This is a genomic window from Amycolatopsis sp. NPDC051371, from assembly GCF_040682155.1.
GTDB lineage: Bacteria > Actinomycetota > Actinomycetes > Mycobacteriales > Pseudonocardiaceae > Amycolatopsis.
The window spans coordinates 56,598-111,770 of sequence record NZ_JBFBAG010000035.1; the positions used below are offsets into that span (position 1 = coordinate 56,598).

General features: G+C 71.1%; 54 protein-coding genes and 2 pseudogenes (2 of these 56 running past the window's edge). 29 read left to right on the forward strand and 27 right to left on the reverse strand.

Translation table 11 applies throughout. From position 1 onward, the window contains the following. The 3 genes from AB0M59_RS35525 to AB0M59_RS35535 all read right to left on the reverse strand — a co-directional run. A protein-coding gene (locus AB0M59_RS35525; RefSeq protein WP_364624207.1) for a DUF1996 domain-containing protein crosses the window boundary here: on the reverse strand, positions 1–1,002 show its 5' portion. It extends 525 nt beyond the left edge of the window; 1,002 of the gene's 1,527 nt are visible here — the first part of the coding sequence; the start codon lies at positions 1,000–1,002; its stop codon lies beyond the left edge, outside the window. Between the two features lie 568 nt (positions 1,003–1,570). Then, on the reverse strand, positions 1,571–2,368 hold the full coding sequence (locus AB0M59_RS35530; RefSeq protein WP_364624209.1) for a zf-HC2 domain-containing protein: 798 nt from the start codon (positions 2,366–2,368) through the stop codon (positions 1,571–1,573). Between the two features lie 7 nt (positions 2,369–2,375). Next, a complete protein-coding gene (locus AB0M59_RS35535) occupies positions 2,376–2,939 on the reverse strand; it encodes a sigma-70 family RNA polymerase sigma factor (RefSeq protein WP_364624211.1) in 564 nt (187 codons plus the stop codon). 367 nt (positions 2,940–3,306) lie between these two features. Here AB0M59_RS35535 and AB0M59_RS35540 point away from each other — a divergent pair, with 367 nt between their 5' ends. Genes AB0M59_RS35540 through AB0M59_RS35560 form a run of 5 tightly spaced genes read left to right on the forward strand, consistent with a single transcriptional unit; the run spans position 3,307 to position 6,829 of the window. Then, complete coding sequence (locus AB0M59_RS35540) at positions 3,307–3,774, forward strand: hypothetical protein (protein ID WP_364624213.1); 468 nt, start codon at positions 3,307–3,309, stop codon at positions 3,772–3,774. Continuing rightward, positions 3,758–4,555 (forward strand): DUF4142 domain-containing protein, encoded by a 798-nt coding sequence (locus AB0M59_RS35545; protein WP_364624215.1) that lies wholly within the window; start codon positions 3,758–3,760, stop codon positions 4,553–4,555. The genes AB0M59_RS35540 and AB0M59_RS35545 overlap by 17 nt, the downstream gene beginning before the upstream one ends. Continuing rightward, entirely contained in the window at positions 4,548–5,165 is a 618-nt protein-coding gene (locus tag AB0M59_RS35550; RefSeq protein WP_364624217.1) for a ferric reductase-like transmembrane domain-containing protein, read from the forward strand. The genes AB0M59_RS35545 and AB0M59_RS35550 overlap by 8 nt, the downstream gene beginning before the upstream one ends. Before the next feature lies 1 nt (position 5,166). Continuing rightward, the gene (locus tag AB0M59_RS35555; RefSeq protein ID WP_257922546.1) at positions 5,167–5,397 is read left to right on the forward strand and encodes a ferredoxin; all 231 of its coding nucleotides are present in this window, start codon (positions 5,167–5,169) and stop codon (positions 5,395–5,397) included. Further along, entirely contained in the window at positions 5,390–6,829 is a 1,440-nt protein-coding gene (locus tag AB0M59_RS35560) for an FAD-dependent oxidoreductase (protein WP_364624219.1), read from the forward strand. Before AB0M59_RS35555 ends, AB0M59_RS35560 begins: the two co-directional genes overlap by 8 nt. Before the next feature lie 495 nt (positions 6,830–7,324). Here the strand turns inward: AB0M59_RS35560 and AB0M59_RS35565 are convergent. After that, positions 7,325–7,945: pseudogene (locus tag AB0M59_RS35565) on the reverse strand (MFS transporter); the annotation flags it as partial. A gap of 111 nt (positions 7,946–8,056) precedes the next feature. Here AB0M59_RS35565 and AB0M59_RS35570 point away from each other — a divergent pair. From AB0M59_RS35570 to AB0M59_RS35610, 9 genes are all read left to right on the forward strand, one after another. Continuing rightward, positions 8,057–8,947 (forward strand): LysR family transcriptional regulator, encoded by an 891-nt coding sequence (locus AB0M59_RS35570; RefSeq protein WP_364624221.1) that lies wholly within the window; start codon positions 8,057–8,059, stop codon positions 8,945–8,947. Positions 8,948–9,096: 149 nt separating this feature from the next. Then, a complete protein-coding gene (locus AB0M59_RS35575) occupies positions 9,097–9,540 on the forward strand; it encodes a helix-turn-helix transcriptional regulator (protein ID WP_364624223.1) in 444 nt (147 codons plus the stop codon). A 10-nt stretch (positions 9,541–9,550) separates the two neighbouring features. Beyond that, positions 9,551–9,961, forward strand: coding sequence for a VOC family protein (locus AB0M59_RS35580; RefSeq protein WP_364624225.1), 411 nt, complete (start codon positions 9,551–9,553; stop codon positions 9,959–9,961). A gap of 50 nt (positions 9,962–10,011) precedes the next feature. Beyond that, a complete protein-coding gene (locus tag AB0M59_RS35585; RefSeq protein WP_364624226.1) occupies positions 10,012–11,199 on the forward strand; it encodes an MFS transporter in 1,188 nt (395 codons plus the stop codon). Continuing rightward, positions 11,190–11,438 carry an AraC family transcriptional regulator gene (locus AB0M59_RS35590; protein WP_364624228.1) on the forward strand — a complete coding sequence of 83 codons (249 nt, stop codon included), beginning with the start codon at positions 11,190–11,192 and terminating at the stop codon, positions 11,436–11,438. Before AB0M59_RS35585 ends, AB0M59_RS35590 begins: the two co-directional genes overlap by 10 nt. Next, positions 11,435–13,810, forward strand: a complete 2,376-nt coding sequence (locus tag AB0M59_RS35595; protein ID WP_364624230.1) for an excinuclease ABC subunit UvrA — start codon at positions 11,435–11,437, stop codon at positions 13,808–13,810. The genes AB0M59_RS35590 and AB0M59_RS35595 overlap by 4 nt, the downstream gene beginning before the upstream one ends. A 105-nt stretch (positions 13,811–13,915) precedes the next feature. Beyond that, positions 13,916–14,935: an acyl-CoA desaturase gene (locus AB0M59_RS35600; protein ID WP_364624232.1), complete on the forward strand. Its 1,020-nt coding sequence runs from the start codon at positions 13,916–13,918 to the stop codon at positions 14,933–14,935. A gap of 26 nt (positions 14,936–14,961) precedes the next feature. Next, on the forward strand, positions 14,962–16,029 hold the full coding sequence (locus tag AB0M59_RS35605) for an MBL fold metallo-hydrolase (RefSeq protein WP_364624234.1): 1,068 nt from the start codon (positions 14,962–14,964) through the stop codon (positions 16,027–16,029). Beyond that, positions 16,026–16,280, forward strand: a complete 255-nt coding sequence (locus AB0M59_RS35610) for a Smr/MutS family protein (RefSeq protein WP_364522382.1) — start codon at positions 16,026–16,028, stop codon at positions 16,278–16,280. Before AB0M59_RS35605 ends, AB0M59_RS35610 begins: the two co-directional genes overlap by 4 nt. Here the strand turns inward: AB0M59_RS35610 and AB0M59_RS35615 are convergent, their stop codons facing one another. The 7 genes from AB0M59_RS35615 to AB0M59_RS35645 all read right to left on the reverse strand — a co-directional run bounded on the left by AB0M59_RS35615 (position 16,281) and on the right by AB0M59_RS35645 (position 23,365). After that, on the reverse strand, positions 16,281–16,880 hold the full coding sequence (locus tag AB0M59_RS35615; protein ID WP_364624236.1) for a hypothetical protein: 600 nt from the start codon (positions 16,878–16,880) through the stop codon (positions 16,281–16,283). A 121-nt stretch (positions 16,881–17,001) separates the two neighbouring features. After that, positions 17,002–18,135, reverse strand: a complete 1,134-nt coding sequence (locus tag AB0M59_RS35620; RefSeq protein WP_364624238.1) for a hypothetical protein — start codon at positions 18,133–18,135, stop codon at positions 17,002–17,004. A 139-nt stretch (positions 18,136–18,274) separates the two neighbouring features. After that, positions 18,275–18,814, reverse strand: a complete 540-nt coding sequence (gene hsaB, locus AB0M59_RS35625) for a 3-hydroxy-9,10-secoandrosta-1,3,5(10)-triene-9,17-dione monooxygenase reductase subunit (protein WP_364624240.1) — start codon at positions 18,812–18,814, stop codon at positions 18,275–18,277. Beyond that, a complete protein-coding gene (gene hsaC / locus AB0M59_RS35630; RefSeq protein WP_364624242.1) occupies positions 18,811–19,722 on the reverse strand; it encodes an iron-dependent extradiol dioxygenase HsaC in 912 nt (303 codons plus the stop codon). The genes hsaB and hsaC overlap by 4 nt, the downstream gene beginning before the upstream one ends. After that, positions 19,722–20,567, reverse strand: a complete 846-nt coding sequence (hsaD, locus tag AB0M59_RS35635) for a 4,5:9,10-diseco-3-hydroxy-5,9,17-trioxoandrosta-1(10),2-diene-4-oate hydrolase (RefSeq protein WP_364624244.1) — start codon at positions 20,565–20,567, stop codon at positions 19,722–19,724. Before hsaD ends, hsaC begins: the two co-directional genes overlap by 1 nt. Next, positions 20,567–21,730 (reverse strand): 3-hydroxy-9,10-secoandrosta-1,3,5(10)-triene-9,17-dione monooxygenase oxygenase subunit, encoded by a 1,164-nt coding sequence (hsaA, locus tag AB0M59_RS35640; RefSeq protein WP_364624246.1) that lies wholly within the window; start codon positions 21,728–21,730, stop codon positions 20,567–20,569. The genes hsaD and hsaA overlap by 1 nt, the downstream gene beginning before the upstream one ends. A gap of 33 nt (positions 21,731–21,763) precedes the next feature. Further along, positions 21,764–23,365 (reverse strand): FAD-binding protein, encoded by a 1,602-nt coding sequence (locus tag AB0M59_RS35645; protein ID WP_364624248.1) that lies wholly within the window; start codon positions 23,363–23,365, stop codon positions 21,764–21,766. A 199-nt stretch (positions 23,366–23,564) separates the two neighbouring features. On the opposite strand from AB0M59_RS35645, the gene kstD reads away from it, so the two are divergent. From kstD to AB0M59_RS35675, 6 genes and pseudogenes are all read left to right on the forward strand, one after another. After that, on the forward strand, positions 23,565–25,229 hold the full coding sequence (gene kstD, locus AB0M59_RS35650) for a 3-oxosteroid 1-dehydrogenase (RefSeq protein ID WP_364624250.1): 1,665 nt from the start codon (positions 23,565–23,567) through the stop codon (positions 25,227–25,229). Next, entirely contained in the window at positions 25,226–26,377 is a 1,152-nt protein-coding gene (locus AB0M59_RS35655) for a Rieske 2Fe-2S domain-containing protein (protein ID WP_364624252.1), read from the forward strand. Before kstD ends, AB0M59_RS35655 begins: the two co-directional genes overlap by 4 nt. After that, positions 26,374–26,631, forward strand: a complete 258-nt coding sequence (locus AB0M59_RS35660) for a hypothetical protein (protein ID WP_364624254.1) — start codon at positions 26,374–26,376, stop codon at positions 26,629–26,631. The genes AB0M59_RS35655 and AB0M59_RS35660 overlap by 4 nt, the downstream gene beginning before the upstream one ends. Then, entirely contained in the window at positions 26,624–27,658 is a 1,035-nt protein-coding gene (locus AB0M59_RS35665; protein ID WP_364624256.1) for a ferredoxin--NADP reductase, read from the forward strand. The genes AB0M59_RS35660 and AB0M59_RS35665 overlap by 8 nt, the downstream gene beginning before the upstream one ends. 11 nt (positions 27,659–27,669) lie before the next feature. Continuing rightward, positions 27,670–28,518 (forward strand): MaoC/PaaZ C-terminal domain-containing protein, encoded by an 849-nt coding sequence (locus tag AB0M59_RS35670; RefSeq protein WP_364624258.1) that lies wholly within the window; start codon positions 27,670–27,672, stop codon positions 28,516–28,518. Positions 28,519–28,552: 34 nt separating this feature from the next. Next, positions 28,553–29,007 (forward strand): annotated as a pseudogene (locus AB0M59_RS35675) (riboflavin kinase). Positions 29,008–29,070: 63 nt separating this feature from the next. On the opposite strand, the gene AB0M59_RS35680 reads toward AB0M59_RS35675, so the two are convergent. The 6 genes from AB0M59_RS35680 to AB0M59_RS35705 all read right to left on the reverse strand — a co-directional run bounded on the left by AB0M59_RS35680 (position 29,071) and on the right by AB0M59_RS35705 (position 34,371). Then, entirely contained in the window at positions 29,071–29,619 is a 549-nt protein-coding gene (locus tag AB0M59_RS35680) for a DUF5134 domain-containing protein (RefSeq protein ID WP_364624260.1), read from the reverse strand. Positions 29,620–29,707: 88 nt separating this feature from the next. Further along, positions 29,708–30,877: a lipid-transfer protein gene (locus AB0M59_RS35685; protein WP_364624262.1), complete on the reverse strand. Its 1,170-nt coding sequence runs from the start codon at positions 30,875–30,877 to the stop codon at positions 29,708–29,710. Then, entirely contained in the window at positions 30,874–31,260 is a 387-nt protein-coding gene (locus AB0M59_RS35690; protein WP_364624264.1) for a MaoC family dehydratase, read from the reverse strand. Before AB0M59_RS35690 ends, AB0M59_RS35685 begins: the two co-directional genes overlap by 4 nt. Continuing rightward, positions 31,257–32,165 carry an OB-fold domain-containing protein gene (locus AB0M59_RS35695; RefSeq protein ID WP_364624265.1) on the reverse strand — a complete coding sequence of 303 codons (909 nt, stop codon included), beginning with the start codon at positions 32,163–32,165 and terminating at the stop codon, positions 31,257–31,259. Before AB0M59_RS35695 ends, AB0M59_RS35690 begins: the two co-directional genes overlap by 4 nt. After that, positions 32,162–33,316, reverse strand: a complete 1,155-nt coding sequence (locus AB0M59_RS35700; protein WP_364624267.1) for an acyl-CoA dehydrogenase family protein — start codon at positions 33,314–33,316, stop codon at positions 32,162–32,164. Before AB0M59_RS35700 ends, AB0M59_RS35695 begins: the two co-directional genes overlap by 4 nt. Continuing rightward, a complete protein-coding gene (locus AB0M59_RS35705) occupies positions 33,301–34,371 on the reverse strand; it encodes an acyl-CoA dehydrogenase family protein (RefSeq protein ID WP_364624269.1) in 1,071 nt (356 codons plus the stop codon). The genes AB0M59_RS35700 and AB0M59_RS35705 overlap by 16 nt, the downstream gene beginning before the upstream one ends. 87 nt (positions 34,372–34,458) lie before the next feature. Here AB0M59_RS35705 and AB0M59_RS35710 point away from each other — a divergent pair, with 87 nt between their 5' ends. Both AB0M59_RS35710 and AB0M59_RS35715 read left to right on the forward strand, forming a co-directional pair. Further along, positions 34,459–35,316: an alpha/beta hydrolase gene (locus tag AB0M59_RS35710; RefSeq protein WP_364624271.1), complete on the forward strand. Its 858-nt coding sequence runs from the start codon at positions 34,459–34,461 to the stop codon at positions 35,314–35,316. 14 nt (positions 35,317–35,330) lie between these two features. Then, a complete protein-coding gene (locus AB0M59_RS35715) occupies positions 35,331–35,828 on the forward strand; it encodes a nitroreductase family deazaflavin-dependent oxidoreductase (RefSeq protein WP_364624273.1) in 498 nt (165 codons plus the stop codon). Here AB0M59_RS35715 and AB0M59_RS35720 read toward each other — a convergent pair. Next, the gene (locus AB0M59_RS35720; RefSeq protein WP_364624275.1) at positions 35,812–37,197 is read right to left on the reverse strand and encodes a wax ester/triacylglycerol synthase family O-acyltransferase; all 1,386 of its coding nucleotides are present in this window, start codon (positions 37,195–37,197) and stop codon (positions 35,812–35,814) included. The genes AB0M59_RS35715 and AB0M59_RS35720 overlap by 17 nt on opposite strands. A 65-nt stretch (positions 37,198–37,262) precedes the next feature. Here AB0M59_RS35720 and AB0M59_RS35725 point away from each other — a divergent pair, with 65 nt between their 5' ends. Further along, positions 37,263–38,498: an alpha/beta hydrolase gene (locus AB0M59_RS35725; protein WP_364624277.1), complete on the forward strand. Its 1,236-nt coding sequence runs from the start codon at positions 37,263–37,265 to the stop codon at positions 38,496–38,498. Between the two features lie 54 nt (positions 38,499–38,552). Here the strand turns inward: AB0M59_RS35725 and AB0M59_RS35730 are convergent, their stop codons facing one another. From AB0M59_RS35730 to AB0M59_RS35740, 3 genes are all read right to left on the reverse strand, one after another. After that, on the reverse strand, positions 38,553–39,713 hold the full coding sequence (locus AB0M59_RS35730; RefSeq protein ID WP_364624279.1) for an SWIM zinc finger family protein: 1,161 nt from the start codon (positions 39,711–39,713) through the stop codon (positions 38,553–38,555). Then, on the reverse strand, positions 39,713–42,763 hold the full coding sequence (locus tag AB0M59_RS35735) for a DEAD/DEAH box helicase (protein ID WP_364624281.1): 3,051 nt from the start codon (positions 42,761–42,763) through the stop codon (positions 39,713–39,715). The genes AB0M59_RS35730 and AB0M59_RS35735 overlap by 1 nt, the downstream gene beginning before the upstream one ends. A gap of 281 nt (positions 42,764–43,044) precedes the next feature. After that, a complete protein-coding gene (locus AB0M59_RS35740; protein WP_364624283.1) occupies positions 43,045–45,105 on the reverse strand; it encodes an acyl-CoA dehydrogenase in 2,061 nt (686 codons plus the stop codon). 141 nt (positions 45,106–45,246) lie between these two features. On the opposite strand from AB0M59_RS35740, the gene kstR reads away from it, so the two are divergent. Continuing rightward, a complete protein-coding gene (gene kstR / locus AB0M59_RS35745) occupies positions 45,247–45,885 on the forward strand; it encodes a cholesterol catabolism transcriptional regulator KstR (protein ID WP_286003426.1) in 639 nt (212 codons plus the stop codon). Positions 45,886–45,892: 7 nt separating this feature from the next. On the opposite strand, the gene AB0M59_RS35750 is transcribed toward kstR, so the two are convergent. Beyond that, positions 45,893–46,723 (reverse strand): LLM class F420-dependent oxidoreductase, encoded by an 831-nt coding sequence (locus AB0M59_RS35750; RefSeq protein WP_364624285.1) that lies wholly within the window; start codon positions 46,721–46,723, stop codon positions 45,893–45,895. Positions 46,724–46,799: 76 nt separating this feature from the next. Here AB0M59_RS35750 and AB0M59_RS35755 point away from each other — a divergent pair, with 76 nt between their 5' ends. Together AB0M59_RS35755 and AB0M59_RS35760 are read left to right on the forward strand one after the other, a co-directional pair. After that, positions 46,800–47,501 (forward strand): class I SAM-dependent methyltransferase, encoded by a 702-nt coding sequence (locus tag AB0M59_RS35755; protein ID WP_364624287.1) that lies wholly within the window; start codon positions 46,800–46,802, stop codon positions 47,499–47,501. After that, positions 47,498–47,776, forward strand: coding sequence for a hypothetical protein (locus tag AB0M59_RS35760; RefSeq protein ID WP_364624289.1), 279 nt, complete (start codon positions 47,498–47,500; stop codon positions 47,774–47,776). The genes AB0M59_RS35755 and AB0M59_RS35760 overlap by 4 nt, the downstream gene beginning before the upstream one ends. Here AB0M59_RS35760 and icmF read toward each other — a convergent pair. Beyond that, complete coding sequence (gene icmF, locus AB0M59_RS35765; RefSeq protein WP_364624291.1) at positions 47,773–51,006, reverse strand: fused isobutyryl-CoA mutase/GTPase IcmF; 3,234 nt, start codon at positions 51,004–51,006, stop codon at positions 47,773–47,775. The genes AB0M59_RS35760 and icmF overlap by 4 nt on opposite strands. 140 nt (positions 51,007–51,146) lie before the next feature. Between icmF and AB0M59_RS35770 the strand changes: the two genes are divergently transcribed. The 3 genes from AB0M59_RS35770 to AB0M59_RS35780 are packed head-to-tail and all read left to right on the forward strand — an operon-like array spanning position 51,147 to position 52,544. After that, positions 51,147–51,473 (forward strand): metalloregulator ArsR/SmtB family transcription factor, encoded by a 327-nt coding sequence (locus AB0M59_RS35770; protein ID WP_364624317.1) that lies wholly within the window; start codon positions 51,147–51,149, stop codon positions 51,471–51,473. Continuing rightward, positions 51,466–51,897, forward strand: coding sequence for an SRPBCC domain-containing protein (locus AB0M59_RS35775; RefSeq protein ID WP_364624293.1), 432 nt, complete (start codon positions 51,466–51,468; stop codon positions 51,895–51,897). Before AB0M59_RS35770 ends, AB0M59_RS35775 begins: the two co-directional genes overlap by 8 nt. Next, positions 51,894–52,544 carry a DUF899 domain-containing protein gene (locus AB0M59_RS35780; protein ID WP_364624295.1) on the forward strand — a complete coding sequence of 217 codons (651 nt, stop codon included), beginning with the start codon at positions 51,894–51,896 and terminating at the stop codon, positions 52,542–52,544. Before AB0M59_RS35775 ends, AB0M59_RS35780 begins: the two co-directional genes overlap by 4 nt. A gap of 217 nt (positions 52,545–52,761) precedes the next feature. On the opposite strand, the gene AB0M59_RS35785 is transcribed toward AB0M59_RS35780, so the two are convergent. The 4 genes in view from AB0M59_RS35785 to AB0M59_RS35800 are tightly spaced (at most 28 nt apart) and all read right to left on the reverse strand, a layout consistent with a single transcriptional unit that may run on beyond the window. Further along, a complete protein-coding gene (locus AB0M59_RS35785; protein ID WP_155542172.1) occupies positions 52,762–53,325 on the reverse strand; it encodes an ATP/GTP-binding protein in 564 nt (187 codons plus the stop codon). Positions 53,326–53,353: 28 nt separating this feature from the next. Beyond that, complete coding sequence (locus AB0M59_RS35790; protein WP_364624297.1) at positions 53,354–54,070, reverse strand: DUF742 domain-containing protein; 717 nt, start codon at positions 54,068–54,070, stop codon at positions 53,354–53,356. A gap of 7 nt (positions 54,071–54,077) precedes the next feature. Next, positions 54,078–54,530, reverse strand: a complete 453-nt coding sequence (locus tag AB0M59_RS35795) for a roadblock/LC7 domain-containing protein (protein WP_155542171.1) — start codon at positions 54,528–54,530, stop codon at positions 54,078–54,080. Next, positions 54,527–55,173, reverse strand: the 3' end of a protein-coding gene (locus tag AB0M59_RS35800; RefSeq protein WP_364624319.1) for a nitrate- and nitrite sensing domain-containing protein. The gene runs 3,631 nt beyond the window's last position; only the last 647 of its 4,278 coding nucleotides appear in the window; the start codon falls outside the window, past its right edge — the gene reads right to left on this strand; its stop codon occupies positions 54,527–54,529. Before AB0M59_RS35800 ends, AB0M59_RS35795 begins: the two co-directional genes overlap by 4 nt.

Here is a 55,173-nt window from a genome sequence, read left to right on the forward strand (position 1 = left end):
GCCGTCGTTGTCGCCGACCTCTTCGTTCGCGCCCTCGGGCCCGCCGAGCTCCTCGGCCGGCGGTGCGGCGGCCGAGCTGCTCTGGTTGCCGTTCTGGCCGCCGTTGTTCTGACCACCGTTCTGGCCACCGTTGTTCTTGCCGCCGTTGTTGTTCTGGCCGCCGTTCTGGCCGCCTCGACGGCGGTCCTGGGCCTGTTGCTGATCCTGCTGGCCCTGGTCGCCCTGCTGCTGGGCGCTCTGGTCACCGGAGCGGGTCGCGCCGCCACCGGTGTTCCGGCGCTTCTGCTGCTGCCCGTTCTGGTCCTGGGTGTTCTGGTCCTGGGCGTTCGGGTCCTGCTGGTCCTGCGCGTTCTGGTCCTGCGCGTCCTGGCCCTGCTGGTCCTGAGCGTCCTGATCCTGGGCGTCCTGGCCCTGGCCGGCGTCGTCCGCGGCCTGCGCGTCCTTGGCGCTCTGGTCCTGCTGGACGTCGCCGGTCTTGCCCTGCTGCTTCTGCTGGGCCTGCTGGTTCTCGTTCTGGTTGGCCGCGTCGTCTTCGCGGTCGATGCGGATCACGGGCCAGAAGTAGGCCGACTGGTCACCGTTCTTGCAGGTGGTGTCGCCGGCGAGCAGGCTCTTGAGGCTCGAGTCGGCGTCGGTGGTCACGTTGCCGACGTAGTCGTGCAGGTGCTGGGCACCGTTCTTGATCCCGGGCTGGGCGATGAAGTTGTCCGGGTTGTGGTGCGCGCCGTCCGCGTTCGTTCCACAGTCGACGGTGAAGGATCCTTGCGCACCCTTCTTCTTCAAGGCCGCGTTGACGTTGTTGCCGGCGGGAACCTTGTTGATGTCGATGAAGAACGACGGGTCCGCGGGGTCCGCGCTGGCCTCACCTGTGCGGCCCGTGGTGACCGCGACGGCGAGTGCGCCGACGGCGATCGCCAGGCCGAGCGCGCCCATCGCGATCTTGGTTCGGCGGGCGACGCGATGCTTGCCCGTCACGGGGGACCGAGACTGGTTCCGGGCCATAGACTAGTTCACCTCGTTCGTTATTCCGGGCACGCCGAATAGCGCGGCGGCCCGGGCAAGAACTACCGTTGGTTTGAGGTCGAGATCGCACGGAACCCGCGGGGGGCTTGTGGTTCCGGCTGTCGGGATGCATCGGGGGATGCATTGGGGGATACGGACGTGAGCGGCCCGAGGTTCAAAAGCGACCAGCCCGTTATCTGTTCGTTATCAAGCGAAGCGCAACCGGACGCCATTCACCCAGGTCATGGCGTTGCGACCGGGAAATGAAAACTTTCTTGCCGCGCCGGAACGCGGTGGACGACTGGTTCATGTCTTGAACCACGCCTCATCCGGGACCGTGGTTCACGACAGGCACCGGACGGCGCACAGGCGGCGACCAGGCCGGATCGGGTGTTTCCCGGGCGTCGGCATGTCTTGAATGACTCATTCAGGACACCCGAAGACCTGAATGAGTCATTCAAGACGTTGGTGGAGCCGGCGGCGAGCGCGTGACCAGGACTTTGCCGGAGCCACCGCGCCGGACGCGATGGACGAGTCGTTCAGGACCTCGGAGAGCGCGAAGGACGAGTCAGCGCTGCACGACGACGAGGACCGTGCCGTCGTCGCCGCGGACCTCGAAGCGGGAGATCTGGTCCATCGCCAGCGAAATGGAACCCTGCAGCCGCAACGGGTCCGGGGAGCCGGGGATGCCGAAGCCCTTGGGCGGCACCGACCAGCCGGACACGACGCGGGCGTCACCGGTCGTCGAGATGGCGAACAGCTGGCACTTCAACGGCCCGACGATGCCGCGCAGCTCGAGGTCGACGCGGCTGCCCCACTCCACCGGGGACACCGTGACGACCGCGCTGACCGCGGACCCGCCGCTGCCACTGCCGCGGCCGTAGGTCTGGCCGCCGCCCGGCTGGCCGGACGCGCCGGTGGACGGCGCCGGGACACTCGTCGCCAGGACGCTCGTCGCCGGCGGGGGCTGCTTGGTGCTCGGGGCGGCGAGGGACGCGGGCGGGACGGCGTCGGCCGGCCGGACCGCGAGGGTCACCAGCGGGCCGGCCACGACGAGCGCGGCGGCCGCGGCGCCGGCGATGATGCCGAGCCGCTTGCGGCGGCGGCGCTTCACCGAGGCCTCTTCCATCAGGCCGCGCAGCACGCGGGGCCCGGGAGCGAGGGTGCGCGGGCCGGGCGCGGGCATCGGGGGCTCCGGCCAGCTGCGCTTCACGAGGTCGAGGACGTCCGGCAGCTGGTAGAGCTCGATCAGGTCGAGCTGGCAGTGCGGGCAATTCATGAGGTGGGCTTCGAACTGGGTGTTCTCGGCCTCGCTGAGGACGCCGAGCACGTACGCGGCGACGTCGGTGTGTGCGGACCCGGCCACCCTCAGTTCACCCCCGCTCACGCAAGGACCGGCGCAGCGCGCGGACGGCGTGGTGGATGCGGGACTTGATGGTGCCCGGCGGCACGCCGAGGGTCGCCGCCACCTCGTTCACGGTGCGATCGCGCAGGTAGGTCTGCTGGATGGCCTCCCGCTGCTCGGGCGAAAGGCCCTGCAGCGCTTCGTAAACGATCATCGCGGCGAGCGTCCGGTCCGACTCGTCGGACACCGCGATCGCGTCGGATTCGATCTCCTCGAGCTCCTGGGGGCGCACGCTCCGGCTGCGCCAGCCGTCGATGACGGTGCGGCGCGCCACCGTGAACAACCACGCGCGCAGCATCTCCGGCTGGCGGTCGAGCTTGTCCGCGTTCCGCCACGCCTTGATCAGGGTCTCCTGCACGACGTCTTCGGCCCACTGCCGGTCGTGGCCGGTCAGCCGGAGCGCGAACGCCATGAGGGACCCGCCGAACTCCTGGTAGAGCGCCTTCGCCAGATCGTCATGGGCGTCGTCGGTCCCACCAACGACTTCCTGATGATCTTCGACGGGTCTCAGCGCTCGAGTGTGCCGTCCCACGCGGGACATCCTGGTGGGCCGGACGGCCTACGTCTAGTACCAAATGCCGCAACCCGGGGGGCAAAACTTTTTTGAACCGTTTCCCTACCGTGTCCGTATCCCCTACCGAAGACCCCCGACAACGCGTTGTCCCCCGCAACGCTCCGCATCCACTCCGGACTGAGTGTCCACTGTGGATCTTTCGCGCGCATTTCCGCCTCACCCCAGGCTACTGCGCGTAGTCATGCCCTCCGGAGGAGCAGTGATACGCATTCCCCGTACGGTGGTCCCCGCCGCCGTGTGCCTCACCGCACTCGCCCTGCTCACCGCGTGTACCGCCGGCGCTGCCACCACCTCGGGTGGTTACGCCGCAGGTGGCGGTGCCGGTATGCAGATGCCCGGTATGCAGGCCCCGATGACCCTCGCCATGCCGCAGCCCATCACCGCCAACCCGAACGACCCGATGAAGAGCCAGCTCAGGGGCGCGAAGACCTTCGACCTCGGCCTGATGCTCGTCGACGGGACCGGCTACACGATCTACCGCTACGACCGCGACACGACCAACCCGTCGCGGTCGAACTGCAACGACGCCTGCGCGGCCAAGTGGATCCCGGTCAAGGTCGGTGGTCCCGCGCCGATCGACGTCGACCAGTCGCTGATCGGGCAGATCACCCGTGACGACGGCACCCAGCAGGCGACCCTCGCCGGCTGGCCGCTGTACCACTTCACCGGTGACAGCGAACCGGCCGACACGTCCGGTCAGGGCGCCGAGCAGTCCTGGTACCCGATCACGCCCGACGGCAAGAAGATCACGCTGACCCAGGACGAGTGGAGGATCAATGCTTTCGGCATCTGAGTACGCCGGGCTCGAGTTCGCTCCGCCGTCCCCGCTCGAGCGTTCCCGCCCGCTGGTCCGGATCCTGTTCGTGCTGGTCGCGGTGCTGACCCTGCTCGCTTCGGTGTCCCCGGCGTCGATCGCCCAGACGAACGCCGTCTCGCCCGAAGACGCCATCCTGCTGACCAAGGTCCGCCAGGCCGGGCTGTGGGAGATGCCCTCGGGCATGATGGCGATGCAGAAGGGCAGCCCGAAGGTCCAGGCGATCGGCTTCGCGATCATGATGGACCACGGCCGGCTCGACGTCGGGACCCGCGCGTTGTCGGCGAAGTTCAACTCGCCGGTGCCCGACCAGCCGTCGGACGAGCAGCGCGGCTGGCTCCTCGAAGAGATGCAGGCGCCCCCCGGGCCGTCGTTCGACAGCGTCTTCGCCAACCGGCTGCGCGCGGCGCACGGCCAGGTCTTCGCCGTCCTCGCGCAGCTGCGCGCCGGCACCCGCAACGAGGACGTGCGGGCGTTCGCGACCGTCGGCAACCAGGCCGTCCTGCGGCACATGACGATGCTCGAGAGCAGCGGCATGGTCGACTACACCGCACTCCCCGCGCCGGCCGTCTCCACCACGGCCGCGCCGGTGGGGCAGCCGCTCGGTCTCGACACGTCCCAGATCGCCGTGGTGGCGGCGCTGTTCCTCCTGGTCGGCGGCGGCCTCTTCTACGTGCTGCGCCAGATCAAGGGCAACCGCGGCCGCGCCCGTGCCACGCGCCGGCCGGCCACCGTCAGAACCGGGGGTAGCCATGGTTGAGACCTGGCACGACGCGACGATCTTCCTCACGCAGCAGTTCCAGCCGAAGACCGACCCGGCGGCCCGCGGCCTCGCGGCCTTCGCCGCCCGGGCGTCCTACGCGGCGATGATGCTGACGCTCACCTGGGGTGTGCTCACCGCCACCGGCTGGGTGCGCTCGGTCACCGGCCGCAAGGCGCTCCGCAGCTCCCACATGGTGCTGGCCACCGGGACGCTGATCTTCGGCGGCGTCCACGCGCTGGGCTTCTTCTACCTGACGGTCCAGCCCTACAGCCTGCAGTACCTGTTCCTCCCCTTCCTGTCGGGCCAGGAGACCCGGCACAGCATCGGCATCGTCGGCTTCGAGGTCATGCTGGCCATCGCGCTCACCGCCGGCCTGCAGCGGTTCACCTCCTACCGCCGCTGGCTGTGGCTGCACCGCTGCGCCTACCCGGCCGTCGCGCTGACCGCGCTGCACGCGTGGTTCGGCTCGATCGCCAACGGCCACCTCGCGGTCGTCTGGCTGGGCGGTATCACGCTGCTCGTCCCGGCGGTCACGACGTCGCTGCTGCGGTTCATGCCCGCGCGGACCCTCGAACGCATCGGACTCGTGGAAGAGCAGGTGGCTTGACATGCCCTTCCGTTTGCCCGGTGGCGGGCCCCGGATCAGCGTCGACAACGACCGGTGCGAGCTCTACGGCATCTGCGCCATGGAGGCGCCGGACGTGTTCGACCTCGGCCAGGACGGCCGCCTGCGCTTCCACACGCGGCTGCTGGACGAAACCACGATGGAACAGGCGAAGATGGCGGCCCGCTGCTGCCCGATGCAGGCGGTCGTGATGAGAGGAGAGCTCGATGGCTGACGGCGACCGGATCGTCATCGTCGGCGCGGGTGTCGCGGGGTTGCGCGCCGCGGAACGGCTGAGGGAGCAGAACTTCGACGGCGAGATCGTCCTGATCGGCGACGAAGCCCGCCGTCCCTACCACCGGCCGATGGTCTCCAAGGCACTCGTGATGGGGACCGAACGGCCCAGCGACGTGGGCCTTTCGCACTACCTGCCGGATCTCGACGTGCACTGGCGCCTCGGCGCGCGGGTCACCCACCTCGACACCACCGAGCGGGTCGTGCACCTGCCCGGCGGCGAATCCCTCTGGTACGACGGCCTGATCGCCGCGACCGGCGTCTACCCGCGGCACCTGCCCGGGTCGCCGCGGCACGACCCGCGCGTGCGGATCCTGCGCACGGTCGAGGATTCGATGGCGGTGCGGCGCTGCCTCAACGCCAGCAAGAAGCCGGCCGTCGTGATCGGCGCCGGCCTGATCGGCAACGAGTTCGCCGCGAGCATGCGGCACATCGGCCGGGACGTCACCCTGGTCGGGCACGCGAAAGCGCCGCTGCACCGCTTCGGCGACCGCGTCTCGAACGGCGTCGTCGAGGCGCACCACGAGCACCGCGCGAAGCTCGCGATGAAGAGCGAAGTGCGGCACTGGATCAGCACGAAGGACACCGTCGGGCTGCACCTGACGAACAACCAGCTGCTGGTCGCCAGCGTCGTCGTGCTCGCCATCGGCAGCGTCCCGTCGGTCGACTGGATGCGCGGCTCCGGCCTCGACATCAGCGACGGCGTGCTCTGCGACTCGAAGCTGTTCGCCGAGGGCGCCTCCGACGTCGTCATCGCCGGCGACATCGCGCGCTGGCCGAACCTGCGGTTCGACGAGACCCCGCGGCGGGTCGAGCACTGGATCAACGCCGTCGAGTCGGCGCGGCACGCGGCGGACAACCTGCTGATGGGCCAGTCCAGCGCCAAGCCGTTCACCCCGCTCCCCCGGGCCTGGTCGACGCTGTACGACACCCGCCTGCAGATGTGCGGGATGCCCAGCCTGGCCGAGGACACCGTGACGCTGGCGGACGGCATCACCGGCTTCATCCGCGACGGCAGGCTCGTCGGCATCTCCGCGTGGGACAAGCCGCGGGCGATGCTCGACTGGATGGCCGAGCTCGACCGCCGGCTGCCCGCCCCCGAGTACGTGCCCGAGCCGGAGCCCGCGCCCGTCGCGGAGGTCCCCGAGGTCCCGGTCGTCGAACCGTCGCTCGCCGCACTGGCGGCCGACGTGCCGACGGAGGTCGACAGCGGATTCGACCAGCAGGCCTTCGAGCGCGAGTTCGAGAGCGAGTTCGCCAACAACATCCCCACGACGGCCTTCCCCGCCTTGGCGGCCCCGCCGACGACAGCGTTCGCGGCGCAGCCCGGCGGTGCGGCGCCGCCGACCATGGCGATCCCGATGGGGAGGTAGAAAGCCGGGACGTGGCTGCGCGCGGCGGCCATCGTCCCTCGCCGGTCACCACATCCCCTCCGCGGCTGGGCGGTGTGGTGACCGGCTCCCAACGTCCCCCTGCCCGCCTCGCGTCCGGTACGGACCGAGCGCCCGGCGGGCCAGAAGAGGGCCACCCCGAGGGAACCCGACGCCTTCGGGGTGGCCTTCTTCCGGCGCACCGGGCGGGGGCCCGGGGTCGAGCGTCACGGCGGTTCCGCCGCTGCGGCGTGCACGTCCGTGACGGCCTTTCCGGTGGAAGGGTATGCCGCCGGAAAGGCCGTCACGGTCGAACAGTCGGGATCGGGGTTGCACCGGTGAAGGCCGTCTCGAGGGAAACGGGAGCCCTCGGGACGGCCTTCACCTCGTCTTCGAGGTCACTCGGGAGCCCGGGGACACCCGCGACTGGGCCACGACGAGCACACCGAGGATCAGCACCGCGATCCCGACCACCCGCAGCCCGGCGTCCGCGACAAACGCCTCCGGGCCCTGGACGATCCCGACGAGCAGCGCGACCGAGGCGCCGACGAGCAGCACCGTGCCCAGCGGGTCGAGCCTGCGGTCGTGGCGCGACGACACCGGCGCAGCCCTCGCCACCAGCGCGGCGGTGCCGAGGGCGAGCGGCACGACGGCGGCGAACAGCCAGCGCCACGAGCCGGTGGTCAGGACCAGCCCGCCGCCGACGTTGCCCAGGACGCCGCCGATGCCGGTCATCGACGCCCACGTCGCGATGGTCGCGGGCTTCTTCTCCGGCGGCACGGCGTGGAGCAGCACGGCGAGCGAGTTGGGCAGGACGGCGGCGGCCCCGGCCCCGGTGAGCGCCCGGCCGGCGAGCAGCAGGACGACGTCCGGGGCCACCGCCGACAGCAGCGCGCCGGCGGCGAACAGCCCGAGCCCGGCCAGCAGGACGCCCTTGCGGCCGAACCGGTCGCCCGCCGCCCCGCCCGGGATCACCAGGCAGGCGAACACGATGACGTAGGTGTCGACGATCCAGACCAGCGCGGACGCCGACGGGTGCGGCGCGCTCGCCGCGAGCATCGGGACGGCGAGGTTGACCGCCGCGACCATGCCGACGACGAGCACCACGCAGGCGCACATGAGCGTGAGCAGGCCGCTTCTTTTCTCGAGGTGCATGAGCCCGACGGCAGGAAGCGCCCGTAGCTGCACGCCACGCAACTTCGGCAAAGCAGAGTTGCGTACGCTGCAACCATGCCCGACCAGCTCGACCTGAACCTCCTGCGCGTGTTCGACGCGCTGCTGCGGGACGGGAGCGTGACGGCGGCGGCCGAGCGCCTCCACCTGTCCATCCCGGCGACGAGCCGGGCGCTGGGCCGGCTGCGGCGCGCGATGGGCGACCCGATCCTGGTGCGCGCCGGCCGCGCGATGGCCCCGACGCCGTTCGCGCTCCGCACGGCTCCCCGGGTGCGGTCGCTGCTGGAGGAGGCGGCGTCCCTGGTCAACGTGGACTTCTCGGTCGCCGGCCTCGAGCGCACGTTCACGATCCGGATCAACGACGGCGTGGCGGCGACCCTGGCGTCGGCGGCGGTCGAAGCGACGGCGGCGGCCGCCCCGGGCGTCACGCTGCGCTTCGTCGCGGAGGGCAGCGAAAGCCCGGAGGCGCTGCGCGACGGCTCGATCGACCTCGACATCGGCGTCGGCGACGCCCCGGCGCCGGACATCCGGACCGCGGTGCTGTACCGCGAACGGCTGGTCGGCATCGTCCGCGCCGACAGCCCGCTGGGCCGCGGCCGCCGCCCGACACCGGCGCAGCTGTGCCGCCACCCGCACGTGTCGGCGTCCCGGCGCGGCCTGGCCCGCGGTCCGCTCGACGAGGCCCTGGCCGCGCTCGGCCTGCAGCGTCACGTGGCGGCGGTGGTCCCGACCTCGGCGGTGGCGACGCTGCTGGTGGCGTCGAGCGGCTACGTCGGCCTGGTGCCCCGGCGGCTCGCCGAGCAGCACGGCCCGGCGCTGGGCCTGCGCTGGTTCCCGATCCCGGTGGAGCTGCCGGAGACCGACGTGCGGCTGTACTGGCACGCCCGTCTGGACGCGGACCCGGCCCAGCGCTGGCTGCGCGACACGATCCGCGACGCCCTCCGCTGACCCAGCGCCCCGATGTGGCCTTCGGTGCTCCATCCATGCCCCCGCCACCACCCTCAACGGAGGCGCTCCGCGCCACAGCGCTGGTTCAACGCACCCAAGGCCGCATTGGGGCGCTCTGCGGGAGCCGTCCGGTGTGGCACGATTCGAGCGTGACCAGCACCGCCGCCTCGGCCCAGTACCTGCGCGACCTCGCGCTGCTGCGCCGGGTCCGGGACCGGATCGACCGGGAGTACGCCCAGCCGCTCGACGTCGAGGCGCTCGCCCGGGGCGTCAACATGTCCGCCGGGCACCTCAGCCGGCAGTTCCGGAAGGCCTACGGAGAGTCACCGTACTCGTACCTGATGACACGCCGGATCGAGCGGGCGATGGCCCTGCTGCGCAAAGGCGAGCTGAGCGTCACCGAGGTCTGCTTCACCGTCGGCTTCTCGTCGCTGGGCACCTTCAGCACCCGGTTCGCCGAGCTGGTGGGCGTGCCGCCGAGCGTCTACCGCGAGGAGCAGGCCGAGGCCACCGTCGGGATGCCGCCGTGCGTGGCCAAACAGGTCACCAGACCGATCAGGAATCGAGAAGCGCGGCCCTCGGCGGCCACCTAGGGTGACGGCCATGGACGTCACCATTCACTCGAGCTTCCTCCCCCACACCGACCCGGAAGCGTCCCTCGCCTTCTACCGCGACCTCCTCGGCTTCGAGGTCCGGATGAACGTCAAGTACGGCGGGATGAGCTGGATCACCGTCGGCCCGCCGAACCAGCCCGACACGGCGATCGTGCTGAGCCCGGTGTCCGCGACGCCCGGCCTCACCGACGACGAGCGCCGCATGATCGCCGAGATGATGGCCAAGGGCACCTACGCCTCGATCAACCTGGCCACCAAGGACCTCGACGCCCTTTTCGCGAAGCTCGAAGCGGGCAACGCCGAGGTCGTCCAGGAGCCCGTCGACCAGCCCTACGGCGTCCGCGACTGCTCGTTCCGCGACCCCGCCGGCAACCTCCTGCGCATCCAGGAGCTCCGCTGACCGAGGTCGCGGCCCCCGCCGGCTACCGCGACGTCCTGCGCGACCGGCGCGTGGCCGGGCTGCTGCTGGGTGACCTCCTGGCCAACGTCGGCACGGGCATGATCATCGTCGCCATGCCGGTGCAGACGCTGTCCCTGCACGGCAGCGTGCCGAAGGCGATCGCGATCGGGCTGGTGGAGGCCGCGCCGTTCGTGCTCGCCACCGTCCTCGCGCTGGCCATCGGGCTGGGCCGCGTGCGGGTGCCGCCGCGTGCCCTCCTCGTCGCCGACTGCGTGCTGCGCTCGCTGACCTTCGCCGCTCTCGGCGTCCTGTCCGTCACCGGCACGCTCACCCTGCCGGTGCTGATCGCCGGCCTGCTCTTCGGCGCGACCTTCCGGCTCGCCGGGTCGAGCAGCCGCCGGCTCCTGGCGACGTCGGCCGCCGGCGAAACGGGGCGGTTCTCGGTCAACGGCCTGCTCGGGCTGAACACCACGTTCGCGCTCTACATCGCGGGGCCGGTGCTGGGCGGCCTGATCGTCGCGACCGCCGGCGCCGGTTACGCGCTCTTCTTCGACGCGGGCGGCGCGCTGGTCCTGCTCGCGGCGACGCTCCTGTTCGTGCCCCGCTCGGCCGCGGGCCGGGACGCGCTGCGCGAGCCGAAGACCTCCGGCTGGCGGATCCTGCGCCGCCGCCCGGTCGCCGCGCGGCTGCTCGTCGTCGAGTTCTTTTTCAACTTCCTGTACATGCCCATCGAAGTGGCGCTCCCGCTGTACGTGAGCGGGACGCTGCACGCCGGCGCGTCCGGGCTGGGTCTGCTGTGGGGTGCGCTCGGGGCCGGCGCGTTCCTCGGCGCCGCGCTCGTCAGCCGGCTGCGCAACCTCCCGCAGCGGCCGCTGCTGGTCGCGATCATCGGGCTGTGGGCGCTGTGCCCGATCGCGCTCGCGGCCGTCGGCGACCTCACGGCCGCGCTGGTCGTCTTCGCCCTCGGCGGGCTGGTGTACGCGCCGTTCACGCCGGTCGCGTACAGCTTCCTGCAGTCGGGACTCGAACCCGGGGAGCAGCAGCAGGTCGTGACGCTCTGGACGACCGGCGCCACGGTCGCCGCCCCGCTGGGCCTGGCCCTCGGCGGTCCCCTGATCGAACTGACCGGCACCACCGGCGGGCTCGTGCTGTCCGGGGTGCTGACGCTCCTGCTGCTCCCGATCGCGGCCCGGGCCGTACTCGACCGCACACCGAAAGGGGAAGTCCCATGTGCCTGAGCCTCCAGATCGCCGCGCGCGAGCACCTGCGCGAACTGGTGCTGCTGCGCCGCGTCCGCGACCGCATCGACCGTGAACCGACCCTCGACGTCGAGGCGCTCGCCGACAGCGCGGGCATGGCGGCCGGGGACTTCCTCCGCCGCTTCCGGGACGCCTACGGGCAGTCCCCGCACGCCTATCAGCGGACCGCCCGGGCGGTCCGCACGCGCACCTTCGACCGAGTGCTGGAGACACGATGACCAAGCCCACGAGGAAGTCCGCACCGCACGTCGCCGACAGCCACGACCTGATCCGCGTCCACGGCGCGCGCGTGAACAACCTCAAGGACGTCAGCGTCGAGCTGCCGAAACGGCGCTTGACGGTGTTCACCGGGGTCTCCGGCTCGGGCAAGAGCTCGCTGGTGTTCAGCACGATCGCCGCGGAGTCGCAGCGGCTGATCAACGAGACCTACAGCACCTTCGTCCAGGGGTTCATGCCGACACTGGCCCGTCCCGACGTCGACGTCCTCGACGGGATCACCACCGCGATCATCGTCGACCAGGAGCGGATGGGCGCCAACGCGCACTCCACCGTCGGCACCGCGACCGACGCGAACGCGATGCTGCGCATCCTGTTCAGCCGGCTCGGGCAGCCGCACATCGGCTCGCCGCAGGCGTTCTCGTTCAACGTCGCCTCGATCAGCGGCGCGGGCGCCGTCACCATCGAGAAGGCCGGGCGGCAGATCAAGGAGCGCCGCAGCTTCAGCATCACCGGCGGCATGTGCCCGCGCTGCGAGGGCCGCGGCAAGGTCAACGACGTCGACCTGACCGCGCTCTTCGACGAGGACAAGTCGCTCAACGAAGGCGCGATCACCATCCCGGGCTACAGCATGGAGGGCTGGTTCGGCCGCATCTTCCGCGGCTCCGGCCTCTTCGACCCGGACAAGCCGATCAAGAAGTTCACCAAGAAGCAGTTCAACGACCTGGTGTACAAGGAACCGACCAAGATCAAGGTCGAGGGCATCAACCTGACCTTCTCGGGGCTGGTCCCGGCGATCCAGAAGTCCATGCTGTCCAAGGACGTCGACTCGATGCAGCCGCACATCCGGGCGTTCGTCGAGCGGGCCGTCACGTTCACGACGTGCCCGGACTGCGACGGCACACGGCTGTCCGGCGAGGCCCGGTCGTCGAAGATCGACGGCATCAGCATCGCCGACGCGTGCGCGATGCAGATCAGCGACCTGGCCGGCTGGGTGGGGAAGCTGGCCGAGCCGTCGGTCGCGCCGCTGCTGGACGCGCTGCGCCGCACCCTCGACTCGTTCGTCGAGATCGGGCTCGGCTACCTCTCGCTCGACCGGCCGTCGGGCACGCTCTCGGGCGGGGAAGCCCAGCGCACCAAGATGATCCGCCACCTCGGGTCGTCGCTCACCGACGTCACCTACGTCTTCGACGAGCCGACGATCGGGCTGCACCCGCACGACATCCAGCGCATGAACGACCTCCTGCTGCAGCTGCGCGACAAGGGCAACACGGTGCTGGTCGTCGAGCACAAGCCGGAGGCCATCGCGATCGCCGACCACGTCGTCGACCTCGGGCCGCGTGCCGGTTCCGACGGTGGCGAGGTCGTGTTCGAGGGCACTGTGGACGGTCTGCGCAAGAGCAAGACGCTCACCGGGCGGCACCTGGACGACCGCGCGTCGCTGAAGTCCTCGGTGCGCTCGCCGTCGGGCTTCCTGGAGGTGCGGGGCGCTTCGACGCACAACCTGCAGGACGTCGACGTCGACATCCCGCTCGGTGTCCTGACCGTCGTGACCGGGGTGGCGGGCTCGGGAAAGAGCTCGCTGATCCACGGCTCGGTGTCCGGCGGCGAGGGCGTGGTGACGGTCGACCAGACGGGGATCCGCGGTTCGCGCCGGAGCAACCCGGCGACCTACACCGGCTTGCTGGAGCCGATCCGCAAGGCGTTCGCCAAGGCCAACGGCGTCAAGCCGGCGCTGTTCAGCGCGAACTCCGAAGGCGCGTGCCCGAACTGCAACGGCGCCGGAGTCGTCTACACCGACCTGGGGATCATGGCCGGCACCGCCACGCCGTGCGAGGTGTGCGAGGGCAAGCGGTTCATGGCCGAGGTGCTGGACTACCGGTTCGGCGGGCGCGACATCAGCGAGGTGCTGACGATGTCGGTGGCCGAAGCGGAAGAGTTCTTCGCCGAAGGCGAGGCGAAGCTTCCGGCAGCTCACAAGATTCTCACACACCTGTCCGACGTCGGCCTCGGCTACCTGACGCTGGGCCAGCCGCTCACGACGCTGTCCGGCGGCGAGCGGCAGCGGATCAAGCTGGCGACGCACATGGCGGAGAAGGGCGGGATCTACGTCCTCGACGAGCCGACGGCGGGCCTGCACCTGGCCGACGTCGAGCAACTGCTGGGCCTTCTGGACCGACTTGTGGACTCGGGCAAGTCGGTGATCGTCATCGAACACCACCAGGCGGTGATGGCCCACGCGGACTGGATCATCGATCTCGGCCCCGGCGCGGGCCACGACGGCGGGCAGGTCGTCTTCGAGGGCACCCCCGCTGACCTGGTCGTTTCACGGTCCACAGTGACCGGTGAGCACCTCGCGGAGTACGTCGGCTGACCGGGCGGCCCGCGTATACCAGAATCGGCGATGGGGCAGGCCCCCGGAATGTGCCGGGGGTACTCCGGGTTCCGTGACGAACCCCTACCCGGAAGACTGTGGCCGGTGACCACAGACAACCTCGTGCACACCGGCAGCGACTTCGCCCGGCTGAGCCAACGCATCTCCGCCGCCGGCCTGATGACGCGCCGCCCCGGCTACTACACCGCCCGGTTCGCCGTCGTGGGCGTGCTGTTCGCCGCCGGGTGGGTCGCCTTCGCACTGCTCGGGAACTCGTGGTGGCAGCTGGCCGTCGCCGCGTTCCAGGCCGTCATGTTCGCGCAGATCGCGCTGCTCTCGCACGACCTCGCGCACAAGCAGGTCTTCCGGCGCCGGCGGCCCACCGAGATCGCCGGGATGCTCGTCGGCAACCTCGGCATCGGGATGAGCTACGGCTGGTGGATGGACAAGCACACCCGCCACCACGCCAACCCGAACCACGAGGAGCTCGACCCCGACGTCGACCCGGACATCTTCGTGTGGTCGAAGGACCAGGCCCGGAACGCGGGCGGGGTCGCGCGGTTCATCGGGCGGTACCAGGCCTTCCTGTTCTTCCCGATGCTGACGCTCGAAGGGCTCAACCTGCACGTGTCCGGGATCCGCGCGGTGTGCAAGCCGGGCCTGCGCCGCCGCTGGGTGGAAGCCGCGCTGCTGGCCACGCACGTCGTCGTCTACCTCGGCGCGCTGCTCCTCGTGCTCTCCCCCGGCATGGCGCTGCTGTTCTTCGTGGTCCACCAGGCACTGTGGGGCGTCTACATGGGATCGATCTTCGCGCCCAACCACAAGGGAATGCCGACCCTGACCGGGCAGCCCGCGCTCGACTTCCTCCGCAAGCAGGTGCTGACCTCCCGCAACGTCCGCGGCGGCGCCGTGATCGACGTCGCCCTCGGCGGGCTCAACTACCAGATCGAGCACCACCTGTTCCCGAGCATGCCGTCGCGGCACCTGCGGCTGGCGCAGCCGATCGTCCAGGGCTACTGCGCCGAGCTGGGCATCCCCTACCTGCAGACGAGCCTCGTCGAGTCCTACCGGCAGGCGCTCACCCACCTGCATGAAGCTGGGGCACCTCTCAGGAACCGTTCGTAGACTCGGGGGATGAGGAAGACCGCATCATGAAAAAGACGGTCGCGGCTCCGGGGTTGCGGGACTTGCCGGCGGCGTTCGGCGCGAAGGCCACCGGGGCGCGGGCCGAGCGGGTCCGCGCCTCGGCGCAGTTCGACGGCAAGGTGTTCCGCAACGCCGCCCCGCGGCTGCCGATGACCGCGGCGTCGATGCGGACGATCTTCCGCGAGATGTTCTTCGGCGAGCACCGCGAGCTGCGCAAACCCGGCGGGGCGGTCCCGCTGGTGGCGTCGGAGCCGGTGCTCTCGGCCGACGGTCTGCACGTCACGTGGTACGGCCACGCGTCGGCGCTGATCGAGCTGGACGGCGCCCGGGTGCTGCTGGACCCGGTCTGGAGCGACCGGGTCTCGCCCGCGGCGTTCGCGGGCCCGCGGCGGCTGCACGAGCCGCCGGTGGCGCTGTCCGGGGTCGGGCGGGTCGACGCGGTGGTGATCTCCCATGACCACTACGACCACCTGGACCTGGCGACCGTCCGCTCCCTGGTGGCGTCGACTTCGGCGCCCTTCCTGGTGCCGCTCGGAGTGGGCGCGCACCTGGAGCGCTGGCACGTCCCGGCCGCGCGGATCATCGAGCTGGACTGGCACGAAGAGGCGACGGTGGCGGGCGTCCGCTTCGTCGCTACGCCGGCCCAGCACTTCTCCGGCCGCGGCATCACGAACGACGACACGCTGTGGACGTCGTGGGCCCTGCTCGGGCCGTCGCACCGGGTGTTCTACAGCGGCGACACCGGGTATTTCGACGGTTTCGCCGCGATCGGCGAGGAGCACGGCCCGTTCGACGTGGCGCTGATCCAGATCGGCGCGTACGCCCCGCACTGGCCGGACATCCACATGACTCCGGAGGAAGGCGTCGCGGCGGGCATCGACGTCCGGGCGAAGCTGCTGGTCCCGGTCCACTGGGCGACGTTCCAGCTGGCGATGCACCCGTGGGGCGAGCCGGCGGACCGGGTGTGGCGCGAAGCGAAGGCGGCGGACCTGGCGCTGGCGATCCCCCGCCCGGGCGAGCGCATCGACGTGGCGGCGCCGCCGGCGGTCGACGGCTGGTGGCAGGCGCTGTGAAGCTGAAGCTGGACCTCCACGACATCTACAACCGCGGCGGCGAGATCGACCGGGCGCTCAAGGGAATCATCGACGAAGCCGTCGCCAAGAAGGCGCCGCTCGTCGAGATCATCCCGGGCAAAGGTTCAGGCCAGCTGAAGAAGCACGTCCTGCGGTTCCTCGAGCGCAAGGACGTCAAGGCGCTCTACCACCGGATCGAGAAGGACAAGGACAACTTCGGCCGGGTGTTCGTGCACTTCCGCTGGAAGTGATCAGAACCGGCTGTCGTGGCGGGCTTCGGCCCAGGCGCGGTCCCACGCCGCCGAGTGGAGACGGCTCACCGCGAGCCGGCCCGCGCCGTACACCGCGGCCAGCGCGCCCGTGATCGCGACCCACAGCAGGATGGCCGCGAACACCCCGTCGGCCGCCGAGGTGGACGGCGAGAGCGGCTCGTTCGTCAGCTCGCCGCGCTGGTCCAGCCACACCGACACGTGCGTGCCCGCCGGGCTGCCCGCATCGGCCAGGACGTCGCCCGTGTGGCGGGCGCCGCGCGCGTCGAACCACGCCGCCTGGACCGTCGTCTGGTCGGCCGGGGCGCCCGCGCCGTCGGTGCTGTACGTCTGGCTGGGCGCCGCGACCAGCGAAACCGCCGTCGCCGGGTGACGCGTCGTGCGTTCCTGCTCGGCCCGGGCGGTCTGCGACGCGTAAGTCTCGGAGCCGAACGCGGCCGCGAACGGCAGCGCCAGGAGCGCGCCCGCGAAGACCAGGACCAGCAGGACGGCCTCGACGCGGTCGCCGAACCTGGTCAGCGGGTTGCGGCCGGGGTGCAACCGGCGCCGGAACCGCGCGATCCGTCCGCTGGGCCCACGCATGCGCGACTCACTCCTCCCAGGAAAACGTCATCTCCATAACAGTGTGCGCGCGGGGGCTCGACTTTCTCTCGTAAATGGGATGCGGCCCACCTGTGAACCCGTGCACAACCACCCGGTCGCGCTAACTCGCCGCGATCGCCGACCACAACGCGTGAGCGATCTGCGGCCCGCAGACGTCGGTGTGGCCGCGGACGAACCGGTCGGCCAGCAGGTTGTGCGGGACGCCCGGCCGCCAGCGGTAGCTCCCGCCGACCGGCAGCAGCTCCGCCGTGACGGCTTCGGCGGTCCGTTGCGCGCCGTTGCGGCCGAGGCCGCCGTAGGGGCTCGACGCGTCACCGAGCGCGGAGACCGTCTGGCCGGCGATCCGCGACGCGATCGCGTAGGCGACGCCGACCGCGAGGTCGTTGGCGGTGTGCGTGACGACGATCGGCCCGGTCACGACCCGCTCGTCCAGGACCCCGCGGAAGGCGCCGGGCCGGCCGTCCCGGTCCGCGGCGAAGCCGTGGTGCGAGAACGCCGCCTGCAGCAGGGTCAGCGTCGCCACCGACCCGGCCGGACGCGCGTTCGCGGCCGCCGTCACCAGCCGGCCGCCGAAGCTGTGGCCGACGAGGTGGACCTTCGGCCCGGCGAGGCTGGCCAGCAGCGGCGCGAGGCCGCGGACGCCGACCTCACCCGCGCGGGCCTTCATTTCGTAGTAGGCGAGGAAGTCGAGCAGGTGCGACGCCGCGTCGGCGAAGCCGGTCGTCCCGAGGCGGTCCATGACCGTGCCGCCGGGGAGGGTGAAGAGCTGCGTCGAGGCGTCTTCGGGGTCGTCCGCGCCGCGCGAGGCCACCGAGAGCAGGGCGGCGGCGAACGCCGTGCGCGCGGTCGCGCGGACGGTCAGCGCCGGCACCAGGTCGGCCGCGGCGTCGATGGTGAGCCGCTGGCCGGGCACGAGGTCCCGCAGCAGGTCGAGTCGCTCGGGCAGGCCGGCGTCCGGTTCCAGGCCGGCGAGCTTCCGCGACGGCCACAGCACGCAGGCGAACGCGATCCGCCGGCCCGGCAGACCACCCGAAACCGCGCGCATCGACCCCGCCATCGCCGAGTAGAGCAGCCGCGCGACGAGGTGGTCGTTGTTCCAGCCGTGGGTCAGGACGACGAGGTCGGTGACCGCCGGGTCGGCCGCGAGCTCCCGCACGGCCGCGCCCCGGTCGCCGACGAGCTCGCCCGCCCGGTCGAACTCGACCTCGGCGGCCGGGAAACCGCACAGCTGCACGGAGGTCCTCCTCGGGCGACGACTCCCGGGAAGTCGCCCGCGACCCGGCGGCCGTTACTCGGAGCCGGTCGTCGGACCGCGACTGTGTCGAAGCCGATCATCAACGCCGGCAGCACATCCCGCTCCGGCCCGATCCGCCTCAAAGCCAATCGTCGGGCCGCGGCCACGGCATCAGCGCCGCGAGCGCGTCCCGGGCCGGCTCGGTCACCGCGTACCGGCCCCGGTGGAACAGCAGCGGCCGCGCGTCCGACGGCGCGCCCAGCGCGGTGACCCGGCCGATCACGACGTAGTGGTCGCCCGCCTCGTGCACCGCTTCCAGCTCGCAGTCGATCCACGTCAAAGCGCCGTCGAGCAGCGGGGCCCCGGACGGCGACGGCGTCCAGGCAACCCGGGCGAACTTGTTCTCGCCGCGGGCGCCGAACACGGCGCTGACCTCCTCCTGGTGCTCGGCCAGGACGTTGACCGCGAACCGGCCCGCCGCGGCCAGCACCGGCCACGTCCGCGACGTGCGAGCCGGGCAGAACAGCACCAGCGGCGGGTCGAGCGACAGCGCGGCGAACGACTGGCAGGCGAACCCGGCGAGCGTGTCCCCGTCCCGGCCGGTGACCACCGTGACGCCCGTGCAGAAGTGCCCGAGGACGCTGCGGAACCCGGCCTGGTCGACCGCCACCGAGGTCATGCGCCCGGGGGCCGCGCGCCGACCGAGAAGTCGTGCCCCCACAGGGAGACCGCGGTGCTCTCGCGGGCGATCCAGTTCTCGTCGTCGACCTGCCGGCCCTCACAGCCGAACTCGACGTCGAAGCCGCCGGGGGTCTTCATGTAGAACGACAGCATCAGGTCGTTGACGTGCCGGCCGAGCGTGGCCGACATCGGCACCTTCCGCCGGATCGCGCGGTCGAGGCACAGGCCGACGTCGTCGGTGTTCTCCACCTCGACCATCAGGTGCACGATCCCGCTCGGCGTCGGCATCGGCAGGAACGCCAGGCTGTGGTGGCGCGGGTTGCAGCCGAAGAACCGCAGCCACGCGGGCGGGCCGTCGGCGGGCCGGCCGAGCATCTGCGGCGGCAGGCGCATCGAGTCGCGCAGCCGGAAGCCGAGGACGTCGCGGTAGAACCGCAACGACGCCTCGTCGTCCTTTGTGGACAACACGACGTGGCCGAGGCCCTGCTCGCCGGTGACGAACGTGTGGCCGTACGGGCTCACGACGCGCCGGTGCTGCAGCGCGACGCCGTGGAACACCTCCTGGGTGTTGCCGGACGGGTCGTCGAAGCTGATCAGCTCGTCGACCCGCCGGTCCGCCAGCTCCTCCGGCGTGCCCTCCTTGTACGGCACCGAGGCACTGTCCAAACGCGACCGGATCTCCGCCAGCTCGCCGGCGTTCGCGGCCTCCCAGCCGGTGGCCGCCAACCGGTCCGCCGGACCCGGCGAGATCACCAGCCGCGCCGGGAAGTCGTCCATGCGCAAGTACAGCGACTCCGGGTCGCCGCCCTTGCCCTCGACCATGCCGAGCACCTTGAGCCCGTACTCGCGCCACGCGGCCATGTCGGTGGCTTCGATGCGGAGGTAGCCCAGTGACCGGATACCCATCAGGAACTCCCGAGGAAGTCGAGGGCCAGCCGGTTGAATTCGTCGAACTTCTCCAGCTGGGCCCAGTGCCCGCAGCCGCCGAACACGTGCAGCTGCGCGCGGGGGACGGTTTTCAGGGCGAGGACAGCGCCGTCCAAGGGGTTGACGCGGTCCTCGCGGCCCCAGATCAGGAGCACGCGCTGGCGCAGGCGATGGGCCTCGCGCCAGAGCATGCCCTCTTCGTAGGTGTCGGGCTGCGCGAACGACATGCCCATCGCCCGCATCGCGGCGAGTGACTCGGGGGTGTTCGCCGCGGCGAACCGGTCGTCGATCAGCTCGTCGGTGATCAGTGCCTGGTCGTGGACCATGATGCGCAGGAACGCTTCCATGCGTTCCCGGCTGGGCTTCGCGGCGAAGCGACCGAGGTTCTTGACGCCCTCGGTCGGGTCGGGCGCGAAGAGGTTGACGCTCAGCCCGCCCGGTCCCATCAGCACCAGGCGGCCCGCGCGCTTGCCGTGGTTCAGCGCGAGCCGCACCGCCGCGCCCCCGCCCAGGGAGTTGCCGACGAAGTGGGCGCGCTCGATCCCGAGGGCGTCCATCAGGCCCACGACGGCGTCCGCGCTGTGGCGGAAGTACTGCGGGTGCTCGGTCGGCTTGTCGGAACGGCCGAAGCCGGGCTGGTCGACGGCGATCGTCCGGTAGTGCTTGGCGAACTCCGGCAGGTTGCGCCCGAAGTTGCTCCACGCCGACGCGCCGGGCCCGCCGCCGTGCAGCAGGATCACCGTCTCGGCGTGTTCCGCACCGGCTTCGTGGTAGTGCAGCTTCAAACCGCCCGCCTGGACGTACTTGCCTTCCGGAGCGGCCATCAGTACATCGCGTTCTCGACGGGCAGCCCGAAGGCGCCGGTGCCGAACATGACGTACGCGCGCTCGGCGTCGTTGGCCGCGTGGACGCGGCCGGCGTGCGCGTCGCGCCAGAAGCGCTGGATCGGCGTGCCGCGCTGGATGGCGCGGCCGCCGGAGTTCTCGAAGAGCCGGTCGATCGCGCTGATCGCGCGTTCGGTGCCGCGCACCTGGTCGCGCCGGACGCGCAGCCGCAGGTCCACGGGCAGCCGTTCCTCGCGCTTGGCCAGCTCGTACAGGTCCTCGATGTTGCGGGTCAGCTGCAGCCAGGCGGCGTCGATCTCGCTGGCCGCTTCGGCGATCCGCACCTTGGCGAACGGGTCCTCTTTGGACTGTTCGCCGGCGTAGGCGGCCCGCACGCGCTTGCCCTGGTGCTCGACGTGGGCGTCGTAGGCGCCCTGGGCCATGCCGATGATCGGCGCGGTGATCGTGCTCGGGTGCACCGAGCCGTAGGGCAGCCGGTACAGCGGGCCGGGGTTCACGACCTGGCCCGGCACCTTGCACTTCGACGTCGCGATGAAGCTCAGCGCGCGGTGCTGCGGGATGAAGACGTCCTCGACGACGATGTCGTTCGAGCCGGTCCCGCGCAGGCCGATGGTGTCCCAGACGTCCACGATGGAGTAGTCCGCGATGGGCAGCAGGTACGTGCAGAAGTCGACCGGCTTGCCGTCCTTGAACGCCGGTCCGCCGAGCAGCACCCACGTGCAGTGGTCGCTGCCGGAAGAGAAGCTCCACCGGCCGGTCAGCCGGTAGCCGCCGTCGACGACCTCGGCCTTGCCCATCGGGGCGTACGACGAGGAGATCCGCACGTCCTCGTCCTCGCCCCAGACCTCCTGCTGCGCCCGGTCGTCGAACAGCGCGACGTGCCACGGGTGGACGCCGAGGATGGAGGCGACCCAGCCGGTGGACCCGCACGCGCTCGCGATCAGCTTGACCGCGGTGTAGAAGCTCACCGGGTCGGTTTCGAGGCCGCCGTACGACTTCGGCTGGAGCATCTTGAAGAACCCGGTCTCCTGCAGGGCCTTGACGGACTCCTCGGGGACGCGGCGCGCGTCCTCGGTGTCCTGGGCCCGTTCCCGCAGGACCGGCAGGAGGTCCCGGACCCCGGCGATCACCTGCTCGCTCATGCGCAGTCCTCTCTCGCGTTCACTCCCGCAAGACTAGAACACGTTCTCGTTTTTGTCGAGAACGCCCTGCGCCAGAGCGCTGTTGATCCCCGCCCTGCGGCCGGAAAACACGCAGTCGGCCAGCGAGAGGCCACTCACGTACGACCTGGAACAGATTCCCACCGCGGTGCGCCCGGCGGCGTACAGCCCGGCGATCGGCTCCCCCGTCGTGCTCCGCACCGCGCCGGTGTCCTCGTCCACGACCAGGCCGCCGAGGGTGAGCATCGGCGTGGGGTAGCCCAGGTTGGGCCGCACCGAGATGTCGATGAGCGAGAACGGCGGGCTCTCCAGCCGCCGCCGGAACTCCTCAGGCTTCCCCGCGGGATCCGAAGCGCCGTGGTAGGCCTCGACGCTCGCGCGCAGCCCCTGGGGATCGACCCCTGCCTTGCGCGCCGCCTCCTCGACCGTCGCGCCGGTCACGCGCCCGCGACGCAGCAGGTAGCGCAGCTGGAGCCCCTGGAACCACTGGCTTTGCGCCTTGGTGTCCCGTCGGGCCTCCGCCACGATCGGCGCGTCGACGAGCAACCAGCCCTTGCTGCCGTGGTCCTCGATGAGCTTCTCGCCGACCGCGGCGCCGTACCGGGATTCGTCGATGACTCGCCGGCCGTCGGCGTCGATGATGATCCCGCCGAGGAACGCACTGGGCGGCGTGACGAACCGCCACGCCGAGATCCGGCCCAGTTCCCCGGTCGCCGCCCCGGCCTCGACGCCGAGCCGGATGCCCGAGCCGTCGTCGGCGGACGTGCCGAGCGGGAGCCCGCCGCGGTAAGCGGGCGCGTGCTCGCGGACCATCTCCCGGTTGGCGATGAACCCGCCCGCGGCGAGCACCACCCCGCGCCGGGCGGTGATCCGCAGCTCACGGCCGTGCGCGCGCTCCAGGCGTTCGACGCGGCGGTGCAGCGACTTGCGCAGCGACGGCACGTAGATGCCGGGTTTCGCGGAGTACTGCGAGAGCCGCCGGTGCCGGGCGCGCACCGCCGCGGGGGCGTCCCGCAGCGTGTCCACGACGAGCCCGGTGACGCGGCCCTCGTCGTCCCGGATCAGCGTCCGCGCGTTCGTCTGGGGCAGCACCCGGATGTCGCGCTCGCGCACGGCTTCCTTGAGGCGCGTCATCAGCATCTTTCCCGAGGTGCCGGGGCCTTTGACGCGGTGACCGCGTGGCGCGGGCTTCGCAGCGTCGCGGAAACCGCCCGCGGCTTCGCTGCCGGAGTAGTACAGGTAGTGCGCGTCGCTCGGGTACGACGTCTTGTAGGGGCACAGGCTGCCTTCGAACGGCACGCCGTTGCCCTCCAGCCAGGTGATCATCTCGCGGCTGCCCTCACAGAAGCGCCGCAAGGTCTCCCCGGAAACGACGTCCCCGGCTTCGAGCCGCAGGTAGGCGTACATCGCGTCGACGGAGTCGTCGACGCCCGCGTCGAGCTGCTGAGCGGTCCCGCCGCCCGCGTAGACCACGCCGCCGCTGACCGCGCTGGCGCCGCCACCGGCGAACCGCTCGACGAGAATGACGTCGGCGCCCGCGTCGGCCGCTTCGAGGGCGGCGCAGGCGCCGGCCGCTCCGAACCCCACGATGATGACGTCCGCGACGAGTTCGTCCATGGTCGTCACCCTAGAACTGAAACACGTTCTCGTCTATGGTGGCCGAAGCGACTCTCAACTGGATACTCTTCTTGTGGAACACGTTACCGATCTGGCCGAAAAGCAGGCGGACACGGACCGGCGGCGACCTCTCACCGGCAGTCGTTCCGCCGTGGCTGTCGGCCGGATCGGTAACCATCGATACAGCAGGTGAGGTGGCATGACGGAGCAGTTCGACGTTGTCGTCGTCGGCAGCGGCGCCGCCGGGATGACCGCCGCGCTGGCCGCGGCGAAAGCCGGTCTGAGCGTCGTCGTCCTCGAGAAGGCGGCCTGCTTCGGCGGCTCGACCGCCCGCTCCGGCGGCGGGGTCTGGCTGCCGGGCAACCACGCGCTGCGCGCCGCCGGGATCGACGAACCGCCCGAGCGGGCCCGCGAGTACCTCGCCTCGATCGTCGGCGACGTCGTCCCGGCCGTCCGGCGCGACACGTTCCTCGCGCACGGCCCCGAGGTGCTGAAGTTCGTGTGCGACCACACGCCGTTGAAGTTCCGCTGGGTCCGGAACTACAGCGACTACCACCCCGAAGCACCCGGCGGCCGCTCCGGCGGCCGCTCGGTCGAGCCGATGGCCTTCGACGGCAAGCTGCTCGGCGACGACCTGGCCCACCTCGAACCGCCGTACAGCGCTCCCCCGCTCGGCGTGCCCATCACCCAGGCGGACTACCGCTGGCTGAGCCTCCTCGCGCGGCACCCGCGCGGGGTCGTCCGGATGCTGTCGCTGGGCGTCCAGTGGCTGGCCGGCCGGGTGCGCGGGCAGCGGCTGCTGAGCATGGGGCAAGCGCTTGCGGCCGGGCTGCGGGTGGGCCTGACGAGGGCCGGCGTCGACGTCCGGCTGAACACCCCGCTCGTCGACCTGCACATTGAAGACGACCGCGTCACCGGCGTCGTCACCTCGGAGGGAGTCGTCGGGGCCCGGCGCGGCGTCATCCTCGCCAGCGGCGGGTTCGAGCAGAACCTCGAGATGCGCGAGAAGTACCAGCGCGCGCCGATCGGCACCGACTGGACCGTCGGCGCGGCCGCCAACACCGGCGACGGCATCACCGCCGGCCTCAAGCTCGGCGCCGCGCTCGACCTGATGGACGACGCCTGGTGGGGGCCGTCGCTGCCGCTCACCGGCGGCCCGTGGTTCGCGCTGGCCGAACGGTCACGGCCGCGCTGCATCATGGTCGACGCCCGCGGCGAGCGGTTCGTCAACGAGTCGGCGCCCTACGTCGAGGCCGTCCACGCGATGTACGGCGAGGGCGACGGGCCGGGTGAGCACATCCCGACCTGGCTGGTGTTCGACCAGCGCTACAAGGACCGGTACATGTTCACCGGCGTCGGGCCGCGCCAGCCGCTGCCCGGACGCTGGTTCAAGGCCGGGATCGCGGTGAAGTCGGGCTCCCTGGAAGGCTTGGCCGCGAAGATGGACGTCTCACCGGAAGGCCTCTCCGCGACCGTCGAACGCTTCAACGGTTTCGCGGCCAAGGGCGTCGACGAGGACTTCCAGCGCGGGGTCAGCAAGTACGACCACTACTACGGCGACCCGCGCAACAAGCCCAACCCCAGCCTCGGCCCCCTGGACAAAGCGCCGTACTACGCGGTGAAGATCGTCCCGGGCGACCTCGGCACCAAGGGCGGCCTGCGCACCGACGAGCAGGCGCGGGTGCTGCGCGAAGACGGCTCGGTCGTACCGGGCCTGTACGCCGCAGGCAACGTCAGCGCGGCCGTGATGGGCCGGACCTACGCCGGACCGGGCGCGACCATCGGCCCCGCCATGGTGTTCGGCTACCTTGCGGCCACGCGGGTGGCCCGCGATGATCAAGGGACCACGGGAGGCGAGCGATGACGCAGGCAGCGACGACTCAAGACGGGGTACGCACCATCTACGCCGGGGAGCCGCCGGCCCGGTTCGCGCGCGGCTGGCACTGCCTCGGCCTGGCGAAGGCCTTCCGGGACGGGAAACCGCACGCGGTCACGGCGTTCGGCACGAAACTCGTCGTGTTCGCCGCCTCGAACGGCGAACTCAACGTCCTCGACGGCTACTGCCGGCACATGGGCGGCGACCTGACCCAGGGCACCGTCAAGGGTGACGAGGTCGCGTGCCCGTTCCACGACTGGCGCTGGAACGGCAAGGGCAAGTGCGTCTCGATCCCCTACGCCAAGCGGGTTCCGTTGCGCGCACGCACGCGGGCGTGGACGACGGTGGAGCGCAACGGCCAGCTGATGGTCTGGCACGACCCGGAGGGCAACCCGCCAGCGGCCGAGCTGGAGATCCCGCTGATCGAAGCCGCCGACAGTCCCGAGTGGAGCAACTGGACCTGGGACTCGATCTTCATCGACGGCTCCAACTGCCGCGAGATCATCGACAACGTCGTCGACATGGCGCATTTCTTCTACATTCATTACGCGTACCCGACGTACTTCAAGAACGTGTTCGAAGGCCACATCGCCACGCAGTACCTCAACACCAAGGGCCGCCCGGACATGGGCATGGCCTCGAACTACGGCGGTGAGGAAAACCTGCTGCGCTCGGAAGCCTCGTACTTCGGACCGTCCTACATGATCAACAAGCTCATGAACTCGTTCCAGGGTTACGAGATCGAGAGCGTGCTCATCAACTGCCACTACCCCGTGTCGCCGACGGCGTTCGTGCTGCAGTACGGCATGAAGGTCAAGAAGCAGCACGGGCTGACCGACGAGCACGCGGACAAGATCGCGGCGAAACTGGCGAAGGGCATCGGCGCCGGGTTCCTGCAGGACGTCGAGATCTGGAAGCACAAGACGCAGATCGACAACCCGCTGCTGTGCGAAGAGGACGGTCCCGTCTACCAGCTTCGCCGCTGGTACCAGCAGTTCTACGTCGACGCCGCCGACGTCACCGAGGACATGACCCGGCGGTTCGAGTTCGAAGTGGACACTTCGAAGGCCAACGAGGCGTGGGCGGCCGAGGTGGCGGAGAACCTGGCCCGGCAGAAGACCGAGGCGGAAGTGTGACCACCGCCGAGACCGCCGAGTTCCTGACCGGCGGGCTGCGGCCGCACGAGTGCCGCAGCTGCGGGACGTGCGTGCTGGTGAAGAAGAACAGCATCCAGCACACGAGCATCCAGTGGACCTCGCGGCCCGCGGAGACGTGCCCGGTGTTCGCCGACGCGGACGGCCCGTCGGCGTTGCTCGACACGTGCCCGAAGCTGGCGGACAGCATCGGCGACGCGGTGCGCGACGGTTCGCTGGCGGTGGCCGATGGGTGAGCGGGTCTACACGCTGACCGTCGCCGACGTCGTCGTCGAGACGCCGGACGCGCGGTCGGTGGTCTTCGAGATCCCCGCCGAGCACGCCTCGGCGTTTTCCTACACGGCGGGACAGTTCCTGACCCTGCGGATCCCCAGCGACCGGACCGGCTCGGTGGCCCGGTGCTACTCGCTGTCGAGCGCGCCGCACGAGAACCGCGTGCAGGTGACGGTCAAGCGGACCGACGGCGGGTACGGGTCGAGCTGGGTCTGCTCGTCTTTGAAGCCGGGGATGCAGGTGGACGTGCTCGCGCCGGCCGGGGTGTTCTGCCCGACCTCGGTGGACGAGGACTTCCTGCTCTTCGCCGGCGGTAGCGGCATCACGCCGGTGATGGCGATCCTGAAGACCGCGTTGGAGCAGGGTTCCGGGCGGGTCGTGCTCGTCTACGCGAACCGTGACGAAAGCTCGGTGATCTTCGCGGGCGAACTGGCTTCGCTGGCGAAGCGCTACGGAGACCGCCTGGTCGTCGTGCACTGGCTGGAGAGCGTGCAGGGCCTCCCGGACGTCTCGCAGCTGCGCGGGCTGGCTTCGGCGTATACGTCTCACGAGGCGTTCCTGTGCGGACCGGCGCCGTTCATGGCCGCCGCGCGCGAGGCGCTCGGGCAGCTCGGGGTGCCGCGGGACCGAGTGCACGTCGAGAAGTTCACGTCGCTGTCCGGGAACCCGTTCGAGGCCGTTGTCGCGGAGGAGCCCGAGCCGGAATCGGACGAAACGCCCGCGTCGCTGACGGTGACGCTGGACGGTTCGACTCGGTCGATGGAGTGGCCACGTCGGCGGAAGCTCCTCGATCGGCTGCTGGACGCGGGCATGGACGCGCCGTACTCGTGCCGCGAGGGACAATGCAGTGCGTGCGCGTGCCGGATCGTGTCGGGTGAGGTGAAGATGCTGCACAACGAGGTCCTGGACGCCGAGGACATCGCGGACGGCATCGTGCTGGCCTGCCAGTCGCTGCCGGTCACCGACGACGTCTCGATCAGCTACGAATAAGGAGTCTCCGCGTGCCCATCGATCCCGCGGTCGCCATCGGCGCCGAGATCGGCGAGGTGAACTTCGCCTGGACGTCGTCGGACGTGCTGCTCTACCACCTGGCGCTCGGCGCAGGACCGGACGAGCTCCGGTACACGTACGAGCAGGACCTGGTGGTGCTGCCGACGTTTGCGACGGTCGCGGCGAACCTGCGGGTGTTCGACCCGCCCGCGGTGTCGTTCCCCGGGGTCGAGATCGACCTGGCGAAGGTGCTGCACGGCAAGCAGGAAGTCACCGTGCACCGGCCGATCCCGGCGTCGGGGAAAGCGGTGGCCCGCTCGAGGATCGCGGACGTGTTCGACAAGGGCAAGGCCGCGGTGGTGGTACAGGAGGTTTCGGTGACCTCCTCCGACGGGAGTCCCTTGTGGACGGCGCGGTCGAGCATCTTCGCCCGCGGCGAAGGCGGTTTCGGCGGTTCGCGGGGGCCGTCCGACCGGATCGAGTGGCCATCTCGCGCGCCGGACTTCGTGGTCGAAACGCCGACGTTGCCGCAGCAGGCGTTGCTGTACCGGCTGTGCGGGGACCGGAACCCCCTGCACGCGGACCCGGCGTTCGCGGCCGCGGCCGGGTTCCCGAAGCCGATCCTGCACGGGCTGTGCACGTACGGGATCGTGGCGCGCGTGCTGGTGAACGAGTTCCTGGACGGCGATCCGTCGCGGGTGGCGTCGTTCGCGACGAAGTTCGCCGGCGTGGTGTTCCCCGGCGAGACGCTGCGCATCCGGGTGTGGCGCTCGTCCGACCGGTTGCTCGTGACGACGTCGGCGGTGGAGCGCGACGACGCGCCGGTGCTGGCGGACACGGTGCTGGTGCCCACTTCGTGAGAACGTCCCGGCGGTCGCCCGCTAACGTGGAGGGGTGACTTCGGAATACTTCGTGGTGCGGGGAACGGTCGAGCCGGGCGACCAGCGAGGCCGTGAGCTGGGCTTTCCCACGGCCAACATCGCGCTGGGCGACCAGGCCGGGTCCGTGGGCGACGGGGTGTGGGCGGGCTGGGTGGGCCGCGCCGACGGCGCACGCGTCCCGGCGGCGATCTCGGTCGCCGCCGCCCGACGTACTACGGCGCGGACGGGTACCGGCTGCTGGAGGCCCACCTGCTGGACTTCGCGGGCGACCTGTACGGCGAGACGCTGGTGGTGTGGCTGGGGTCGCACCTGCGTGACCAGCAGGCGTACGCCTCGGCGGAGGACCTGATCACGGCGCTGAAGAACGACGTCGCGGCGGCGACCCAGTGGACGGCGACCCACCCGGCGGCATCGCTGCCGGCCGCCGGCGAGAGCCCGCTGGGCGAGGTCCGCCGAGTCACGGGCTGAGGGTCTGCCGCGGCTTGTCGTGAGTGAGAAACAGTGTTCTAACCCTGTTTCCCACTCACGACGTCAGAGAGCCGAGGCCAGCAGCATGTAACCCATCCCGGCCCCCATGACCGCCCGGCAGACCGCGCGCGACGCCTGCCCGGGGCCGGCAGCGGTCCCCGCCGACCCGCGCACCGCGAGCACGCCCGTCCGCGCCGCGTCGAGCACGAAGTACCCGGCCGCCGCCACCGCGACCAGCGGCAACGCCAGCCGTGAGTCCATCGTGGACATCGTCAGCCACGGCCCGTGCACCATGCCGCCGTGGGGCATCGCCGTCACCATGTAGAGCATCGCCGCCGCCGAAAGCGCGTGGTGGGCGCAGCCGCCTCCCCGCCACCACGCGACCGCGAACCAGGCCGCCGTCAGCACCAGCACCGCCTGCCAGCCCGCCGCCGGGATCGGGCCGCCGACCGGCGAGAACATCGCCACCATCGCGACCACCAGCAGCAGCTCGGCCAGGTCGCCGTGGCGGACGCCGTGACCCAGCCGCACGTAGTCGAGCCGCACGAGCCGCAGCACGCACGGCAGCGCCAGCGCCGCGAACACCGCGGTGAGCGCCCAGTCGACCACCATCGCCAGTCGGCCTCACTCTCCGTCGTGGGTGGTGTCTCCACCGTGACACCCACGACGGCCGGACACCAGCCGTCAATGAGGTGACGCCTCAGTCACCCGTCAGGACGAGGCCGCTCGTCGGCACGCCCGTCCCCGCCGTGACCAGCACCCGGGCCGCGCCGGCGACCTGGTTGACCGCCGCGCCGCGGATCTGCCGGACACCCTCCGCGATGCCGTTCATCCCGTGGATGTACGCCTCGCCGAGCTGGCCGCCGTGCGGATTCAACGGCAACGCCCCGTCGAGCTCCAAAGCGCCGTCGGCGATGAAGTCCTTCGCCTCCCCGCGGCCGCAGAAACCCAGTTCTTCCAGCTGCATCAACACATACGGCGTGAAGTGGTCGTACAGCACGGCGACGTCCACATCGGACGGTCCGAGCCCGGACTGGCCCCACAGCTGCCGCCCCACGACGCCCATCTCGGGCAGCGCGGCCAGGTCGTCGCGGTAGTAGCTGGTCATCACGTACTGGTCCGGCCCGCTCCCCTGCGCCGCCGCGGCGATCACCGCCGGCGCTTGGGCCAGGTCACGGGCCCGTTCGACGCTCGTCACGACCAGCGCCACCCCGCCGTCGCTCTCCTGGCAGCAGTCGAGCAGGTGCAGCGGCTCGGCCACCCAGCGTGACGACTGGTGCTCCTCGAGGGTGATCGGCCGCTCATGAAACCACGCGTTCGGGTTGGTCGCCGCGTGCTTTCGGTCGACCACCGCGACTCGGCCGAAGTCCTCGCTCGTCGCGCCGTAGTCGTGGAGGTACCGCTGCGCGACCATGGCGACCGTCGCCGCCGGGGTCGCGATGCCCATCGGGTAGTGGAACGCGTTGTCGACGCCGGACGAGTTGACCTGCCCGGCCGCGGCCGAGGACACCTGGCCGAACCGCATGCCCGAACGTTCGTTGAACGCCCGGTACGCGACGACGACGTCCGCGACGCCGGTCGCCACCGCCATCGCGGCCTGCTGGACGGTCGCCGCCGCCGCACCGCCGCCGTAGTGGATACGGCTGAAGAACTTCAGTTCCGGGATGCCCAGCTCGCGCGCGACCGCGATCTCGGCGTTGCCGTCCATCGTGAACGACACCAGTCCGTCCACATCGGACGGCTTCAACCCGGCGTCGGCCAAGGCGTGGGAAATGCATTCGGCGGCCAGCCGCAGTTCGCTGCGCCCGGAGTCCTTCGAAAACTCGGTCGCGCCGATCCCGGCGATGGCGGCCTTGCCCGAGAGCGTCACGGCAGCGTCACCTCCACGGTCCCGGCGACGTGCTCGCCGAGCGAGTCCACCCCCGACACCGAGACGACGACGTCGTTGCCCTCACGGGAGACCACGCGGCCGGTGAACGTCAGCGTGTCGTAGGCGTAGCACGGCACGCCGAGCCGGATCTTGATCGACCGGATCAGCGCCTCCGGCCCCGCCCACGCGGACACGAACCGCTGCACCAGGCCGGTGTCGGTGAGGATGTTGAGGAAGATGTCCTTCGAGCCGCGCTGAACCGCCGAATCGCGGTCGTGGTGCACGTCCTGGAAATCGCGGGTGGCCAGGGCCGTGCTCACGACGAACGTCGGCGTCGCCTCGATCGTCAGCGGCGGCAGCTCGGTCCCTTCGGCGACGGTCATCGAGCCACCTTCCAGGCCGGCAGCGTCAGGTCGTCGTCGACACGGACGAACGCCGCCACCACCGGCAGTCCGATGTGGACTTCTTCGGGTGACGCGTCCAGCAGCTCGGCCATCACGCGAACCCCTTCTTCCAGCTCCACCAGGGCCACGACGAACGGAAGGTCCTTGCCCGGCACCGGCGGGTGGTGGTGCACGACGTACGAGAACACGGTCCCGCGCCCGCTCGCGACGACGTAGTCCGGCTTGGTGTCCAGCGAGCCGTCGGGCGGCATCGGCCCTGGCGGGTGCCGCAGGGTCTCGCCCCAGCGCTGGATGCGCAGCTCCCCCTCGCGAAGACCGTCCCAGAAGAACTCCGTGTCACGGCTGATCACCGGCCGCAAGATCGGCGCCGGCGGCGGTTTCGGCGCGGGCGGCCGGAACTTGAGCACGCGGAACATCATCTCCGCAACGGCCTCGTCGCCGACGTACCAGGTCATCCGCGTGGTGACGAACCAGCCCTCGCCGAGCGCCGTCCTCTTCGGACCGACGACGTCTTCCAACCGGGTCCGCGCCTCGACCTGCTCACCAGGGCGCAGGTAGCGGTGGTAGGTCTGCTCCGAGTTCGTCGCGACGACGGACGTGAACCCGGCCTCGTCCAGCAGTTCCATCATCAGGCCGAGCGGGTCGTCGGACCCGCGGGGGACGTTCAGCCCGCCCATCGTCCACACCTGCGCCATCGCGGGCGGCGCGACCAGTCCCTTGTGGACACTCTTCGCGGCGAACTCCGGGTCGGTGTACACCGGGTTGTCGTCGCCGATCGCCTCGACCCAGTTGTTCACCATGGCCTGGTTCACCGGGTCGCGCGCCAGGCGCGGCGCGCACTCGCCGCGAGCGGCGATCTCTTCGGCGGCTTCCCGGATGTTCATCGCGGCACCCTCGGCAGGCCCAGGCCGATCGACGCGATCAGCTCCCGTTGGATTTCGCTGACCCCGCCGCCGAACGTCAGCACGATGTTGCGCTTCGCGGCGACGTCCAGCCATTCCGCCAGCTCGGCGGTGTCCGGATCGGCCAGGTCGCCGTGGCGCCCGACCAGCTCTTCCAGGTTCCGGCCGATGCGCTGGATGACCTCCGAGCTGAACACCTTCGTCGCCGACGCGTCGCCGACGGCCACCGGCGCGCTCGCCGAGGACACCGCGACCTGCCAGTTCAGCAGTTCGTTCACCCGCGTCACCGCCATGACTTCGGCCAGCACGGCCCGGACGTCGGCGAGGTCCAGCAGGCCGTGGGCAGCGGCCCACGCGCGGACGCGGTCGTACAGGCCGCCGATCCGCCCGGCCGGGCCGAGCATGACGCGCTCGTGGTTGAGCTGCGTCGTGATCAGCCGCCAGCCCTCGTTCTCCTTGCCCACCAAGCGGTTCGCCGGCACGCGAACGTCCGAATAGTACGTCGCGTTGACGTGGTGGGCACCGTCGCAGGTGATGATCGGCGTCCAGGAGTAGCCGGGGTCGCTCGTGTCCATGATGAGGATCGAGATGCCCTTGTGCCGCGGCGCGTCCGGCGCGGTCCGCACGGCCAGCCAGACGTAGTCGGCGTCATGGCCGCCGGTGGTGAAGATCTTCTGGCCGTTGACGACGTACTCGTCGCCGTCGCGCACCGCCGTCGTGCGCAGCGCCGCGAGGTCGGTGCCCGCCTCCGGTTCGGTGTAGCCGATCGCGAAGTGGATCTCGCCGGCCAGGATCTTGGGCAGGAAGAAGGATTTCTGCTCGTCCGTGCCGTACTGCTGCAGCGTCGGCCCGACCGTCTGCAGCGTCACCGAGGGCAGCTGGACGTCGGCGCGCGCGGCCTCGTCGACGAACAGGTGCTGCTCGATGCCGCCGAAGCCCTGCCCGCCGTACTCGACCGGCCAGCCGACGCCGAGCCGGCCGTCGCGGCCCATCCGGCGGACGATCTCGCGGAACACCGGCCCGTGCCGCTCGCGCAGCATGGCCTGACGTTCTTCGGGGCTGATCAGCCCGGCGAAGTAGTCGCGCAGTTCGGCGCGCAGCTCCCGTTGCGCCGCGGTCAGTTCGACGTGCATCCACGCACTCCCGCCACTCGTTCGCCGAGCCTGCCGAGCCGGTGCGCGGCGCCGCCGAGCGTCCGGCCGAGGTCCTTCACCGCCGATGAATACCGGTGCAGCGGATAGGTTTCGTCGACGCCGACGCCGCCGTGCAGGTGGTGGCAGGTCGCGAGCGCCTTGGGTGCCTCTTCGGCGAACCAGTAGGCGGCGATGTCCAGTTCGGCGTCCGCGTCCAGGCCGGCCGCCAGCCGCCACACCGCGGACGTCACGGCCAGGTGCACGGTCCGCGCGGCGACGTAGACGTCGGCGATCTGGCCGGCCACCGCCTGGAACGTCGCGAGGGGACGGCCGAACTGGGTGCGCTCACCCACGTGTTTCACCGTCAGCGCCAGGGCGCCGGCCAGGAGGCCGTCCCCGACCGCGAGCGCGCCGGCGAGCGCGAAGCGGTGCAGCGCCGCGACGGCGCCCCGGTCGAACAGGAGGTCGGACTCCTCGACGGCGACGCCGTCGAGACGCATGGTGTACTCCGGCGCCCCGGCCGAGGTGGGCGTCGGGACGAGCGTGACGCCGTCGGCGTGCGGGTCGACGAGGTAGACGGCGGTGCCGTGCGGAGTGGACACCGGCGTCAGGACCCGGGTGGCTTCACTCGCGTAGGGGACGGCGGTCTTCACCCCGCTGAGCAGCCACTTCCCGTCGCTCGCCCGCGCGGTCGTCGCGGGCTCGGCGACGAGCGGGGCGGACGGCTCGTGCAGGGCCGCGGTGAGCAGCTCCTCCCCCGCCGCGACCCCCGGCAGCAGGTCCGCGCGCTGTTGAGGTGTGCCGAGGGTTTCGATCGGCAGGACGCCCAGCGCCAACGCGGCGTAGGCGGGCACCGGCGCGGCGGCGCGGCCGACCTCGGTGAGGACCTGCGCGATCTCCGCGATGCCCAGGCCGTCGCCCTCCAGGTCGGGGGGCAGCGCGAGGGCGAGCAGGCCCGAAGACGCGAGGGCGCGCCAAGGATCGTCCTCGGCACTGAGCACTTTCGCGGCGAGGGCGGCGATCTCCGTCTGCGTATCGTCAAGGGTGAAGTCCACGCCTGTCCTCCGGATCGGCGCAATACTGAAACCTGTTCTAGTCTTAACCGGAAAGCGCCGGTACGGCAACCCCTCGGAGGAGCTTCAGTGGCGGTGACCGAACCGGACGGCGCGCGCCGGCGCCGGCGGATCACCGTGCCACCCACCGCGCGCGTGCCCGACCCGGTCCCCCTCGACCTGCCCGGGCGCGGCCGGACCGTGGTCACCGACGTCGGCCCGCGGGACGCACCGGCCCTCATCCTGCTGCATTCGGTGGCCTGCACGGGCTTGCTTACCTGGTACCCGGCCCTCGATCGGCTGGCGCGCCACCACCGCGTCGTCGTGTTCGACCAACGGTGGCACGGCCGGGGCATCCGGTCACCGGAGTTCCGGCTCGCCGACTGCGCCGAGGACGTCACCGCCGTGGCGGACGTGCTCGGCATCGGGCGGTTCGCGCTCGCCGGGTACTCGATGGGCGGCATGGTCGCCCAGCTCGTCGCCCGCGCCGAACCAGAACGTGTTACCGGGCTGGTGCTGTGCTCGACCGCGAGCAACTTCCGCCGCGGGCTGCGCCAGAGCGTCGCGCTCGACGTGTTCGGCCGGACGCTGCGGCAGCTGCGCGAGCGCGTGAAGCTGCCGGCTGTGCCCGCCGCCGTCCCGCGTGACCGCGTCCAGGACTACCGGTGGGGGCTGCGGGAGTTCCGGTCGACGACGCCGTGGGAGATCGCGGTCGCCGTCGACGAGATCGGCCGGTTCGACTCGACGCTCTGGCTGCCCACGCTGCAACTGCCCGCAGCCGTCGTCGTGACCGGCCGGGACCGGTTCATCGCCCCCGACCACCAGCGCTCGCTGGCCCGCCGCATCCCCGGCGCGGCGACCTACGAGGTCGCGGCCGGGCACGCCGCCTGCGTGCTCGCCGCCGACCGCTGGGTGCCCGCGCTGCTCGCCGCGGTCCACTCCCTTTGAGGAAGGAACTCACGATGGGACGTTTCAGCCTGCCCGACGAGAAGCCCGGCGGCCTGGACTCGCCCGTGACGGCGAAGGTCATGAAATACGGGGCGAAGGCTCAGGTGGCGGTCTTCCGGCTGACCGGCGGGCGCGTCGGCAGCACCTGGCGGATCGGCGCCGGGTTCCGCAAGCCGGTGCCGACGCTGCTGCTGGAGCACCGCGGGCGCAAGTCCGGCCGGCTGTTCACCACGCCGCTGCTCTACCTGAGCTCCGGCGAAGACGTCGTCATCGTCGGTTCCCAAGGCGGGCTGCCCCAGCACCCACAGTGGTACCGCAACCTGCTCGCGCACCCCGAGACCCGCATCCACCTCAAGGGCCGGCGCGACGTGCTCGTCACGGCCCGGGTGGCCGATCCGGCGGAACGCGCCGACCTCTGGCCGCGGCTCGTGGAGCTCTACGCCGACTTCGCGAAGTACCAGGCTTGGACTGACCGGGAGATCCCGGTCGTGGTGCTCAGCCCGCGGCCTTGAGCAGCTCGGCGAGCGCCTCCGGGAGCGCGTCGGCGAGCGGCCACAGGTCCTTGACCAGCTCCCGCGCGCCGAGCAGGCCGACGTGTATCTTGCCGGCGTTGGACAGCACGGTGACGTTCAGCCCGGCGCCGTGGAAGACCGGGCCGAGCGGGTAGAAGCCGGTGATCCGCGCGCCGAGCAGGTACAGCGGCATCGGCGGGCCGGGCACGTTGGAGACGACCAGGTTGTGCACCACCGGGTGCTTCTCGGCCAGGCGCAGCGCCGAATAGGCGCGGACCGCCATGCCGAACGCCGTCGCGGCCGAGAACTGCGCCCAGTCCTGCAGCATGTCGGCGTCGATGTCGTAGTGGTGGTCCTTCGACAGCCGGTTGGCCTCGGCGAGGAAGAACACCCGCGCGGCCGGGTCGGGCAGGTGCGTCGGCAGCGACGCGAAGAAGGCGGAAACCTTGTTGCTGCCGTGGTCGCGCTCGGTCCGGTCGTGCACCGAGACCGGAACGGTCGCCACCAGCGGGTCTTCGGGCAGTTCGCCGCGTGCTTCGAGGAAGTCCCGCAGTGCCCCGGCGACGAGCGCGAGCACGACGTCGTTGACCGTGACCCCGAAGGCGTTCTTCACGTCCTTGACCTCGCCGAGGTCGAGCTGGGCGAACGCGACGCTGCGGTGCCCGGTGATCGTGCCGTTCAGCGACGTCCGCGGCGCGGTGAACGGGATCGGCATCCCCTTGCCCCGCAAAGCTTTCCCGAGCCACTGCGGCATCAGGCCCAGCAGGTCCGGCAGCAGCCGCGCGAGCTCGGCGGGACGTTTAGCGACGCTCTCGACGCCGGTGCGGAGCAAGTTCAGCGGCGAGGGCATCGAGGGATTGCGGGGTTCCTCGATCGCCGGCGCCGGTGCGTCCGGCTCGAGGCCGGCGAGGTAGGTGATCAGGCTGGCGCCGCTCACCCCGTCGACACTGGCGTGGTGCATCTTCAGCAGCACGGCGATCTGGCCGTCGGCCAGGCCTTCGATGACGTACAGCTGCCAGAGCGGGTGCGCGCGGTCGAGCTGCTGCCCGGCGATGTGCGCGCACAGCTCGGCCAGCTCGACGCGGTCGCCGGGAGCCGGCACGCCGATGCGGTGCACGTGGTGGTCGAGGTCGAAGTCGTCGTCTTCGACCCAGACGGGATGCCCGATGTTCCAGAGCGGATTGTGCAGTTTGCGGCGGAACGCCGGAATGCCCCGAACCCGCTCCTCGAGTTTTTCCGCGAGTTTCGCGAAGGTGTAGCCGCCGGGGACGGTCGAGCCGTCGAGGGTGAGCAACCCGCAGACGTGCAGGACCTGGGACGACGTCTCGAGGTAGAGGAAACTCGCGTCGAGGCCGCTCAGTCTCTGCATGACGATCAGCGTAAGCCACTTCCGGCGAGCGGCGCGTCACCCTACTCGCCGGTATCATCGCGGTGGTGCAGCCGAATTTCCTGATCCGTCGCGCGGTCCAGCTCGGCCTCACCGCGAACGCGCTCCGCCCGTTGCGAGCCCGGTCCACGACCATCCCGGCGTTCTTCGCCGGGTGGCTGACCGGGGAGCTCGCGCCCCAGTTCCTGGCGTTGACGGCCGCGGACGCGGCTTTGCACGTGGCGCGTCACGGCGTCCGCGACCGGTCGACGCAGGCCGGGCTCGCGATGGCCGCCGCGTCCGCCGCCGGGCTCGCCACGCTGATCCGGACGGGCCACGGCGCCCGCGAGGAGATCGAGAAGGCGCTGACCAACGCTCTGGGCGAGGACTACGCGGCCGAGCTGGGCCGTTCCGACCTGGGTCTGCCGTGGGGCGAGCTGGCGCTGCCGTTCCGGATGGGCGCGCCGGACGTTCGCGTCGACCGCAACATCGCGTACGCCCCGGGCGGCAAGCGGTTCCTGCTGGACGTCTACCGCCCGTCTTCGCCGGTTTCCGGTGCGCCGGTCTTGCTGCAGGTCCACGGCGGCGCGTGGGTGATCGGCAACAAGGAGGAGCAGGGGCGGCCGTTGATGCGCTACCTGGCCCGTCGAGGCTGGGTGTGCGTCGCGATCAACTACCCGCTTTCGCCGACCCACCGCTGGCCGGCGCACATCGTGGCGGCGAAGCAGGCACTGGCGTGGATCCGCACGGAGATCGCGTCGTACGGCGGCGACCCCAGTTTTGTGGCGGTGACGGGCGGGTCGGCGGGCGGTCACCTGTCGGCGCTGCTGGCTTTGTCGCAGAACGACCCGGCTTTGCAGCCGGAGTTCGAGGACGTCGACACGAGCGTTCAGGCGTGCGTGCCGCACTACGGGGTGTACGACTTCGCGGCGACGTCGGGGTCTCGGGCCAGCCAGTACCGCCTGGAGAGCTTGATCGCGCGGCGGGTGTTCGCGGCGGATCGCGACCCGGTTCAGCACCTGGACGACTACATCGCGGCGTCGCCGTTGGATCGGATTTCGTCGGAGGCTCCGCCGTTCTTCGTGATCCACGGGCGGGACGATTCGCTGGTGCCGGTGCGTGAGGCGCGCGAGTTCGTGCGGCGGCTGCGGGAGAAGTCGCGGGCGCCGGTGGCTTATGCGGAGCTGGCTGGGGCTCAGCATGCGTTCGATGTGTTCACTTCCGTGCGGAGTGCGCATGTGGTGCGCGGTGTAGCGCGGTTCCTGGACTTCACCTACAACGCCTGGAAGGCCGAGAACCGGTAGCGACGTCGTTCACTGCATTCGAGCCCAGCACTCGGGTTCGGCGGAGTGCCGCGGTCAGTAGGCCAGGTCGACCGGGCTCGCCGAGGGCGGGCCGTCCAAGCGCCACTCCGCGCCCGCGCGGATGAACCGGTACCAGCGGGCGTCGCGGCCGTAGCGCAGCTGTAGCTCTCCCTGCGTCAGGCGGTTGCGCCATACCTTGGGCGTTCCCGGCAGCCCCGCTTCGGCCAGCACTGCTTGCGCTTCGGCCAGCGGGCCCGGACCCGGCTGCCACGTCTCGCGCACGACCGCCAGGCCGCCGCGTCCGGCTTCGCGCCAGGCCTCGGCCCAATGGACCAAGTCCCGCAGGGGGACCCCGGCCGCGGTCGCCAAAGCGGTGAACTCCGAGCCGGTCCGGCCCGCCGCTCGGCGCGCCAGATCCTCCTCGAACGTCAGCTCCGCGGCCGTCACTCCGCCCGTCAGCAGGTCACGCGCCAGCGAAGCCGCGTCCTCCGCGAGCACGGACAGTGCGGCAGCAGTCCAGCCCGTGCTCGGGGGCGGGTCGAGGTCCAGGACCGCCGGTGGCCCGGGTACCCGCGGTGGCGGTGGCAGGGCCGGGATCGCGCCCGGCCGCCGGGCGTAGGCCGCGCGCGGTGTCAGCCCTTCGTCCACGCGCTTCGGCAGCTTCGGTTGCTCGCCGCGCGCCGGGGCGCGGCGGGATCGCAGTTCGGCCAGGACGTCCGCCCGCGGACGGCCGCGCAGCAGGAACAGCGTGAACGGGTCGCGGTCCACCTCGTCGGCGACCAGGTAGTACACCGCGGCGACGTGCTTGCACGGGTTCGCCGAGTCCGGGCACGAGCACCGCGGCCGCAGGTCGCCCGGGCCGGGCAGCAGGTCGGCGCCCGCCTCGCGGGCCTGCTCGGCGAGCGCGCCCGGCAGCTCGCCGTCGAGCAGCGCGGCCGCGTGCCCGAGCTGCGTGCCGACCACGCCGAGCAGCGTGTCCCACTCGCCGTCGGTGAAGGTGCGCATCGTGATGGTCACCTTGTACGGCTGCGGCCGGCTGCCACGCACCCGCGCCGTCATCACCCCGGCGCCGAAGTGCAGCTCGCTGACCGTGCCCTTGCGCGCGTACGTCCGCCCGCGGGGCAGCCGGTTCGGATCGAGCTTCGCGCGCTGCTCCAGCGCGTCGACCCAGGCGCGGCCCCACCAGGTACGGCCGAAACTCCGCCTCGGAGGCATCACCCGCTCCCGAGGCGGACCAGGTCCGCGAGCTCGTCGTCGGACAGTTCGGTGATCCAGTCCTCCCCCGCGCCGACGATCGACTCGGCCAGCCCCCGCTTCTTCTCGAGCACCTGCGCGATCCGCTCCTCGAGGGTGCCCTCGGCGATCAGCCGGTGGACCTGGACCGGGCGGTCCTGGCCGATGCGGTACGCGCGGTCGGTGGCCTGGTCCTCGACCGCCGGGTTCCACCAGCGGTCGTAGTGGATCACGTGGGTGGCCCGGGTCAGGTTGAGCCCGACGCCGCCCGCCTTGAGCGACAGCAGGAACACCGGGATCTCGCCGGCCTGGAACCGGTCGACCATGTCCTGGCGTTTCGCCGGTGAGCTTTCGCCGGAGAGCAGTTCGGTGGGCAGGCCCCGGTCCTTGAGCCGGCGCTCGAGCAGCTTGCAGAGCTGGACGTACTGGCTGAAGACCAGGACGCTCTCGCCCTCGTCGAGGATGACGTCCACCAGCTCTTCGAACGCGGCGAGCTTGCCGGACCGGCCGGTGAGCGCGCTGTGCGGTTCCTTGAGGAACTGAGCCGGGTGGTTGCAGATCTGCTTGAGCTCGGTGAGCAGCTGCAGGACCTGCCCGCGCCGCTTGATGCCCTGCGTCTCGCGGATTTCGGCCAGGTTCTCGCGCACGACGGCTTCGTAGAGCGTGGTCTGCTCGGCGGTGAGCGGGACGAACCGGTCGGTCTCTGTCTTCGGCGGCAGCTCGGGGGCGATGTCCGGGTCGGACTTGCGCCGCCGCAGCAGGAACGGCCGGACGGTGGCGGCCAGCCGTTCGGTGACCGCCTTGTCGCGGTCGCGCTCGATCGGCCGCGCCACCGTGCGGCGAAAGCGGTCGAGCGGACCGAGCAGGCCGGGCGTGGTCCAGTCCACAATGGACCACAGTTCGGTCAGCCGGTTTTCGACCGGGGTGCCGGTGAGGGCGACCTTGGCCCGGGCGGGGATCTTGCGGAGCTCCTTGGCCGTGGCGGACAGCGGGTTCTTGACGTGCTGCGCCTCGTCCGCGGCGACGAGCCCCCAGTCCACTTCGGACAGTGTCTCGCGATCGCGGCGGAGGACGCCGTAGGTGGCGAGCACGACCTCGTCGGGGGCGAGGTCGTCGAGGTGGCGGCTGCCGCCGTGGAACCGGCGGACCGGGATGTCCGGGGCGAAGCGGGCGAACTCGCGCTCCCAGTTGCCCAGGAGGGAGGTCGGGCAGAGGACCAGGGTCGGCCCGGCGGTCGAGGCAGGCTCCGTGGCTTCCGCCGGCTGGGACTGCCCCTCGGGCCGAGGCTCGGCAAGCTCCGCGGCGGCTTCGGACGAGCAGGTCTGGTTGCCGGCCGGAGCTTTAGCCAAGTCGAGAGGGCCGCCGGCCCCGGCAGGCACCGCTCCCGCCGGGAGCACCGCAACCGGCTCACTCGCGGCCTGCGCCCCACCCCGCAAGGCGGCCTCGGCCGGGTCGAGATGACCACCGGCGCCGAGCGCCGCTCCCGGCGCCGAGTCTGCAGCGAGTCCGGCCGCCGACCCGGCAGCACCGGATGGCAACGCTGAGGCCAACGCTCGGCGGTGGAGGTGCAGGGCGATCAGCTGGATCGTCTTGCCCAGCCCCATGTCGTCGGCCAGGCACGCGCCCAGCCCGAGCCCGGTCATCGTCGCCAGCCAGGCCAACCCGGCCTGCTGGTACGGCCGCAGCGTCGCCTGCAACCCCGGCGGCGTGGCCACCTCCGCACCCATCCGGTCGCGGATCCGCTCGGCCAGTCCGCCCAGCACCGGGGGCGCCGCGAACTCGACGCGTTCGCCGTCCAGTTCCAGCTCGCCCGTGAGCGCCGCCGCCAGGGCCTCACCCGCGTCGAGCTTGCGGGTGCGGCTCCGGACCCGCGCGAGCAGCTGCGGATCCACGCGCACCCACTGCCCGCGCAGCCGGACCAGCGGGCGCTTCGCCTCCGCGAGGGCCGCGACCTCCGCCTCGGTCAGCTGCTCGCCGCCGAGGCTGAGCTGCCAGCGGAACTCCAGGAGGCTCTTCAGCGCGAACTCCGCCTCCGTGACGCTCGCCGGCGCCTGGGTCGCGCTCGCCTTCGCCTTCACCTCGCCGGCGAACAGGCCCTTCGACCAGAGCACCTCGATGCCGGCGCCGCCGAGGTCGCGGCTGCCGTCGGTGAGCAGGTCGACGACGTCGTCGTCCGTCAACGGCAGTTCCGCGGGCGTGGCCTGCTCCAAGACCCGGCCCAGCGGCGCCCACGCCCGCGCGCCGCGGCGCAGGCCGAGCAGCAGCTGCGTCTCCACCTGGTCGCCGAGCCGGTTCAGCACCGCGTCCGGCGCGTCCCACAGCGTCGACGCCTCGACCACGAGGCTCGCCTCCGCCATGCTGCGCACCGCCAACACCCCGGCGAACGTGTCGTCGTCCCGGCCCTCGACCCGCAGCAGCACCTGGACGCCGCGGGGTTCGCGGGCCTCCAGCTCCGCCAGCCAGGCCGCGCCGTCCGGGCCGAGCAGGGCCGGTTCGCGCGCCGCGAACGCCGGGTCGCCGGCCCCGACCGGGGCCGCCGGGCTGCGCGCCAGCAGGTCGGCCGTCGCGTCCCACAGCGCGCGGACCAGGGAGTCCGGCGAGTGCAGGCGAATGCGTTTCAGCCCGGTCAGCGGCAGCGCGTACGCCTCCGGCGGCAGGGCACCGGCCAGGCCTCGCAGCAGCTCTTCGTCGGCCGCGTCCAACGGCCCGATCCGCCAGGCCGCCGCCCCGGCCGGCGAGACGGCGGGCCGCAGCCGCCCCCGCGCGACGAGGTTCACCCCGGCGTTGACGGCCGCCGACCACGCCGCGACGGCCGGGCTGGCTTCTTCTCCCACCGCGAGCAGGCGAGGCAGCGCGCGTTCGAGCGGGACGAGCTCCGCGTCGACCTTCGTCCGCGCGAACTTCGCGCCCCGCGGCAGCACGAGCTCGATCGTGGTCCCGCCGGCCACGTCGTCGCCCCACAAGGCCAGCACGCCGTCCCGCGGGGGATCCGCGGGAAGGTAGGTGGCCCGGGTGTCTGCGCTGAACTCCACGACGGCAACGCTAGAACACGCCCCCGACAGTTTCGGCCCGGGCGGCACGAACGGTCCTTTCGCGCCCCCCGATCCGCGTGATCCGGGCCGGGACTCGCGTGAGCAGAGCCGGATCCCGCGTGATCAGACACGTAACTCGCGTGATCAGAGACGGGACTCGCGTGATCGGGGACGTAACTCGCGTGATTGAAGGGGCATCTCGCGTGATCGGGCGGGCATCTCGCGTGATTGGAGGGGCATCTCGCGTGATCGGGCGGGCATCTCGCGTGATTGGCGGGGCATCAGCCGCGCGGCAGGCCCAGGAGCCGTTCCGCGGTCAGGGACCGCAGGACCTGCGTCGTGCCGCCCGCGATGGACAGGCAGCGCGTCAGCAGGAACTCGTGCTGCGCCGGACCGCCGGCGACCAGCGCACCCGCGCCCGCCAGCTCCAGGGCGAACTCCGCGACCTCCTGCCGGTGCTGCACCCCGAGCAGCTTTCGCACACTCGACTCCGCGCCCGGGTCCTGCCCTTCCAGCCGGCGCAGGGCCGCCCGCAGGTCCAGCACCGAACCCGCCACTCCGAAAGCCACCAGCGAACCGAGCTGGTTCAAGGCCACGTCGTCCAAGGCCGAGGCGTCCACTGTGGACACCAGCGACTGCACGCTCTCCCCTACCGCGGATCCGCTCCCGAGGGCAACCCTCTCGTTGGCCAGGGTCGTGCGCGCCAGCCGCCAGCCGCCGCCCGGCGTGCCGACGACGTCGGTGTCCGGGACGAACACGTCGTCGAGGAACACCTCGTTGAACACGGCCTCGCCGGTGATCTCCCGCAGCGGCCGGGTCGTGATGCCCTCGGCGCGCATGTCCACCAGGAAGTACGTGATCCCCTTGTGTTTGGGCACGTCCGGGTCGGTGCGCGCGAGGCAGATCCCCCAGTCGGCTTCGCGCGCGAGCGACGTCCACACCTTCTGCCCGGTCAGCCGCCAGCCGCCGTCGACGCGCCGGGCGGCCGTCCGCAGCGCCGCCAGGTCGGACCCGGCGCCCGGCTCGCTGAACAGCTGGCACCACGTGATCTCACCACGGAGGGTGGGCCGGGCGAACCGGGAACGCTGCTCGTCGCTGCCGTGCTCCAGGATCGTCGGCACCGCCCACGCGCCGATCACCAGGTCAGGACGGCGGACACCGGCCGCGGCGAGCGCGCCGTCGATCCGCAGCTGCTCCGCCGCGTCGGCCCCGCGTCCGAACGGCGCCGGCCAGTGCGGCGTCAGCAGTCCCGCGTCGGCCAGAGCGACCCGCTGCTCAGAACCGGAAAGCGCCGCGATCCGCGCCACCTCGTCGCGCAAGGCGGGGTCGTCCCCGACGTCGACGCCCAGCGTCCGCTCGGTCCCGGCGAGAGCCAGCGAAGCCGCCTGACGCCGCCACGGCCCGGAGCCGCCGAGCCACTGCCGCAACGCTACGGCCCGGCGCAGGTAGAGGTGCGCGTCGTGCTCCCAGGTGAACCCGATGCCCCCGAGGATCTGGATGCAGTCCTTCGCGTTGGCGACGGCCGCGTCGAGGGCGACGACGGCCGCGCTCGCCACCGACAGCGGGTGCTGCCCGGAAGCCGCGTCCCAGGCCAGCGCCTCGGCCGCTTCGGCGCGGCAAAGCATTTCGGCGCACAGCTGCTTGATCGCCTGGAACCCGCCGATGGGCTTGCCGAACTGCTCGCGGACCTTGGCGTACTCGACGGCGACGGTCAGGCAGCGCCGCGCCACCCCCGCGGCTTCGGCCGCGGACAAAATCACCGCCAAGGGAGCGACCGGCGGCAAGGTCAGCGGATCGGCACGGACGCCGGAGAACCGGACGCGCGCCAGCGGGCGCGAGAAGTCGAACGGCGTCAGCGGCTCGACGGTCACCCCGGCCGTCCCCGGCGCGAGCAGCACGTGGCCACCCTCGACCGGCACCACCAGCCACGACTCGGCAGTGGCTCCCGGCACCGGTCCGCTGACGCCGTCGTCGAGCGACGGCGCGTCCAGCAGCACCGCGACCGTGGCTTCCCCCTCGGCGACGGCGGAAAGCAGCTCCTTCGCTTCGGGCACCTCCGCCAGCAGGAGGCCGCCGAGCGCGGTGCTCAAGACAGGGCCGGGAACAAGTTCTTCGGCCGCCGCGGCGAGACCGGCGGCCAGGTCGGCGAGGGTGCCGTCGGCGCCGCCGGCCGCGGCGGGCAGGGCGACGCCGAACAGGCCGAGTCCGGCGAAGCCGGCGGAAATCCCGGCCGCCGGACCGGTTTCGGCCGCGCGCACCGCCTCTCGCGGATGGTGCGCGGCGGACCAGGCGTGGATCGCCTCGGCCAGCGCGGCCTGTTCCTCGGTGAGCGCGACCGGCATCGGGGTCTCCTCGCGGTACGGGACACTACTCGCGAGTGTAGAACGTGTTACAGTTTTTCGGCCAGTGGGTCGATTGTTGAACGTTTCGCCAGGACAGGTACTCTACGTCGTGAACTGGAACAAGTTCCGAAGGACGGGGGAATGCCGATGCCCGGCAAAGCCAAAGCGCCGGCGAAGGCACGCGGGAACGGCCTGAGCGCGATCGGAGCCGACGAACTCGGCTCGGCCGCCCAGCGCGACCGCCGTCGCCGGATCATCGACGCCACCCTCGCCCTGGCCTCCAAGGGCGGCTACGACGCCGTGCAGATGCGCGCGGTCGCCGAGAAGGCCGACGTCGCGCTGGGCACCCTGTACCGGTACTTCCCGTCCAAGATCCACCTGCTCGTCTCCGGCCTCGCGCGCGAGTTCGAGCGCGCGCAGGAGAAGCTGGAACGCCAGGCCATCCCCGGCGAGACGCCGGCCGAGCGGCTGATGTTCGTGCTCGGCCGCAACACCCGCCTGATGCAGCGCGACCCGCACCTGACCGAGGCGATGGTTCGCGCGTTCATGTTCGCCGACACGTCCGCCGCCGCCGAGGTCGAGCAGGTCGGGCGGCTCATGGAGAACATGTTCGCCCAGGCCATGGGCATCTCCGAGCCGACCGAGGCCGACCGCGACATCTTCCACGTCGTCGCGGACGTCTGGATGGCGAACCTGGTGGCCTGGGTGACCCGCCGCGCCTCGGCGGCCGACGTCGCCAACCGCCTCGAACTGTCGGTGCACCTGCTGCTGGACAAGTAGCCGTTCGTCAGCGGTGGGCGGCGGCCACTTCCGCCAGCTCGTCCAGCGCCTTGAGCGTCTCGGCTTCCGGCAACGTCTCGAGCAGGAACGTGTAGCGCTCGACGCCCGCCTCGCGGAAGCCGTCGATCACCTTGCCCTTCGTGTCGCCGCCGAAGACCGCGAACTCCACGTCGGACCGCCCCTGGTCGGCGAGCCAGCCGCGGACGCGCTTCGCCTCGTCGAAGTGCGTGTGGCCGCGCAGCAGCCAGCCGTCGCCGTAGCGGGCGAGACGGTTCAGCGCCGCTTCGCTCTCGCCGCCGATGTAGATCGGCGGGTGCGGTTTGCGCACCGGCTTCGGCCAGGCGTAGATCGGGGCGAAGTCGACGTGCTTGCCGTGGAACTCGGCCTCGTCCTTCGTCCAGATCTCCTTGAGCGCGGCCAGCTGCTCGTCGATCAGCGCGCCGCGGGTCTTCGGGTCGGTGCCGTGGTTGCGCATCTCCTCGCGGTTCCAGCCGACGCCGACGCCGAACAGCGCGCGCCCGTCGGAGACCAGGTCGAGCGACGCGACCTCCTTGGCGGTGTGGATCAGGTCGCGCTGGATCAGCAGCGCGATGCCGGTACCGAGCAGCAGCTCCGACGTCGCGGTGGCCGCCGCGGTGAGCGCCATGAACGGGTCGAGCGTGCGCTTGTACTTCTCCGGCAGGTCACCCCCGCCCGGGTACGGGGTTTCCCGGCTGACGGGGATGTGCGAGTGCTCGGCCAGGAACAGCGAGTCGAAGCCGCGTTCCTCCAGCGCCGCACCCAGCACGTCCGGCCGGATGCCTTCGTCGGTCACAAACGTCGAGATCCCGAATTTCATACTCAATCACTACCACCGGGTTGACAGGGGGTGCACGATGGAGTGATCTCATCATACGTTGAATAAGGGGGCAGTGATGGACGTACAGGACGTCGACTTCGAAGAGCTGTACCAGGGCGCCACCCCGATGGGCCGGAAGATGCCGTGGGACATCGGCGCGCCGCAGCCCGCGGTCGTCGCGCTGGTGGACGCCGGCGAGTTCACCGGTGAGGTGCTCGACATCGGCTGCGGCCTCGGCGACAACTCGGCGTTCCTCGCCTCGCGCGGGGTGCACGTCACCGGCCTGGACGGCGCGCCGTCGGCGGTCGAGCAGGCCCGCTCGCGTGCCGCCGCGAAGGGGCTCGACATCGAGTTCGCGGTCGCCGACGCGACGAAGCTCGAAGGCCACGAAGGCCGCTTCGACACGGTTCTCGACAGCGCGCTCTACCACTGCCTCGACGAAGACGGGCGCCGCGCATACCTGGCCGCGCTGACGCGGGCGACGCGCCCCGGCGCGCGGCTGCACCTGTTCGCCTTCTCCCCCGAGGTGCCGGACGCGTTCCCGGCGCCGTACCTGATCAGCGAGGCCAACCTGCGCGAGACCGTCGGGAAGGACTGGACGATCGAGCGGCTCGAGCCGACGCTGTACACGACGTCGATGACGACGGAGGAGCTGAAGCTGAGCGTCCGGACGATGCTGAACGTGGATCCCGCCGGCCTGGACCGGCTGGGCACCGACGAGGACGGCCGCGTGCTGGTTCCCGTGTGGCAGCTGAAGGCCGTACGTTCGGCGGGGTGATCGTCGAGACGTCGGTGGTGCCGCGGGCCGGCGACGAGCCGTGCGCCGACCGGCTGGTCCTGGGTGAGCACGTGCTCGGCGTCGCCGACGGTGCGACGAAGAAGCCGTGGGACACCGGCCCGGACGGCGCCGAGCTCGCCGGAGCCGTCGCCGGGCACCTGCTGGCGGCCCGGCTCGCGCGCGACCCGCTGATGATCGACCCGCCCGAGACCAAGGGCCTGCGCCCGGCCGCGAACTCCTTCGACGACCGGGCGTACCTGCGGGTGCGGCTCTAGACGTTGCGGCGGTACTGCCCGCCGACCTCGAAGAACGCCTCCGTGATCTGCCCCAGCGAGCACACCCGCGCCGCGTCCATCAGCACGCCGAACAGGTTGCCGCCGCGAGTCGCCGCTTCGCGCAACGTCTTCAGCGCCTGCTGGGCCTCTTCGTGGTGGCGGTGCTGGAAGTCCGCCAGCCGAGCGAGCTGGGACTTCTTCTCGTCCTCCGTCGCGCGGGCCAGCTCGACCTCGACGTCGTCCTCGCCCGCGCGCGGGTTGCGGAATGTGTTGACGCCGACGATCGGCAGCGAGCCGTCGTGCTTCTTGCGCTCGTACAGGATCGACTCGTCCTGGATCTTGCCGCGCTGGTAGCCCGTCTCCATCGCGCCGAGCACGCCGCCGCGCTCGGAGATGCGGTCGAACTCGGCCAGCACGGCCTCCTCGACCAGGTCGGTCAGCTCGTCGACGACGAACGAACCCTGCAGCGGGTTCTCGTTCTTCGACAGGCCCCACTCCTTGTTGATGATCATCTGGATGGCCATCGCGCGGCGCACCGACGACTCCGACGGCGTCGTGATCGCCTCGTCGAACGCGTTGGTGTGCAAGGAGTTCGCGTTGTCGTAGAGCGCGCAGAGCGCCTGCAGCGTGGTGCGGATGTCGTTGAAGCTCATCTCCTGCGCGTGCAGCGACCGCCCGGACGTCTGCACGTGGTACTTGAGCTTCTGCGACCGCTCGTTGGCGCCGTAGCGCTCCTTCATGGCCACAGCCCAGATCCGCCGCGCCACCCGGCCGAGCACCGTGTACTCCGCGTCCATGCCGTTGGAGAAGAAGAACGACAGGTTCGGCGCGAAGTCGTCGATGTCCATGCCGCGCGCGAGGTACGACTCGACGTAGGTGAAGCCGTTCGACAGCGTGAACGCCAGCTGCGAGATGGGGTTCGCCCCGGCCTCGGCGATGTGGTAGCCGGAGATCGACACCGAGTAGAAGTTGCGGACGCCGTGCTCGATGAACCACTCCTGGATGTCGGCCATCATCCGGAGGCTGAACTCGGTGGAGAAGATGCAGGTGTTCTGGCCCTGGTCCTCCTTGAGGATGTCGGCCTGCACGGTGCCCCGCACGTTCTTCAAGGCCCACTCGCGCAGCTCGGCGGCCTCGGCTTCGGACGGCTCGCGGCCGTGCTCGGCCTTGAACGCTTCGACGCCCTGGTCGATCGCGGTGTTGAGGAAGAAGGCCAGGATCGTCGGCGCCGGGCCGTTGATCGTCATCGACACCGACGTGTTCGGCGCGGTCAGGTCGAAGCCGTCGTAGAGGACCTTCATGTCCTCGAGCGAGGCGATGGACACGCCCGAGGTGCCGACCTTGCCGTAGATGTCGGGCCGGGTGTGCGGGTCGTGGCCGTAGAGCGTCACCGAGTCGAAGGCGGTCGAGAGGCGCTTGGCCTCGGAGTCGGCCGAGAGCATCTTGAACCGGCGGTTGGTGCGGAACGCGTCACCCTCGCCCGCGAACATCCGCGCGGGGTCCTCGCCGTCCCGCTTGAACGGGAAAACGCCGGCGGTGTACGGGAAGTAGCCCGGCAGGTTCTCGCGGCGCAGGAACGACAGCAGCTCACCGGACTCGGCGTAGCGCGGCAGGGCGACGCGCGGGATCCGGTTGCCGGACAACGTGTCGCGCCACAGCTGCGTACGCAGCTCCTTGTCGCGGATCTTGACGACGAGCTCGTCCTGGCGGTACTCCTCCGCCAGTGCCCGGAAGCGCTCGAGGAGCTTTGTCGACTCGCCGTCCACATCGGACTCGGCGGCGGTGAGCAGGCCGTCCAGCGCGTCGGTCGACGCGTCCACCTTGGACAGTTCCGCCTTGGCCAGCGCCAGGGCCTCGCGCTTGCGGATCGCGGCGACCTGCTGCGCGGTCTTCGTGTGGTAGCCGCGCACGGTGTCGGAGATCTCGGCCAGGTAGCGGGACCGGTTGCCCGGGATGATCGTGCTCGCGTCGGTCGAGACCTTGCCCTCGACCCGCGGCAGCGTGCCGGCCGAAACGGTCAGCCCGCGCTCGGCGAGCAAGCCGCGCAAGTGCTGGTACAGCGCGGTGACGCCGTCGTCGTTGAACTTCGCCGCGCTCGTGCCGTAGACCGGCATGTCCTCCGGGCCCTGCGAGAAGGCTTCGCGGTTGCGCACCAGCTGGCGCGCGACGTCGCGGCGGGCGTCCTCGGCACCGCGGCGCTCGAACTTGTTGATGGCGACGACATCGGCGAAGTCGAGCATGTCGATCTTCTCCAGCTGTGACGCGGCGCCGAATTCCGGCGTCATCACGTACAGCGAGTCGTCCACGAAGTCGACGATGCCGGCGTCGCCCTGGCCGATGCCCGGCGTCTCGACGATCACCAAGTCGTACCCGGCCGCCTTGCAGGCCTGGATCGCCTCGCTCAGCCCGGCCGGGATCTCGCCGGACGTCGTGCGCGTCGCGAGCGAGCGGAAGTACACCGGAGAGCCGTCGAGGCAGTTCATCCGGATGCGGTCGCCGAGCAGCGCGCCGCCGCCCTTGCGCCGCGACGGGTCGACGGCGAGCACCGCGATCCGCAGCTTGTCCTCCTGGTCGAGGCGGAAGCGACGGATCAGCTCGTCGGTGAGCGACGACTTGCCCGAGCCGCCGGTGCCGGTGATGCCGAGCACCGGCACCTCGCGCTTGCCCGCGGCCTCGGTGATGCCGGCCAGCAGCTCGCCGGGCAGCTTTTCCGCTTGCAGCTGGGTGATGACGCGCGAGAGTGAGGCGACGTCACCGGAGAGCACCTTGTCCAGCGCCGGGGCCTCGGCCGCGAGGTCGACGTCGCAGGCCTTGATCATCAGGTTGATCATGCCCGGCAGGCCCATCTCGTAGCCGTCCTCGGGCGAGAAGATGCGGGCGACGCCGCGCGAGTGCAGCAGGTCGATCTCCTCGCGCACGATCACCCCGCCCCCGCCGCCGAAGACCTTGATGTGGCCGGCGCCGCGCTCGCGCAGCAGCTCGACCAGGTAGGAGAAGTACTCGACGTGCCCGCCCTGGTAAGCGGAGATGGCGACACCCTGGACGTCCTCGGCGATGGCCGCGGTGGCGACCTCGTCGACCGACCGGTTGTGGCCGAGGTGGACGACCTCCGCGCCCTGCGACTGCAGGATCCGCCGCATGATGTTGATCGACGCGTCGTGACCGTCGAAGAGGCTCGACGCCGTGACGAACCGGACGGGGTGCGCGGGGCGGTACAGCTCACTGCTCATCCCTTCAAAATACTTGGACTTCCTACTATTGGAAACCCGAGGGCTCGTGACGCGGATCTCAGGGCCATCCAGGAGAACTTGACATCGTCCAGCTCGACGCTATGTTTAACGAGTCCGTTAATTAACAAGGTGCTGAAATGATGACTGACCAGTTGAGCCGCACGTTCTCGGCGCTCGCCGACCCGACCCGGCGTGCCATCCTCGCCCGGCTGTCCGCCGGCGAAGCGACGGTGAACGAGCTCGCCGAGCCGTTCACCATGAGCCTGCCCGCGATTTCGCGGCACCTGAAGGTGCTGGAACAGGCCGGGTTGATCACCCGCGGCCGCACGCGTCAGTGGCGGCCCTGCCGGCTGGAGGCGAAACCCTTGGAAGACGTCGCCGACTGGGTCGCGACCTACCGGCAGTTCTGGGACGGCGGGTTCGACCGCCTCGAGGAACACCTGAGGAGCCTGACCGGCGATGCCTGACCTGACCATCACGCGCGTGTTCGACGCGCCTCGCGAGCTCGTCTTCGACGCCTGGATCCGACCGGACCACTTGGCGAGCTGGTTCGGTCCGCGCACCTTCACCTGCTGCGCCGTCACCGTCGACCCGCGTCCGGGCGGCCGCTGGCGAGCGTGCATCCGCTCCCCCGAAGGCGAAGACCACTGGATGCACGGTGTCTACCGCGAGGTCGACATCCCCGAACGGCTCGTGTTCACCTTCGCCTGGGAAGCCCAGGGGCAGGAAACGCTCGTGACGATCGGCTTCACCGACCTCGACGGCAAGACCGAGATGACCTTCACCCAGACCGGCTTCCCGACCGCCTCCGAGCGCGACGGCCACCACGAAGGCTGGACGTCCAGCTTCGACAACCTGACCGGTTTCATCCGAGGAAAGGACGACCGATGACCGCCACCCTGCCCCAGATCGTGTCGCCGGAAGAATGGCAGGCCGCGCGCGACGCGCTGCTGGTCAAGGAGAAGGAGCACATGAAGGCGGCCGACCGCCTCGCCGCTGAGCGCCGCCGGCTGCCGATGGTCCGCTTCGACGGGAAGTACCCGTTCGAAAGCCCGGCCGGCCCGGTCAGCCTGCTCGACCTGTTCGAGGGCCGCCGCCAGCTGATCGTCTACCACTTCATGCTGCACCCCGGCGACGACGCGGGCTGCCCCGGCTGTTCCCTGCTCGTCGACAACATGCCGCACCTCGCCCACCTGCACGCCCGCGACGTCACGCTCAAGATCGTCGCGCCGGCGACCCTGGCGGAGATCGAGCGGTACCGGGCGCGGATGGGCTGGGAAGTTCCGTGGGTGTCCGCGCACGGCACCGGGTTCACCGAGGACTGCGGCGTCGGAATGGGGTTCGGCGTGAGCGTGTTCCTGCGCGACGGCGACGACGTCTACCGCACGTACTTCACCTCCGGCCGCGGCGGCGAGATGTTCCTGGCCTCGCACCGCTACCTCGACGTCACGCCGCTGGGACGCCAGGAGGCGTGGGAAGAGGACAGCCGCGGCGACGACGGGCCGGGCGCCTGGTGGCGCCGCCACGACGAGTACTGAGAGTTCTCCGGACGGCCGTGTCCTCCCGAGATGGGGCCCGAGCTGTCGGGCCACTCGAAGGAGCTGGCCGACCGCCGAGAAACGCCCGTTCGCCGAGGGCACGGCGCGGCTCGGCCTGGACTTGGTCGAGTCGCGCACGTTCGACGGACGGGTGCTGCTGCGCCGGCGGCGAGCGTGAGCGTCGCCGGGCCCGGGATTCCCCCGGGCCCTGACGGCGTCAGCGGCTCTTGGCCGCCCGCAGCGCGATCCACTGGCGCATCGCGTACTCGACCAGCGTGATCAGCGTCTGCTTCGTCGACTCGCGGTCCCGGGCGTCGCAGCGGACGATCGGGATGTTCGGGTCGATCGACAGCGCCTCGCGCACGTCGTTGATGTCGTGCTCCAGCACGCCGTCGAACGTGTTGACGCCGACGATGTACGGCAGGCCGCGGTCCTCGAAGAAGTCGATCGGCGCGAACGAGTCGGCCAGCCGGCGGGTGTCCGCCAGCACGACCGCGCCGATCGCGCCGCGGACCAGGTCGTCCCACATGAACCAGAACCGCTGCTGCCCGGGCGTGCCGAACAGGTAGAGGATCAGGTCCGCGTCCAGCGACACCCGGCCGAAGTCCATCGCCACCGTCGTCGTCGACTTGCCCGGCGTGTGGTCGAGGTTGTCGACGCCGACGCTCGCGTCGGTCATCATCGCCTCAGTGGTGAGCGGCACGATTTCCGACACCGACCCGACGAAGGTCGTCTTCCCCGCTCCGAAACCGCCCGCCACCACGATCTTGGCGGATGTCATGGTCGGGGGCGCGGTGTCCCGCGGTGCCTTAAAGCCGACGGAGTCCACTCAAAACCCTTTCCATCAACACCAGATGTGCCTCGGCGCCGTCATTGCCCGTAATCGTCTTGTGCACCGTGACCAGCCCTGCGTCGGCCGCGTCGCTGATCAGCACCCGGGCCACGCCCAAAGGCACCCGCAAGGCCGACACGAGCTCGGCGACCGAACGGGGGGTCCGGCACTCTTCCATGATCGAGATGCACTCGATCTGCTCCGCGGCCACCTCGGGGAAGCCACCGGTGGCAGCGTAGTCCTTCGCGGAGATCAGTGTCTCCAGCTCCAGGGCGTAGTTCGCCCGGGTGCGGCCGCCGGTCAAAGCGTACGGCCGGACGATCGCCGTCTGATCTTCGGGCGCGAGCGGCTGCTCGAACACCGCGGGCATGATGAATTCGCCGCTGGGCGGGCCCGGATCGAACAAACCGCCTGGTCTGGGGCTGTCCCCGTCGGTACTGCCGGGTGGAGAGACTAAAGAGGTCACTCGATCTCCTTGGTCGGCCGACGGCGCGGGCGCCGGCGGTTCCGCGGCCGCGTGCGCACCGGCGGCCGGGGTTGGCGGGGACTCCTTGTTCTTCTTGCGCTTCCGACGGGCACGGCCGGAATCCAGGGTGAACCCGTTGAGGACGTCGGCGAACGTGCCGTCGTCCTCTCTCCCGGGGGGCCGCTGCCCCTCGGGTGGTTCGCCGCCGAATCCGGACCCCGTGCTCATCGCGCCATCATCCCACCGGTTCGCCGATCAGCGACCCACCCGAGCCCTGAAGCTGGGCGCGCAGCTCCGGGGTCAGGATCTGGCCGACCCGGTCGACGAGCATCGTCATCTCGTAGGCGACCTGCCCGATGTCGCAGTTCGGAGCGGCGAGCACGGCCAGGCAGGACCCGTCGCTGATCGACATCAGCACCATGATCCCCAGCTCCATCTCGACGACGGTCTCGTTGACCGCCCCGGCCTCGAAGCACCGGGCGGCGCCCTGGGTGAGGCTGACCAGGCCCGAGGCGACCGCGGCGAGCTGGTCGGCCCGGTCGAGCGGCAGCCGGTTGGAAGCACTCAGCAGCAGGCCGTCCGCCGAGACGACCACGGCGTGGGCCACGCCGGGCACCCGCTCCGCGAAGTCGTTGATCAGCCAGCCGAACTGATTTTGCGGCGGCTGTGCGCTACTCGGCGAGGTCATTCGCCCTCCAGTGTCTCGTGGTTGGTCTCGGCCCGCGCGGTGCGGTGTCGTCCGCGTTCGATGCCTTGCTGGAAGCTTCGCAGGCGGCCGCGCACGTCGTGTGCGTCCCGTTGTGGTCGGGGGGCCGTGGCCCCGGTGGGCGGTCCGGCGCTGCCCGGGAGCAGCTGTTCCCCGCGACGGCGCCGGGGCAATCCTGCCGAAGTGAACGTGGCGGGTGCCGACTGGGACACCGCTTGCACCGCCCGCCAGCCGTCATCGGTGCCGAAGTTCCACTCGGCGGTGGCCTCCACCGCGGACTCTTCCCGGCGCGGAGCCGGAGTTTCCGGCGCCCCGGCACCCCGGCGGGAGGGCAGCGCCGAGGGCGCCTCCGCGGGACGGCTGTCCGCCTCCTGGAAGGCCGGAGACGGCCGCGGCCGGCGGCTCGGCAGCGGTCCGGGCTCGTGGTGAGCGGCGGGCTCGGCGGTCTCCGGCTGGGGATCGGTGGGCTGGAGGTCGGTGGGGTCGAGGTCACCCGGCTGGAGGGCGCCGGGCTGCACCGCGGCATCCCGCTGCCCGGACGGGTCGAGAGCGCCCGGCTGCACCGGGGCACCCTGCTGCCCGGAGTGGTGGAGGTCGACGGGTTGCGCAGGGGCGCTGTGGGCGC

What these genes read in the sequence shown, in the direction of transcription:
- AB0M59_RS35545 (WP_364624215.1), top strand. Translation starts at nt 3,758, where the DNA reads ATGCTTTCGGCATCTGAGTACGCCGGGCTCGAGTTCGCTCCGCCGTCC.
- AB0M59_RS35690 (WP_364624264.1), bottom strand. Translation starts at nt 31,260, where the DNA reads ATGACCGTCGCCGAAGGGACCGAGCTGCCGCCGCTGACGATCGAGGCG.
- AB0M59_RS35605 (WP_364624234.1), top strand. Translation starts at nt 14,962, where the DNA reads ATGAAAAAGACGGTCGCGGCTCCGGGGTTGCGGGACTTGCCGGCGGCG.
- kstR (WP_286003426.1), top strand. Translation starts at nt 45,247, where the DNA reads ATGCCGATGCCCGGCAAAGCCAAAGCGCCGGCGAAGGCACGCGGGAAC.
- AB0M59_RS35555 (WP_257922546.1), top strand. Translation starts at nt 5,167, where the DNA reads ATGCCCTTCCGTTTGCCCGGTGGCGGGCCCCGGATCAGCGTCGACAAC.
- AB0M59_RS35615 (WP_364624236.1), bottom strand. Translation starts at nt 16,880, where the DNA reads ATGCGTGGGCCCAGCGGACGGATCGCGCGGTTCCGGCGCCGGTTGCAC.
- hsaB (WP_364624240.1), bottom strand. Translation starts at nt 18,814, where the DNA reads ATGACCTCGGTGGCGGTCGACCAGGCCGGGTTCCGCAGCGTCCTCGGG.
- icmF (WP_364624291.1), bottom strand. Translation starts at nt 51,006, where the DNA reads ATGAGCAGTGAGCTGTACCGCCCCGCGCACCCCGTCCGGTTCGTCACG.
- AB0M59_RS35790 (WP_364624297.1), bottom strand. Translation starts at nt 54,070, where the DNA reads ATGAGCACGGGGTCCGGATTCGGCGGCGAACCACCCGAGGGGCAGCGG.
- AB0M59_RS35540 (WP_364624213.1), top strand. Translation starts at nt 3,307, where the DNA reads ATGCAGATGCCCGGTATGCAGGCCCCGATGACCCTCGCCATGCCGCAG.
- AB0M59_RS35655 (WP_364624252.1), top strand. Translation starts at nt 25,226, where the DNA reads ATGACGCAGGCAGCGACGACTCAAGACGGGGTACGCACCATCTACGCC.
- AB0M59_RS35750 (WP_364624285.1), bottom strand. Translation starts at nt 46,723, where the DNA reads ATGAAATTCGGGATCTCGACGTTTGTGACCGACGAAGGCATCCGGCCG.
- AB0M59_RS35770 (WP_364624317.1), top strand. Translation starts at nt 51,147, where the DNA reads ATGACTGACCAGTTGAGCCGCACGTTCTCGGCGCTCGCCGACCCGACC.
- AB0M59_RS35775 (WP_364624293.1), top strand. Translation starts at nt 51,466, where the DNA reads ATGCCTGACCTGACCATCACGCGCGTGTTCGACGCGCCTCGCGAGCTC.
- AB0M59_RS35560 (WP_364624219.1), top strand. Translation starts at nt 5,390, where the DNA reads ATGGCTGACGGCGACCGGATCGTCATCGTCGGCGCGGGTGTCGCGGGG.
- AB0M59_RS35580 (WP_364624225.1), top strand. Translation starts at nt 9,551, where the DNA reads ATGGACGTCACCATTCACTCGAGCTTCCTCCCCCACACCGACCCGGAA.
- AB0M59_RS35795 (WP_155542171.1), bottom strand. Translation starts at nt 54,530, where the DNA reads ATGACCTCGCCGAGTAGCGCACAGCCGCCGCAAAATCAGTTCGGCTGG.
- hsaC (WP_364624242.1), bottom strand. Translation starts at nt 19,722, where the DNA reads ATGGGTATCCGGTCACTGGGCTACCTCCGCATCGAAGCCACCGACATG.
- AB0M59_RS35730 (WP_364624279.1), bottom strand. Translation starts at nt 39,713, where the DNA reads ATGCCTCCGAGGCGGAGTTTCGGCCGTACCTGGTGGGGCCGCGCCTGG.
- AB0M59_RS35645 (WP_364624248.1), bottom strand. Translation starts at nt 23,365, where the DNA reads ATGGACGAACTCGTCGCGGACGTCATCATCGTGGGGTTCGGAGCGGCC.
- AB0M59_RS35595 (WP_364624230.1), top strand. Translation starts at nt 11,435, where the DNA reads ATGACCAAGCCCACGAGGAAGTCCGCACCGCACGTCGCCGACAGCCAC.
- AB0M59_RS35755 (WP_364624287.1), top strand. Translation starts at nt 46,800, where the DNA reads ATGGACGTACAGGACGTCGACTTCGAAGAGCTGTACCAGGGCGCCACC.
- AB0M59_RS35780 (WP_364624295.1), top strand. Translation starts at nt 51,894, where the DNA reads ATGACCGCCACCCTGCCCCAGATCGTGTCGCCGGAAGAATGGCAGGCC.
- AB0M59_RS35720 (WP_364624275.1), bottom strand. Translation starts at nt 37,197, where the DNA reads ATGCAGAGACTGAGCGGCCTCGACGCGAGTTTCCTCTACCTCGAGACG.
- AB0M59_RS35570 (WP_364624221.1), top strand. Translation starts at nt 8,057, where the DNA reads ATGCCCGACCAGCTCGACCTGAACCTCCTGCGCGTGTTCGACGCGCTG.
- AB0M59_RS35680 (WP_364624260.1), bottom strand. Translation starts at nt 29,619, where the DNA reads ATGGTGGTCGACTGGGCGCTCACCGCGGTGTTCGCGGCGCTGGCGCTG.
- AB0M59_RS35700 (WP_364624267.1), bottom strand. Translation starts at nt 33,316, where the DNA reads ATGCACGTCGAACTGACCGCGGCGCAACGGGAGCTGCGCGCCGAACTG.
- kstD (WP_364624250.1), top strand. Translation starts at nt 23,565, where the DNA reads ATGACGGAGCAGTTCGACGTTGTCGTCGTCGGCAGCGGCGCCGCCGGG.
- AB0M59_RS35550 (WP_364624217.1), top strand. Translation starts at nt 4,548, where the DNA reads ATGGTTGAGACCTGGCACGACGCGACGATCTTCCTCACGCAGCAGTTC.
- AB0M59_RS35740 (WP_364624283.1), bottom strand. Translation starts at nt 45,105, where the DNA reads ATGCCGGTCGCGCTCACCGAGGAACAGGCCGCGCTGGCCGAGGCGATC.
- AB0M59_RS35695 (WP_364624265.1), bottom strand. Translation starts at nt 32,165, where the DNA reads ATGAACATCCGGGAAGCCGCCGAAGAGATCGCCGCTCGCGGCGAGTGC.
- hsaA (WP_364624246.1), bottom strand. Translation starts at nt 21,730, where the DNA reads ATGAGCGAGCAGGTGATCGCCGGGGTCCGGGACCTCCTGCCGGTCCTG.
- AB0M59_RS35665 (WP_364624256.1), top strand. Translation starts at nt 26,624, where the DNA reads ATGGGTGAGCGGGTCTACACGCTGACCGTCGCCGACGTCGTCGTCGAG.
- AB0M59_RS35715 (WP_364624273.1), top strand. Translation starts at nt 35,331, where the DNA reads ATGGGACGTTTCAGCCTGCCCGACGAGAAGCCCGGCGGCCTGGACTCG.
- AB0M59_RS35785 (WP_155542172.1), bottom strand. Translation starts at nt 53,325, where the DNA reads ATGACATCCGCCAAGATCGTGGTGGCGGGCGGTTTCGGAGCGGGGAAG.
- hsaD (WP_364624244.1), bottom strand. Translation starts at nt 20,567, where the DNA reads ATGGCCGCTCCGGAAGGCAAGTACGTCCAGGCGGGCGGTTTGAAGCTG.
- AB0M59_RS35590 (WP_364624228.1), top strand. Translation starts at nt 11,190, where the DNA reads ATGTGCCTGAGCCTCCAGATCGCCGCGCGCGAGCACCTGCGCGAACTG.